This window comes from Streptomyces sp. NPDC028907, from assembly GCF_055564995.1.
Window position 1 is genome coordinate 167,273 of the sequence record NZ_JBVHVE010000007.1, and the last position, 57,671, is coordinate 224,943.

At 69.0% G+C, this 57,671-nt stretch carries 50 protein-coding genes (2 of these 50 running past the window's edge); 34 read left to right on the forward strand and 16 right to left on the reverse strand.

Going from position 1 to position 57,671, the window contains the following annotated elements; all coding sequences use genetic code 11:
* Positions 1–4, forward strand: the end of a protein-coding gene (gene mshC, locus ACZ4UU_RS22870; protein ID WP_471905241.1) for a cysteine--1-D-myo-inosityl 2-amino-2-deoxy-alpha-D-glucopyranoside ligase. It extends 1,226 nt beyond the left edge of the window; the window shows 4 of its 1,230 coding nt (coding positions 1,227–1,230); its start codon lies off the left edge, out of view; the stop codon is at positions 2–4.
* 683 nt (positions 5–687) lie between these two features.
* Positions 688–1,662 carry an SMP-30/gluconolactonase/LRE family protein gene (locus ACZ4UU_RS22875; protein ID WP_471905242.1) on the forward strand — a complete coding sequence of 325 codons (975 nt, stop codon included), beginning with the start codon at positions 688–690 and terminating at the stop codon, positions 1,660–1,662.
* 98 nt (positions 1,663–1,760) lie between these two features.
* Here ACZ4UU_RS22875 and ACZ4UU_RS22880 read toward each other — a convergent pair whose 3' ends face one another.
* Together ACZ4UU_RS22880 and ACZ4UU_RS22885 are read right to left on the reverse strand one after the other, a co-directional pair.
* Complete coding sequence (locus ACZ4UU_RS22880) at positions 1,761–2,747, reverse strand: PAC2 family protein (protein WP_471905243.1); 987 nt, start codon at positions 2,745–2,747, stop codon at positions 1,761–1,763.
* Between the two features lie 184 nt (positions 2,748–2,931).
* The gene (locus ACZ4UU_RS22885; RefSeq protein ID WP_471905244.1) at positions 2,932–3,603 is read right to left on the reverse strand and encodes a FadR/GntR family transcriptional regulator; all 672 of its coding nucleotides are present in this window, start codon (positions 3,601–3,603) and stop codon (positions 2,932–2,934) included.
* 196 nt (positions 3,604–3,799) lie between these two features.
* Between ACZ4UU_RS22885 and mtnA the strand changes: the two genes are divergently transcribed.
* Positions 3,800–4,852, forward strand: a complete 1,053-nt coding sequence (mtnA, locus tag ACZ4UU_RS22890; RefSeq protein ID WP_471905245.1) for an S-methyl-5-thioribose-1-phosphate isomerase — start codon at positions 3,800–3,802, stop codon at positions 4,850–4,852.
* Positions 4,853–4,908: 56 nt separating this feature from the next.
* Here the strand turns inward: mtnA and ACZ4UU_RS22895 are convergent, their stop codons facing one another.
* From ACZ4UU_RS22895 to ACZ4UU_RS22910, 4 genes are read right to left on the reverse strand one after another with little or no spacing between them, the layout of a single operon-like run.
* Entirely contained in the window at positions 4,909–5,085 is a 177-nt protein-coding gene (locus ACZ4UU_RS22895) for a hypothetical protein (protein WP_471905246.1), read from the reverse strand.
* 9 nt (positions 5,086–5,094) lie between these two features.
* The gene (mtnB, locus tag ACZ4UU_RS22900; RefSeq protein WP_471905247.1) at positions 5,095–5,703 is read right to left on the reverse strand and encodes a methylthioribulose 1-phosphate dehydratase; all 609 of its coding nucleotides are present in this window, start codon (positions 5,701–5,703) and stop codon (positions 5,095–5,097) included.
* The gene (gene mtnC, locus ACZ4UU_RS22905; RefSeq protein ID WP_471905248.1) at positions 5,700–6,425 is read right to left on the reverse strand and encodes an acireductone synthase; all 726 of its coding nucleotides are present in this window, start codon (positions 6,423–6,425) and stop codon (positions 5,700–5,702) included. The genes mtnB and mtnC overlap by 4 nt, the downstream gene beginning before the upstream one ends.
* Entirely contained in the window at positions 6,422–7,006 is a 585-nt protein-coding gene (locus ACZ4UU_RS22910; RefSeq protein ID WP_471905249.1) for a 1,2-dihydroxy-3-keto-5-methylthiopentene dioxygenase, read from the reverse strand. Before ACZ4UU_RS22910 ends, mtnC begins: the two co-directional genes overlap by 4 nt.
* A gap of 553 nt (positions 7,007–7,559) precedes the next feature.
* Here ACZ4UU_RS22910 and ACZ4UU_RS22915 point away from each other — a divergent pair.
* From ACZ4UU_RS22915 to mtnK, 5 genes are read left to right on the forward strand one after another with little or no spacing between them, the layout of a single operon-like run.
* Entirely contained in the window at positions 7,560–8,354 is a 795-nt protein-coding gene (locus ACZ4UU_RS22915; protein WP_471905250.1) for a substrate-binding domain-containing protein, read from the forward strand.
* Positions 8,324–8,656, forward strand: a complete 333-nt coding sequence (locus tag ACZ4UU_RS22920; protein ID WP_471905251.1) for a hypothetical protein — start codon at positions 8,324–8,326, stop codon at positions 8,654–8,656. The genes ACZ4UU_RS22915 and ACZ4UU_RS22920 overlap by 31 nt, the downstream gene beginning before the upstream one ends.
* Positions 8,643–10,178, forward strand: a complete 1,536-nt coding sequence (locus ACZ4UU_RS22925; RefSeq protein WP_471905252.1) for a sugar ABC transporter ATP-binding protein — start codon at positions 8,643–8,645, stop codon at positions 10,176–10,178. Before ACZ4UU_RS22920 ends, ACZ4UU_RS22925 begins: the two co-directional genes overlap by 14 nt.
* 25 nt (positions 10,179–10,203) lie before the next feature.
* The gene (locus ACZ4UU_RS22930) at positions 10,204–11,250 is read left to right on the forward strand and encodes an ABC transporter permease (RefSeq protein WP_471905253.1); all 1,047 of its coding nucleotides are present in this window, start codon (positions 10,204–10,206) and stop codon (positions 11,248–11,250) included.
* A 22-nt stretch (positions 11,251–11,272) separates the two neighbouring features.
* A complete protein-coding gene (gene mtnK, locus ACZ4UU_RS22935; RefSeq protein ID WP_471905254.1) occupies positions 11,273–12,442 on the forward strand; it encodes an S-methyl-5-thioribose kinase in 1,170 nt (389 codons plus the stop codon).
* A 260-nt stretch (positions 12,443–12,702) separates the two neighbouring features.
* Here the strand turns inward: mtnK and ACZ4UU_RS22940 are convergent, their stop codons facing one another.
* The 4 genes from ACZ4UU_RS22940 to ACZ4UU_RS22955 all read right to left on the reverse strand — a co-directional run bounded on the left by ACZ4UU_RS22940 (position 12,703) and on the right by ACZ4UU_RS22955 (position 17,897).
* Positions 12,703–14,319, reverse strand: coding sequence for a glycerol-3-phosphate dehydrogenase/oxidase (locus tag ACZ4UU_RS22940; RefSeq protein ID WP_471905255.1), 1,617 nt, complete (start codon positions 14,317–14,319; stop codon positions 12,703–12,705).
* Positions 14,320–14,368: 49 nt separating this feature from the next.
* The gene (glpK, locus tag ACZ4UU_RS22945) at positions 14,369–15,910 is read right to left on the reverse strand and encodes a glycerol kinase GlpK (RefSeq protein ID WP_471905256.1); all 1,542 of its coding nucleotides are present in this window, start codon (positions 15,908–15,910) and stop codon (positions 14,369–14,371) included.
* A 97-nt stretch (positions 15,911–16,007) separates the two neighbouring features.
* Positions 16,008–16,802, reverse strand: coding sequence for an MIP/aquaporin family protein (locus ACZ4UU_RS22950; RefSeq protein WP_471905257.1), 795 nt, complete (start codon positions 16,800–16,802; stop codon positions 16,008–16,010).
* 330 nt (positions 16,803–17,132) lie between these two features.
* Complete coding sequence (locus tag ACZ4UU_RS22955) at positions 17,133–17,897, reverse strand: IclR family transcriptional regulator (protein ID WP_471905258.1); 765 nt, start codon at positions 17,895–17,897, stop codon at positions 17,133–17,135.
* 293 nt (positions 17,898–18,190) lie between these two features.
* Between ACZ4UU_RS22955 and metH the strand changes: the two genes are divergently transcribed.
* From metH to ACZ4UU_RS22975, 4 genes are all read left to right on the forward strand, one after another.
* Positions 18,191–21,709 (forward strand): methionine synthase, encoded by a 3,519-nt coding sequence (gene metH / locus ACZ4UU_RS22960; RefSeq protein ID WP_471905259.1) that lies wholly within the window; start codon positions 18,191–18,193, stop codon positions 21,707–21,709.
* Between the two features lie 148 nt (positions 21,710–21,857).
* Entirely contained in the window at positions 21,858–22,553 is a 696-nt protein-coding gene (locus ACZ4UU_RS22965; RefSeq protein ID WP_471905260.1) for an HAD family hydrolase, read from the forward strand.
* A 437-nt stretch (positions 22,554–22,990) separates the two neighbouring features.
* Positions 22,991–24,595 carry an ABC transporter substrate-binding protein gene (locus ACZ4UU_RS22970; protein ID WP_471905261.1) on the forward strand — a complete coding sequence of 535 codons (1,605 nt, stop codon included), beginning with the start codon at positions 22,991–22,993 and terminating at the stop codon, positions 24,593–24,595.
* A 99-nt stretch (positions 24,596–24,694) separates the two neighbouring features.
* Positions 24,695–26,275, forward strand: a complete 1,581-nt coding sequence (locus ACZ4UU_RS22975; protein ID WP_471905262.1) for an ABC transporter substrate-binding protein — start codon at positions 24,695–24,697, stop codon at positions 26,273–26,275.
* A gap of 82 nt (positions 26,276–26,357) precedes the next feature.
* Here the strand turns inward: ACZ4UU_RS22975 and ACZ4UU_RS22980 are convergent, their stop codons facing one another.
* Positions 26,358–27,029 carry a response regulator gene (locus ACZ4UU_RS22980; protein WP_085572980.1) on the reverse strand — a complete coding sequence of 224 codons (672 nt, stop codon included), beginning with the start codon at positions 27,027–27,029 and terminating at the stop codon, positions 26,358–26,360.
* A 14-nt stretch (positions 27,030–27,043) separates the two neighbouring features.
* Positions 27,044–28,096, reverse strand: coding sequence for a RecB family exonuclease (locus tag ACZ4UU_RS22985; RefSeq protein ID WP_471905263.1), 1,053 nt, complete (start codon positions 28,094–28,096; stop codon positions 27,044–27,046).
* A gap of 174 nt (positions 28,097–28,270) precedes the next feature.
* On the opposite strand from ACZ4UU_RS22985, the gene ACZ4UU_RS22990 reads away from it, so the two are divergent.
* From ACZ4UU_RS22990 to ACZ4UU_RS23000, 3 genes are all read left to right on the forward strand, one after another.
* Entirely contained in the window at positions 28,271–29,938 is a 1,668-nt protein-coding gene (locus tag ACZ4UU_RS22990; RefSeq protein ID WP_471905264.1) for a site-2 protease family protein, read from the forward strand.
* A 56-nt stretch (positions 29,939–29,994) separates the two neighbouring features.
* Positions 29,995–30,897, forward strand: coding sequence for a tRNA (adenine-N1)-methyltransferase (locus ACZ4UU_RS22995; RefSeq protein ID WP_471905265.1), 903 nt, complete (start codon positions 29,995–29,997; stop codon positions 30,895–30,897).
* A 268-nt stretch (positions 30,898–31,165) separates the two neighbouring features.
* The gene (locus ACZ4UU_RS23000) at positions 31,166–31,741 is read left to right on the forward strand and encodes a hypothetical protein (protein ID WP_471905266.1); all 576 of its coding nucleotides are present in this window, start codon (positions 31,166–31,168) and stop codon (positions 31,739–31,741) included.
* A gap of 58 nt (positions 31,742–31,799) precedes the next feature.
* Here ACZ4UU_RS23000 and ACZ4UU_RS23005 read toward each other — a convergent pair whose 3' ends face one another.
* Positions 31,800–32,105: a ferredoxin gene (locus ACZ4UU_RS23005; protein WP_383450044.1), complete on the reverse strand. Its 306-nt coding sequence runs from the start codon at positions 32,103–32,105 to the stop codon at positions 31,800–31,802.
* Between the two features lie 246 nt (positions 32,106–32,351).
* Between ACZ4UU_RS23005 and arc the strand changes: the two genes are divergently transcribed.
* From arc to prcA, 6 genes are all read left to right on the forward strand, one after another.
* Positions 32,352–34,118, forward strand: a complete 1,767-nt coding sequence (arc, locus tag ACZ4UU_RS23010) for a proteasome ATPase (protein ID WP_234764746.1) — start codon at positions 32,352–32,354, stop codon at positions 34,116–34,118.
* A 244-nt stretch (positions 34,119–34,362) separates the two neighbouring features.
* On the forward strand, positions 34,363–35,874 hold the full coding sequence (dop, locus tag ACZ4UU_RS23015; protein ID WP_471905267.1) for a depupylase/deamidase Dop: 1,512 nt from the start codon (positions 34,363–34,365) through the stop codon (positions 35,872–35,874).
* Positions 35,875–36,073: 199 nt separating this feature from the next.
* Complete coding sequence (locus tag ACZ4UU_RS23020; protein WP_471905268.1) at positions 36,074–36,292, forward strand: ubiquitin-like protein Pup; 219 nt, start codon at positions 36,074–36,076, stop codon at positions 36,290–36,292.
* 33 nt (positions 36,293–36,325) lie between these two features.
* Complete coding sequence (locus tag ACZ4UU_RS23025) at positions 36,326–36,919, forward strand: endonuclease VII domain-containing protein (RefSeq protein WP_471905269.1); 594 nt, start codon at positions 36,326–36,328, stop codon at positions 36,917–36,919.
* Positions 36,871–37,716, forward strand: coding sequence for a proteasome subunit beta (prcB, locus tag ACZ4UU_RS23030; RefSeq protein WP_030053349.1), 846 nt, complete (start codon positions 36,871–36,873; stop codon positions 37,714–37,716). The genes ACZ4UU_RS23025 and prcB overlap by 49 nt, the downstream gene beginning before the upstream one ends.
* Before the next feature lie 61 nt (positions 37,717–37,777).
* Complete coding sequence (gene prcA / locus ACZ4UU_RS23035; protein ID WP_234764748.1) at positions 37,778–38,548, forward strand: proteasome subunit alpha; 771 nt, start codon at positions 37,778–37,780, stop codon at positions 38,546–38,548.
* Between the two features lie 74 nt (positions 38,549–38,622).
* Here the strand turns inward: prcA and ACZ4UU_RS23040 are convergent, their stop codons facing one another.
* Positions 38,623–39,681 (reverse strand): LacI family DNA-binding transcriptional regulator, encoded by a 1,059-nt coding sequence (locus ACZ4UU_RS23040; RefSeq protein ID WP_471905270.1) that lies wholly within the window; start codon positions 39,679–39,681, stop codon positions 38,623–38,625.
* Positions 39,682–39,737: 56 nt separating this feature from the next.
* Between ACZ4UU_RS23040 and ACZ4UU_RS23045 the strand changes: the two genes are divergently transcribed.
* From ACZ4UU_RS23045 to ACZ4UU_RS23095, 11 genes are all read left to right on the forward strand, one after another.
* On the forward strand, positions 39,738–40,997 hold the full coding sequence (locus ACZ4UU_RS23045) for an MFS transporter (protein WP_471905271.1): 1,260 nt from the start codon (positions 39,738–39,740) through the stop codon (positions 40,995–40,997).
* 9 nt (positions 40,998–41,006) lie between these two features.
* Positions 41,007–42,368, forward strand: a complete 1,362-nt coding sequence (gene pafA, locus ACZ4UU_RS23050; protein WP_028801611.1) for a Pup--protein ligase — start codon at positions 41,007–41,009, stop codon at positions 42,366–42,368.
* A 128-nt stretch (positions 42,369–42,496) separates the two neighbouring features.
* Positions 42,497–43,501: an FKBP-type peptidyl-prolyl cis-trans isomerase gene (locus ACZ4UU_RS23055; protein WP_471905272.1), complete on the forward strand. Its 1,005-nt coding sequence runs from the start codon at positions 42,497–42,499 to the stop codon at positions 43,499–43,501.
* 58 nt (positions 43,502–43,559) lie between these two features.
* Positions 43,560–43,931: an FKBP-type peptidyl-prolyl cis-trans isomerase gene (locus tag ACZ4UU_RS23060; RefSeq protein ID WP_030053355.1), complete on the forward strand. Its 372-nt coding sequence runs from the start codon at positions 43,560–43,562 to the stop codon at positions 43,929–43,931.
* A 180-nt stretch (positions 43,932–44,111) separates the two neighbouring features.
* Positions 44,112–45,065, forward strand: a complete 954-nt coding sequence (locus tag ACZ4UU_RS23065; RefSeq protein WP_471905273.1) for a helix-turn-helix transcriptional regulator — start codon at positions 44,112–44,114, stop codon at positions 45,063–45,065.
* 19 nt (positions 45,066–45,084) lie between these two features.
* Complete coding sequence (locus tag ACZ4UU_RS23070; protein WP_471905274.1) at positions 45,085–46,101, forward strand: helix-turn-helix transcriptional regulator; 1,017 nt, start codon at positions 45,085–45,087, stop codon at positions 46,099–46,101.
* 69 nt (positions 46,102–46,170) lie between these two features.
* Positions 46,171–46,464 carry a hypothetical protein gene (locus ACZ4UU_RS23075; RefSeq protein WP_471905275.1) on the forward strand — a complete coding sequence of 98 codons (294 nt, stop codon included), beginning with the start codon at positions 46,171–46,173 and terminating at the stop codon, positions 46,462–46,464.
* Between the two features lie 36 nt (positions 46,465–46,500).
* Entirely contained in the window at positions 46,501–46,695 is a 195-nt protein-coding gene (locus ACZ4UU_RS23080) for a hypothetical protein (RefSeq protein WP_471905276.1), read from the forward strand.
* Positions 46,696–46,952: 257 nt separating this feature from the next.
* Entirely contained in the window at positions 46,953–47,240 is a 288-nt protein-coding gene (gene tatA, locus ACZ4UU_RS23085) for a Sec-independent protein translocase subunit TatA (protein WP_471905277.1), read from the forward strand.
* Between the two features lie 47 nt (positions 47,241–47,287).
* The gene (tatC, locus tag ACZ4UU_RS23090) at positions 47,288–48,217 is read left to right on the forward strand and encodes a twin-arginine translocase subunit TatC (protein WP_471905278.1); all 930 of its coding nucleotides are present in this window, start codon (positions 47,288–47,290) and stop codon (positions 48,215–48,217) included.
* Between the two features lie 727 nt (positions 48,218–48,944).
* A complete protein-coding gene (locus ACZ4UU_RS23095) occupies positions 48,945–51,797 on the forward strand; it encodes a DEAD/DEAH box helicase (protein ID WP_471905279.1) in 2,853 nt (950 codons plus the stop codon).
* 104 nt (positions 51,798–51,901) lie between these two features.
* On the opposite strand, the gene helR is transcribed toward ACZ4UU_RS23095, so the two are convergent.
* Positions 51,902–54,076: an RNA polymerase recycling motor ATPase HelR gene (gene helR / locus ACZ4UU_RS23100; RefSeq protein ID WP_471905280.1), complete on the reverse strand. Its 2,175-nt coding sequence runs from the start codon at positions 54,074–54,076 to the stop codon at positions 51,902–51,904.
* Positions 54,077–54,205: 129 nt separating this feature from the next.
* Complete coding sequence (locus ACZ4UU_RS23105; RefSeq protein ID WP_471905281.1) at positions 54,206–55,414, reverse strand: glycosyltransferase; 1,209 nt, start codon at positions 55,412–55,414, stop codon at positions 54,206–54,208.
* A gap of 492 nt (positions 55,415–55,906) precedes the next feature.
* Between ACZ4UU_RS23105 and ACZ4UU_RS23110 the strand changes: the two genes are divergently transcribed.
* Both ACZ4UU_RS23110 and ACZ4UU_RS23115 read left to right on the forward strand, forming a co-directional pair.
* Positions 55,907–57,517 (forward strand): sensor histidine kinase, encoded by a 1,611-nt coding sequence (locus ACZ4UU_RS23110; RefSeq protein ID WP_471905282.1) that lies wholly within the window; start codon positions 55,907–55,909, stop codon positions 57,515–57,517.
* Positions 57,514–57,671, forward strand: the beginning of a protein-coding gene (locus tag ACZ4UU_RS23115; RefSeq protein WP_062722698.1) for a roadblock/LC7 domain-containing protein. Its footprint extends 250 nt past the window's final position; 158 of the gene's 408 nt are visible here — the first part of the coding sequence; its start codon is at positions 57,514–57,516; the stop codon falls past the right edge of the window. Before ACZ4UU_RS23110 ends, ACZ4UU_RS23115 begins: the two co-directional genes overlap by 4 nt.

The following is a 57,671-nucleotide window of genomic DNA, read 5'->3' on the forward strand; positions in this document are numbered from 1 at the left end:
CTGACGACCGGAACATGACAGAGGGGCGCTTCCCCACGGGTGGAAGCGCCCCTCTTCGTTCACCTGCCGGTCAGAGCTTGCGGATCTGGGGGAACTGCTGGCCCTGCTGCTGTCCCATGTGACTCATCTGCGGGGTGGTGCTCATACGTGTGTCACCTTCCCTTGATGTGATGGGTTTCCTCGATGTGACGGGCTGCGTCAGCCGGTGATCACCAGGCCGACGATCTCGTCGTCCGAGAACCACACTCGGACTTCGGGCCGTCCCCCCCCGCGAAGGCGGTGTGGACCGCCTGGCGGATCTCCGGGGACGGGTGGTTGAGGTTGCGCCAGCCGCCGGCCACGAACAGCCGGAGCCTGGGCGGAAGTTCGCGAGGGTAGGGCAGGAGCTCGTCCCAGTGGCGTTCGGCGAGACCGGAGCCGACCGCGTGCGGCACCACACGGTTGACCGCCGCCTTGATGTCGGGCCGGTTGCCGATCCGTTCGCCAACTCGGTTTGAAACAGGTTGAATTGGGCAACGTGTGCATTCCGGAGTGAAAGAGATGTCACGGCCCAATCGGGCCAGATGTGTCCAGTCGCTGTCGAGAGGCTGTCTACAGCTGCGGAGGCGCCCGGCGTGTGGTGGGGTGGAGGAGTCAGTTGACCGTTGGACCAGCTGCCCGCCGGTCCTGTCCGCGGAAGGACGCACAGTGGCCCCCGAACACCGCTCCTTCGCACCTCATCTCACCCGCCGCAGACTCCTCACGGCCGGCGCCGCCACCGCCGGTGCCGCGCTCGTCGGGTCCGCCGGCACGCCCGCCACCGCGGCCGGAAACACCCGGCCCGCCGTGATCCACCTCCCGAACGGCTTCCGCCCGGAGGGCATCGCCATCGGCGGCGGACCCTATGCCTACCTCGGGTCGCTCGGCGACGGCTCGATCTACCGCGCCGACCTGCGCACCGGCGAGGGCGGCGTCATCTCGGCCGGACCCGGCACGCCCTCGGTCGGCCTCAAACTCGATCACCGGGGACGCCTGTTCGTCGCCGGACGCGGCCAGGGCGCCCGCGTCGTGGACACCCGCACCGGCGAGATCCTCGCCTCCTACGTCCTCACCACGGCGACGCCGACCTTCGCCAACGACGTGTTCCTGACCCCGCGCACGGCCTGGCTCACCGACTCCTACCAGCCCGCGCTGTACGCCCTGCCGCTCGGCCGGCACGGCGGACTGCCGGACCCGGACGACGTCGTGACGATCACCCTGAGCGGCGACTGGAGCCAGGTCCCCGGCGAGGTCGTGAACGCCAACGGCATCACGAGCACCCCCGACGGCTCCGCCCTCCTCGTCGTACAGTCCGGCGTCGGCGGTCTGCACCGCGTCGACCCGCGCACCGGCGTCACGAGGCTCGTCGACCTCGGCGACGCGGCCCCGCTCACCAACGGTGACGGACTGCTGCTGACCGGACGCACGCTGTACGTCGTCCAGAACCGGCAGAACGCCGTCGACGTGTTCCGGCTCGCCGCCGACGGCCGCAGCGGCGTCTTCCGGCGCCGTATCACCGACCCGCTCTTCGACGTGCCGACCACGGCGGCCGCTTACCGGGGCCGGCTCTACCTGCCCAACGCGCGCTTCACGACGACGCCGACGCCGGAGACGGCGTACGACGTGATCTCCGTGCCCGCGTGACGATTTTGCCCGGGTGACGATCTCGCCGGGGTGACGATCTCGCCTCGATGGCGAAGGAGGGCGGTGCGCAGTCCGCGCACCGCCCTCTTCTCGGCCGTTCAGTCGTCCGACGACTCGTCGTCGTCCGTGTTGCCCGGCTTCGGTGGTTTCGGCGGCTTGGTGCGGCCGCTCGGATTGTCCCTGAGGAAGGGGCCGGGGGACTCCCCACCGTCCGCCGTGGCGTGTCCGCCGGGCGTCGGACCGCCGCCGTCCCGGCGGCGCAGATACCGCTCGAACTCGCGGGCGATGGCCTCACCCGACGCCTCCGGCAGCTCCGCGGTGTCCCGGGCCTCCTCCAGCGACTGCACGTACTCCGCGACCTCGCTGTCCTCGGCGGCCAACTGGTCCACGCCGACCTGCCAGGCGCGCGCGTCCTCGGGCAGCTCGCCCAGCGGGATGCGGACGTCGATCAGGTCCTCTAGCCGGTTGATCAGGGCCAGCGTCGCCTTCGGGTTGGGCGGCTGCGAGACGTAGTGCGGTACGGCCGCCCACAGCGACACGGCCGGGACACCGGCGTGCGTGCACGCCTCCTGGAGGACGCCGACGATGCCCGTCGGGCCCTCGTACTTGGTCTCCTCCAGGTCCATCCGCTGGGCCAGGTCCGCGTCGGACGTCGTCCCGCTGATCGGGACCGGACGCGTGTGCGGGGTGTCACCGAGCAGGGCACCCAGGATGACCACCAGCTCCACGCCCAGCTCGTGCGCGAAGCCGAGGAGCTCGTTGCAGAACGAGCGCCAGCGCATGGACGGTTCGATACCTCGGACGAGTACGAGATCACGTGGCTTGTCGCCGCCGACGCGGACCACCGACAGCCTGGTCGTGGGCCAAGTGATCTTGCGGACGCCCGCGTCCATCCACACCGTGGGGCGATTCACCTGGAAGTCGTAGTAGTCCTCGGCGTCCAGCGCCGCGAACACCTCGCCCTTCCACTCCCTGTCCAGATGCGCGACCGCGGTGGAGGCGGCGTCGCCGGCATCGTTCCAGCCCTCGAACGCGGCCACCATGACCGGGTCGATCAGCTCGGGAACCCCCTCGAGCTCGATCACCCAGTGCCTCCTTCCGACGTGCCCTCGCTTGACCACACAACCTTACGGCGTGCGGCGGGGGCGCCCGCAGCCCCCTTGCACGGGGGAGTGACCGGATCACTGCCCCGTTCGTCACCGGGGAACACCCCGCAGTCATCCGAGCCCTTGTTCGCGCCCCGGCACACCCCGCGGCGCACTCCCCGCGTCACAGCGACGACCGCAGCCACTGCTCCACGCTCGCGATGTGCACCGTCGCCCACGACCTCGCCGCCTCCGCGTCCCGGTCCCGCAGCGCCGCGAGGATCGCCCGGTGCTCGTGCAGGGTCCGGCTGACCGCGTCCTCCTGGGTCAGCCCGCGCCAGATGCGCGCCCGTGTCGTCGGCCCCGACAGGCCGTCCAGGAGTGAGCACAGAACGGAGTTCCCCGAGCTCTGCACGATGCCCCGATGGAACTCCAGGTCGCAGGCGACGAGCTCCTCCACCGACGGTTCGTTGCCGAGCTCGTCCAACTGGTTCGTCAGCGCGTTCAGTTGCTGCTCGCTGATCCGGGACGCGGCCATCGCCGTGGCGGCGGGTTCCAGGATGCGGCGTACGGTGAGGAACTCCAGCACCGTGTCGTCGCGGTGGAAGTCGACGACGAAGCTCAGTGCCTCCAGCAGCAGTTGCGGGTCCAGACTCGTGACATAGGTGCCGTCGCCCTGCCGCACGTCGAGGATCCGGATCAGTGACAGGGCGCGCACGGCCTCCCGCAGGGAGTTGCGGGACAGGCCGAGGTCGGCGGCCAGCTCGCTCTCCTTGGGGAGCCGGTCGCCGGGGCGCAGCGCGCCGGAGACGATCATGTCCTTGATCTTCTCGATCGCCTCGTCGGTGACTGCCATGGCCGCCCTCCCGTCGTTCAGGATGTCGTCCGAGACATCCGACGTCTCAGCCACATTATGCGGCCTGATCAGACGACCGCCTCCAGGTCCGCGATCACCATCAGCGCCCGCCCGTGCGCTCGACTGCCTCAATCCTGGGTTTTTCAAGGTCATGTACGGTGGCGAGCACCCACAGGAATAGCAGGAGTGTCCTCTTATGTCCCAGGAAATTCGGTCCGGGTCCGAGGAATTGAGTGCCGTCCAATGGACCGGAACCAGCCTCGCGCTGATCGACCAGACCGTGCTCCCGCACCGCACCGAGACGATGGACGTCCGTGACGTGGACACTCTGGTCGACGCGATCCAGCGGCTCGTCGTGCGCGGCGCGCCCGCGATCGGCGTCGCGGGAGCCTACGGTGTCGCACTCGCGCTGCTCCAGGGCGAGCGGGAGGGCTGGTCGGCCGACGAGATACGTGCGGCCGTGGCCCGCGTCCGCGAGGCCCGGCCCACCGCGGTCAACCTCATGGTGTGCGTCGACCGCGTCATGACCCGCTTCGAGGACGGCCTCGACGCCGTGCTGCAGGAGGCTGCCGCCGTCCAGCGCGAGGACGTCGAGGCCAACCGCGCCATGGGCGCGCACGGCGCCGACTGGCTGCTCGAACGCGTCGGGGTCGAGCGGCCGTTGCGCATCCTCACCCACTGCAACACCGGCGCGCTCGCCACGGCCGGCTGGGGCACGGCCCTCGGCGTCGTCCGCGAACTGCACGCGCGCGGCCGCGTCGAGGTCGTGTACGCCGACGAGACGCGCCCCCTGCTCCAGGGATCCCGCCTGACCGCCTGGGAGTTGGACCAGGAGGGCATCCCGCACCACGTCCAGGTCGACGGCGCCGCGGCCGGCACCATCCTGCGCGGCGAGGTCGACGCGGCGATCGTCGGCGCCGACCGGATCGCGGCCAACGGCGACACCGCGAACAAGGTCGGCACCGTGGGGGTCGCGCTGGCCTGCGCGGACGCCGGGATCCCGTTCCTGGTGGCGGCGCCCACGACGACCGTCGACCTGGCCACGAAGACCGGTGACGAGATCCACATCGAACTCCGCGGCGAGGACGAGGTGCTGGAGTGGGGCGGCGTACGGACGGCTCCGGCCGGCTCGCGCGGCCACAACCCGGCGTTCGACGTCACCCCGGGGCGCCTGGTGACCGGGCTGGTCACCGAGCGCGGGGTACTGGAGGTGTCGGCCGGGGAACTGCCGGGGGAGCGGCTGGGCTGACGTCCCCCGGCGCTGGCGCCGACCCATACTCAGAACCCATGACCGACGCTGCGACCTCACCGGATGAGGATCTGGTCGGCGCACTGAAGGCGCTGGCCCATCCGGTGCGCCTGCAAATGCTCGGGCTGGCTGCGCGAGCCCGAGCGGCACTTCTCGTAGTACGAGGAGATCGCGCACGGCGGCAGCGACCGCCTCGTCGACGACCTCGTGTTCTGGGGGGACTTCGACGTCACCACGCCCGGCTACCGCTGGGCGAGCTCCAACTCCAGCAGCCACTCCACCACTTCGGTGTGGTGCCGGGCCTGACGCGGGTTGTCGCCCCAGACGTACAGGCCGTGTCCGGCCACGACCACCGCGGGCATCCCGGGGTCGTGCGCGGCCTCCAGCCGGTCGCCGAGGACCTTCATGTCCTGGCTGTTGGCGATGACCGGCAGGGTGACCTCGACGTCGTGGGCGGGCCGGCCGACGCCCTTGAGCATCTCCAGGTCCTTGAACACGATGCCGCCGGGCTCGCGGCGGCCCATCGCCACGGACGCGACCGTATGGACGTGGACCACGGCCCCGGCCCCGGTCAGCGCGGCCACGCGCGCGTGCAGCTCGGCCTCGGCAGACGGCTTGCCGCCCCGCACCGCGGCGCCCTGCCCGTCGACCAGCACCACGTCGGCGGGCGTCAGTTCGCCCTTGTCGTGGCCACTGGCCGTCACCGCCAGCCGCAGCGGCTCGCGGGACAGCACCACGGACAGGTTGCCGGAGGTGCCCCGCATCCAGCCGAAGGAGGCGAACCGGGCGGACTCGGCGGCCAGGACCGCGCCCGCCTCCTCAAGGTCGAGTTGGCTGATGTCGGCGGTCACGTGCGGCTCCCGGAAGTGATGACGGTGATCTCGTCGAACGTCCCCGCCTGCGCGTGGCCGCCGACGCCCTGCTCGAAGTACGGCTCCCCGGGCCGCCGCACACCCACCGTCCACCAGCCCGCCGCGCGGGCCGCGTCCAGTTCGCCGCGACGGTCGGAGAGGAAGAGGAGACGGGCGGGCTCGACGCCGGTCGCCCCGGCGATCCGGCGGTACGACTCCGGCTCCTGCTTGGGGCCCGCGTTCTCGGTGTCGTACAGACCGGAGACGAGCGGCGTCAGGTCGCCCTCCGGGCTGTTGGTGAACCACGCCCGCTGGGCGGCCACCGACCCGGACGAGTAGACGTACAGCCCCGCGCCCGCCGCGTGCCACGCCCGCAGGCGCGGTACGACGTCGTCGTAGAAGTGCGACACGAGGTCACCGCGGGCGAATCCCTCGGACCAGATGATGCCCTGGAGGGTCTTCAGCGGAGTCGCCTTGCGGTCCTCGTCGAGCCAGGCGTTGAGGGCCTTCTCGACGCGTACCGCGTCGGCGTCCGGATCGCCGATCTCCTCCCGCACCTGCGCGACCGCCCGCGCCACCTCCGGGTCATCGGACCGCCCGGAGAGCAGCGCGGCGAAGCGCGAGCGCGAGTACGGGTACAGCACGTCGACGACGAACCCGGTGGCGCTGGTGGTGCCCTCGATGTCGAGCACCACGGCGTCGACCTCGTAGTTCAGGCTCACGCGTGGTACCCGGCCGCGATCGTGTCGAAGTCCGGGAAGCGGGAGGCGATCGTGGAGCCGGTGAAGTTGCCGATCCAGCCGTCCTCCTCGTGGAAGAAGCGGATCGCGGTGAACGACGGCTTCGTGCCCATGTCGAACCAGTGCGTGGTGCCGCGTGGCACGCCCAGCAGGTCGCCCTTCTCGCAGAAGACGGCGTGCACCTCGCCGTTCACATGGAGGTAGAAGATGCCGGAGCCGGAGACGAAGAACCTCACCTCGTCATCGTCGTCGTGCGTGTGCTCCTGAAGGAACTTCTCGCGCGCGGCCTTCGCCCTCACCGGGAACTCCGGGTCGTCGCTGGGGTGCAGGCCCAGCACGTCGACGGTGGTGAAGCCCTCCTCGGCGTTGAGCCGGTCGATCTCCGGGCCGTACGCCGCGAACACGGTTTCGCTGTCCGCGTCGAAGGGGACGTCCTCGCGCACCGGCCACTGCTCGTAGCGCACGCCCAGCGGCTTCAGAGCCTCGGCGATCTCGGCGGGGTCCGAGGTGCGGCGGACAACGCTCTGCGGTCCGGACTCGGGCCAGGTCGTCAGCAGGGTCATGGGGGCAACTCCTGGAACTGGAAAGAGGGCTGGGTACCGAGACAAGCACCCGGGAGGGGGAGCGCGGAAGGGCGCGGCGGGCGGGAAGAGCCGGTCGGTGCTGGTCAGCCGCGACACATCGCACCGGGACAGCAGCGCATGCGGGGCATGCCGATCGCTGTCGCGCGGGGTGCGGTCATCAGGGCCTCACTGAGCCGGTCGGGGTGCCGGGCTGTGCCGGTTCGGGTGCCGGTCTGACGTGATCGTAACTCCGCGGTGGCGCCGTCCAGGCGTCAACCGGGTGTGACGTACTCGTTGTCTCAGGTGGTGAGAAACCGCTTCCACCGCTTTGACGGGTGGCTGAAATCGTTCCCATGATCTCCATATGAAGACGCTGCTGCTCGTGCGGCGGCTGTACGTGGACTTGCTCCGGTCGACCACAGCCAGCTGTCGCTGACCCGGTCCGGAGCTCCCCCCGCGCCCTTGCTCTCGCGACGGCGCCCCTTCGCACATCGACGTGCCCAGCTCCGGGTCCAGCAACTCCCCATCCTTTCCCCGTACCTGGAGCCCCGTCATGTCTCCTGTCCGCCTGCCCCTTGCCGCGCTCTCCCTCGCGTCCGTCTCCGCCCTGCTCCTCGCGGGCTGCTCACAGTCCACCGACGCCTCCAGGACGTCCGGCGACAAGGCCGCCCCGGCCGCGGCGGCCACCGGCCCGAAACCCGCCCCGTTCAGCGAGGGCACCATCAAGGTGGCCCTGGTACGGCAGAGCGGTGCCGGTGACTACTTCGAGCAGTGGGGCAACGGCGCCAAGGCGCAGGCCAAGGCCCTCGGGATCGATCTGACCGTGTACGACGCCCAGGCCGACAACGCCAAGCAGGCCACCGACCTGTCCTCGGCCATCAACTCCGGCGCGCGGGCCATCATCGTCGACCACGGCTTTCCGGCGACCATCCAGCCGGAGATCGACAAGGCCGTGAAGAAGGGCGTCAAGGTCGTCGTCTATGACGTCGAGACCGCCACCAAGGGCGTCGTCAGCACCCGGCAGAACGACGCGAGCATGGCCGAGGCCGTCCTCGACGTGATGGCCGAGGAGGTCGGCAAGGACGCCAAGGTCGGCTACGTCAACGTCGCCGGATACGCCGCCCTCGACAAGCGGAACACCGTCTGGGCGAAGGAAGTGGCCGCGCAGGGCTGGAAGCAGCAGTTCAAGGTCGGCAAGGTCACCGACTCCACGGCGACCGACAATGTGCCGCTGGTGTCCGCCGCCCTCACCCAGCACCCGACGTCACCGGTGTCTTCGCCCCGTACGACGAGCTCGCCAAGGGCGCCGTCCTCGCGGTGCGGAACAAGAAGCTCCAGGACAGGGTGAAGGTCTTCGGCGCGGACGTCTCAGGCGCCGACATCCAGAACATGACGGCCGACGGCAGTCCCTGGGTCGCCACCGCGGGCACCGACCCGTCCGCGGTCGGCGCCGCAGTCGTCCGTACGACCGCCCTGGAGCTGGCCGGTCAACTGGGCAGGGCCACGGTGGAGTTCCCGGCCGTCGCCATCACCCAGGACTTCCTGCGCGAGAAGAAGATCGAGAACATGGACCAGCTGCGCGAGGCACTGCCCGCGCTGAACCTGTCGCAGGTCTCGACCGCCGACTGGATCCCCAATGTCGCCCACTGAGCGGTCTCTCGTGAACGTCCCGGCGGTCGGCCTCACCGACGTCGGCATGGCGTTCGGCGGCAGGACGGTCCTCGCCTCCGTCACCCTGGACATCGCCCCGGGCAGCGTGGTCGCACTGCTCGGCGCGAACGGCGCCGGCAAGTCCACCCTGATCAAGATCCTCTCGGGCGTCCACACCGACCACGGGGGAGAGGTACGGATCGCCGGGGAACCCGCGGCCCTCCACACCCCGCTCGCCGCCCGCCAGTTGGGCATCCAGACCGTGCACCAGCGCATCGGCGAGGGCATCGTGCCGGGCCTCTCGGTCGCCGAGAACCTGGTCTTCGAGGAGCTGGCACAGGCGCGCGGCAACCCGTTCCTGAACGGGCGCCGGGTCCTCGCGCGCGCCCGCGAGATCCAGGCGGGCCTCGACCTCGGCTGGAGCGACTCGGTACTGCGCCGTGACGTCGGCGAACTCGGCATCTCCGACCACCAGTTGCTCATCCTCGCCCGCGCCCTCGCCACCCGCCCCCGGCTGCTCATCCTGGACGAGCCCACCTCGGCCCTGTCCGCCGCCGAGGCCGAACGCCTCTTCGCGCTCGTCGAGAAGATGCGTGACGACGGCATCGCGGTCCTCTACGTCTCCCACCGCCTCGGCGAGATCGACGCCCTCGCCGACCGCCTGGTCGTACTGCGGGACGGCCGTCTCACCGAGGACCAGGCCAAGCCCTTCGACTGGGACAGCGCCCTGCGCGCGATGCTCGCCCAGGCCCAGGAGGCGACCAGGGCACGGCCCGTGAGGGAAGGCGCCGAAGGCGACGTCGCCCTCTCACTGAAGGGCGTCCGCCTCTTCGAGGGCCGGGCGCCCCTCGACCTCGACCTCCGCGAGGGTGAGGTCACCGGCGTCGTCGGCCTGTTGGGCGCCGGCAAGACCGAGCTGGCCCGCGGTCTGTTCGGCGCCGAGCCCTTCACGACCGGTTCCGCCGAACTCGACGGCAGGCCGTACCGGCCGAGGAGGCCCTCCGACGCGATCCGTGCCGGCGTCCACCTGGTCCCCGAGGACCGGCACACCGACGCGCTCGTCCCCGGCTGGTCGCTGGCCCGGAACATCTCCCTGCCGTTCTTGAAGTCGCTGTCCAGGATGGGACTGGTGGACACGGCCAAGGAGGAGGCCCTCGGGCGCGACACCATCACCGCCCTCGGTGTCGTCGCCCGCGACCAGCACAGCACCGTGGAGGAGCTGTCCGGCGGCAACCAGCAGAAGGTCGTCGTCGGCCGCTGGCTCGCCGAGACACCCCGCCTGCTCATCATGGACGAGCCGTTCCGAGGTGTGGACATCGGCGCCCGCCGGGACATCGGCCGCCGTGCCCGTGCCCTCGCCGCCGAGGGCGCCGCAGTGCTCGTCCTGTCCGCCGACGTCGACGAGGTCCTCGAGATCGCCGACCGGGTCGTCGTGCTCGCCGCCGGCGAGATCCACCTCGACGCCTGCGGCGAGGACGCGGAACGCGACCGCGTCATCCAGACCATCTCGGCGTCCGTGTGACCCCGGCCCCCTGAGGAACTACGCCATGACCACCACCCAGAGCACGGAAGTCCCCACGAAGGCGGCGATCCCGCCCGCGACCTCCACCGCCGTACGCGTCCAGAACGCCGTCATCAAGTACGGCTTCATCTTCGTCACCGCCGCGCTGTTCCTGTACTTCGCTCTGAGCGAGGGCTCCTTCCGCGAGTCGGCGACCCTCCTCGACACCCTCCGCTACGTCTCCGTCGCCGCGATCCTCGGCCTCGGCGTCACCCTCACCATGGCCGCCGGCGGAATGGACATGTCCGTCGGAGCGGTGGCCGGGCTCGGCGTCTCCGTCGCCGCGCACACCATGGTCGTCCTCAACCAGGTCGGCACCGTCGCGATCCTCGCCGTCCTGGCGGCGGGCGCGCTGGCCGGGCTGCTCAACGCCCTGCTCATCGTGGTCCTGAAGATCCCCGACATGCTGGCCACCCTCGGCACCATGTTCGTCATCCAGGGCACCAAACTCATCCTGGTCGACGGCCAGTCCATCAACCCCGGCATGACCCTGGACGACGGCACCACGGCGCCCGGCAGGTTCACCGACGGCTTCCTGCGCATCGACCGCGGCACCGTCCTCGGTATCCCGATCTCGGTCCTCGTCTTCGGCGGCCTCACCATCGCCGCATGGGTCTTCCTCGCCCGCACCCGCTGGGGCCGCGTCCTGTACGCCATCGGCGCCAACCCCGAGGCCGCCCGCCTGGCCGGCATCCGCGTCGGCGCCTACCGAGCTCTCGCCTACGTCCTGTCCGGCGTCCTCGCCTCGACCGGCGGCCTGATCCTGGCGTCCCGCATCGGCCAGGGCGACGTGTCCGCGGGCACCTCGCAGCTGCTGGAGGCGGTCGCCGTGGCCCTCGTCGGTACCTCCGTCCTGGGCCGCGGCCGCCCCAACGTGTGGGGCACGGCCCTCGGCGCCGTCCTCATCGGCATCATCACCACCGGCCTCACCATCAAGGGCCTGCCCTACTACACCCAGGACGTCGTCGAGGGCGCGGTCCTCATCCTCGCCCTGGTCTTCAGCTTCACCCTGTCCAAGCGCCGTACCGCATAGCGAAGTTCGAGGAGATACCGCGATGGGCTACCGCATCCTGGAGACCGACGACATCCCCGGCTACCTGCGCGAGCGCGGCCACTGGGACGACCTGAGCGACATCCGTGTCCGTGAGGTGTCCGACGGCAACATGAACCGGGTGTTCCTCGCGTCGTCCGCCGACGGCACCCGCAGCCTCGCCGTCAAGCAGGCACTGCCCTGGGTCCGCGTCGCCGGGCCCTCCTGGCCGATGAGCCCGGAGCGCGCCGACGCCGAGGCCCGCGCCTACGCCCAGGTGGCGAAGGTCGCGCCCGACAAGATCCCGGCGATCCACGGCTACGACCCCGAGAACCACGCCCTCGTCATGGAGGACATGTCGGACCTGGAGGTCCTGCGCACCCGCCTCAACGAGGGCGCCTCGTACGGCCCCGACACCTCCGCGCGCATCGGTCAACTCGTAGCCCAACTCTCCTTCGCCACCAGCGACTTCGGCATGCCGTCCGCCGAACGCAAGGCTCTGATCGCGGCCTCGGTCAGCCCCGAGCTCCGCAAGATCACCGAAGACGTCGTCCTCTCCGAGCCGTACATCGAGCACGAGCACAACCACTGGCACGAGGGCGTGGCCGACCTGGCGGCGTCCTTCCGCGCGGACACCCGGCTGCGCACCGAGGTCGCCGACCTCCGGCACACCTTCATGACCAGCGCCCAGGCCCTCCTCCACGGCGACCTGCACACCGGCAGCGTCATGGTCGGCGAGCGCGAAGGCGCCCACGTCGTACGGGTCTTCGACCCTGAGTTCTGCTTCGTCGGCCCCGTCGGCTACGACCTGGGCCTGTACTGGGCGAACACCCTGGTCTCCGCGGAACGGGCACGGGCGCTCGGCACGCTGTCCGACCACGGTGACCAACTCCGCCTTGCCTGGGAGGCCTTCGAAACGGAGTTCCGCCGGCTGTGGCCCACCCGCGTCGACACCTTCTTCGACGACGCCTATCTGGACCGCTTCCTGCGCCGGGTATGGACCGAGTCCCTCGGCTACGCCGGCACGGAGATCATCCGCCGCATCATCGGCTTCGCCCACCTGACGGACCTGACGACGCTGGAGGACCCGGTGCCTGCGTCCCGCAGGGCGCTGCTGATCGGCCGCGAACTGATCGTCCGCCGGGCTGAGTTGAACGACCCGAACGATGCAAGGACGGTCGTGCGGCCCACCTAGGGGTGCGGGACTGTGTCCATTTGCGGCTCCGCCGCGGGGCGCGACCAGCCCACACACACCCGCAGACGAAATTCACACACCGGCAAACGAAAGGGGCGGCTCCGTCGGCGTGGAGCCGCCCCTTCCGGCGGTGGCCGGCCCCGGTGCGGAAGAACGCGGGGCGGGCCGCCCTCGTGCGGTCCGGCCTGGTCAGGGGAGTGGCCGGACCTGACGCCGGGGGAGGCTCATCCGGCGAAAACCTCCCTCGGCGCCCGCGAGGCTCACTTCTTGTCGAGCAGGTCCTGCACCTTCGTCCGGACGTCGTCCGTCGCGAGCCCCCGGATCGTCAGCGTCGTACGGCGACGCAGCACGTCGTCCTGCGTCTCGGCCCACTCGTTGTCCCGGGCGTAGACCACCTGGGCCCAGATCTCCGGGGCATCCGGGTGGACGCGCTCGCCCAGCTCCGGGTTCTCGTTGGCGATGCGGGCGATGTCGAAGGCCAGCGAACCGTAGTGCGTGGCCAGGTGCTTGGCGGTGTCGGCCGCCATACGCGGCCCGGGCGCCGGTCGGTCGGTCAGCAGCCGGTGGGCGACCGCGCGCGGGTTGGCGATGCCGGGCAGCGGCAGCTTCTTCGGCAGCGAGGCGATCGGCTCGAAGTCGTCGCCCAGCGGGTGGCCCGGCAGCGCCTCCAGCTTCTTCATGATGGTGCGGCCGATGTGCCGGAAGGTCGTCCACTTGCCGCCCGCGACGGACAGCATCCCGCCCCGGCCCTCGGTCACCACGGTCTCCCGCTTGGCCTTCGCGGTGTCACCGGGACCGCCCGGCAGCACCCGCAGACCCGCGAACGCGTACGTGATCAGATCCCGGTCCAGCTGCTGGTCCCGGATGGAGAACGCGGCCTCGTCCAGGATCTGGGCTATGTCCTTGTCGTTGACGGACACGTCCGCCGGGTCGCCCTCGAACTCCTCGTCCGTGGTGCCCAGCAGCAGCATGTCCTCCCAGGGCAGGGCGAACGTGATGCGGTACTTGTCGATCGGGGTCGCGAGCGCCGCCTTCCAGGGCGCCGTGCGCTTCAGGACCAGGTGCGCGCCCTTCGACAGCCGGATCGACGGCGCGGCGTTCGGGTCCTCCATCTTGCGCAGGTGGTCGACCCAGGGGCCGGTCGCGTTCAGCACGAGACGGGCGTTCACCCCGAACTCGTCACCGGACAGGCGGTCCCGCAGGTCCGCTCCGGTCACCCGGCCCTTGGTGAAGCGCAGGCCGGTGACCTCGGCGTGGTTGAGCACGACCGCGCCCGCCTCGACGGCCCCGCGGACCGTCATCAGCGCCATGCGCGCGTCGTTCATCTGGTCGTCGCCGTACACGGCCACGGCCTTGAGGTTCTCGGTGCGCAGCTCGGGTACGTCCTGCGCGGCCTTGGCCGGCGACAGCAGGTGCCCCACGCCGTCACCGAACGCGGAGAGCGCGGAGTAGGCGAAGACGCCCGCCCCGAGCTTCGCGGCGCCGTGCGGCCCGCCCTTGTACACGGGGAGGTAGAACGTGAGCGGGTTCGCCAGGTGGGGAGCCACCTGGCGGGAGACCGCACGGCGCTCGAAGTGGTTCTCCGCCACCAGCTTCACCGCGCCGGTCTGCAGGTAGCGCAGACCGCCGTGGAGCAGCTTGGAGGAGGCGGAGGAGGTGGCGCCGGCGAAGTCGCCGGCGTCGACCAGAGCCACCCTGAGGCCGGACTGCGCGGCGTGCCAGGCGGTGGAGATGCCCAGGATGCCGCCGCCGATCACGAGAAGGTCGTACGACGCCTTGGCGAGCTGCTCCCGGGTCTCGGCGCGGCTCGGGTTGGAGCCGGAGGCCGGGCGCATACCGAGGGCAGGCACGGACTGCAGGGTGGTCTGACTGGTCATTTCGGGTTCTTACTCCTCATCAGAGTTCGAGAGCGGGCAAGAGCTGCTCTCAGCTCTCGTCGTCCTCGAGCCAGCCCATGGTCCGCTCGACGGCCTTGAGCCAGTTCTTGTACTCACGGTCGCGGATCTCCGCGTCCATGCGGGGGGTCCACTCGGCGGCCCGGCGCCAGTTGGCGCGCAGTTCGTCCGTGCTGGACCAGAAGCCGACGGCGAGACCGGCGGCGTAGGCGGCGCCGAGGCAGGTCGTCTCGGCGACCATCGGGCGCACCACGGGAGCGTCCAGGAAGTCCGAGAGGGTCTGCATCAGCAGGTTGTTGGAGGTCATGCCGCCGTCGACCTTGAGGGCCACCAGCTCGTCGCCGGAGTCCTTGACCATGGCGTCGGCGATCTCCCTGGTCTGCCAGGCGGTGGCCTCCAGGACGGCGCGCGCGAGGTGCGCCTTGGTGACGTACCGGGTCAGACCGGCGATCACGCCGCGGGCGTCGCTGCGCCAGTGCGGGGCGAACAGGCCGGAGAAGGCCGGCACGAAGTAGGCGCCGCCGTTGTCCTCGACCGAGAGCGCGAGCGTCTCGATCTCGGCGGCGGTGGAGATCAGGCCCATCTGGTCGCGCATCCACTGCACCAGCGAGCCGGTGACCGCGATCGAGCCCTCCAGCGCGAAGACCGTCGGCTGGTCACCGATCTTGTAGCCGACGGTGGTCAGCAGGCCCGCGTAGGAGTTGATGATCTTGTCACCGGTGTTCATCACCATGAAGGTGCCGGTGCCGTAGGTCGACTTGACCTCGCCCTCGGCGAAACAGGTCTGGCCGAACAGGGCCGCCTGCTGGTCACCGAGCGCGGAGGCGACCGGGATGCCGCCCAGCAGGTCGCCCAGCTTGCCGCCGGTGATCTCGCCGTAGACCTCGGCGGAGGAGCGGATCTCGGGGAGGATCTGCAGCGGCACTCCGATGGACTCGGCGATCTTGTCGTCCCACGCCATGGTGTGCAGGTTCATCAGCATGGTGCGGGAGGCGTTGGTGACGTCGGTGACGTGCTTGCCGCCGTTGACACCGCCGGTCAGGTTCCAGATGACCCAGGTGTCCATGGTGCCGAAGAGGATGTCGCCGGCCTCGGCGCGCTCCTTGAGGCCCTCCACGTTGTCCAGCAGCCAGCGGGCCTTGGGACCGGCGAAGTAGGAGGCGAGGGGCAGACCGGTCTCGCGGCGGAAGCGGTCCTGCCCGACGTTGCGCCCGAGCTCCTTGCAGAGCGCGTCGGTGCGGGTGTCCTGCCAGACGATGGCGTTGTGGACCGGCTCACCGGTGTTCTTGTCCCACAGCACGGTGGTCTCGCGCTGGTTGGTGATGCCGATGGCCTTGATGTCGTCACGGGTGATGCCGGCCTTGGCGACGGCTCCGGCGACGACCTCCTGGACGTTGGTCCAGATCTCGGTCGCGTTGTGCTCGACCCAGCCCGGCTTCGGGAAGATCTGCTCGTGCTCCTTCTGGTCGACGGAGACGATGCGGCCGTCGCGGTCGAAGACGATGCAGCGGGACGAGGTGGTCCCCTGGTCGATCGCGGCGATGAAGGGGCCGGCGGTGTGGGCGTCGGTCACTGTTAGCTCCTGGAAGTTCCGTGGTTATGGGGCTTTACGTACGGCGCGCGCCGAGAGTTTCGGTACTCCTCACCCGGACGGGTGAAGCTCGCTTCTCCTAGGCGAACGCGACGTTGTAGATGCCTGCCGCGATGGCGCCGCCGATCAGCGGGCCGACCACCGGGATCCAGGCGTAGCCCCAGTCGGAACCGCCCTTGTTGGGCAGCGGCAGAAGGGCGTGGACGATACGCGGACCGAGGTCACGGGCCGGGTTGATCGCGTAACCGGTCGGGCCGCCGAGCGACAGACCGATGGAGACGACCACGAGTGCGGTGATCAGGGCGCCCAGGGTGCCGAGGCCGTTGCCGGCGTCGTTCAGGCCCTGCGTGAGGATGGCGAGGACCAGCACGACGGTGCCGATGATCTCCGTGGCGAGGTTCTGCACCGCGTTCCGGATCTCGGGACCGGTGGAGAAGATGCCCAGGACCGGGCCCGCGCCCTTCTCCTGGGCCTCGACGGCCTTGGCCGCGGTGGCCTGCGCACCCGGACCGCCCACGATCTCCTTGTCGGTGAGGTGGGCGTGGAACTGGCCGTAGTAGGCGACCCAGACCAGAGCCGCACCGATCATGGCGCCGAGCAGCTGTCCGGCGAAGTACGTCGGAACATTGCTCCACTCGCCGTCCTTGATCGCGAGTGCGACGGTCACGGCCGGGTTCAGATGGGCGCCGGACAGCGGCGCCGAGGTGTAGACCGCCGTGAGTACTGCGAAGCCCCACCCGAAGGTGATGGCGAGCCAGCCGGCGTTGCGGGCCTTGGAGGCCTTCAGCGTCACAGCGGCGCAGACGCCGCCGCCGAGCAGGATGAGTATGGCGGTACCGATGGTCTCGCCGATGAAGATGTCGGAGCTGGACACCCGCGACTCCTTTGTCCTTCGTCCAGGGGAAGCCGAACCCCGGGTCCCTCCGGTGGTTCGCGTTGCCCTCGGGTGAGAGCGATGCCGGCCCTTGGCGTTGTCACACTCTAGCGCGTATTGCCGGTAGGTGTTCGACAATGCCGACCGATGGACGGGAGTCTTGCCCCGGCGTCGCATGTGCGTCAAGAGCTCTGTCGTTGAATGCGCGATCGTTGTCGGTTGTGTTTATTTATCGACATGGGGACAGTTGGGCCGGGGCATGACGAAAGCCGGGACGTCCCACGACGTCCCGGCGGTCACTCCCGTCCCGTACGAGGCCCCTGCGGGGCCTCAGAACCGACCTGCGCCCAGATCCCGCGACACCGCGCGGGCACAGTCCCGCACCGCCGCGATCAGCTCCGGACGCAGCTCGCCGTCCCGGCACAACCGCTCCACGGCGCCGGTGATACCGACGGCGCCGACCGGCATTCGGCGCCGGTCGTGGATCGGGGCGGCCAGGGAGGCGACGCCCTCCCAGGTCTCCTCCACGTCCGCCGCGTACCCACGCGCGCGTGTCATGTCGAGGAGATGCTCGAAGCCGTCCAGCTCGCTCACGGTCCGGTCCGTGAAGGCCTTGCGGTCGGCCTCGATCGCCTCACTGTGCGCGACCGGGTCGTACGCCGACAGGACCTTGCCCAGCGCCGTGGAGTGCAGCGGCTGCATGGCGCCGATCTCCAGCACCTGCCTGCTGTCGTCCGGGCGGAAGACGTGGTGGACGATCAGGACGCCCTGCTGGTGCAGAACGCCCAGGTAGACACTCTCCCCGCTGGAACGCGCCAGGTCGTCCGTCCACACCAGCGCGCGTGCCCGCAGCTCGTGCACGTCCAGATAGGTCGTGCCCAGGCGCAGCAGCTCCGCGCCCAGCTGGTAGCGCCCGGAGGCGTCGTCCTGCTCGACGAAGCCCTCCTGCTGGAGGGTGCGCAGGATCCCGTGGGCGGTGCCCTTGGCGAGGCCCAGCGAGGAGGCGATGTCCGACAGGCCGAGGCGTCGCTCGCCGCCTGCGAGAAGCCGCAGCATCGCGGCCGCCCGTTCGAGCGACTGGATGTTCCGTGCCATCGCCGTACTGCCTCCGTCCCCTTCGACCGTCGACATCGCGACGTCGCTGCCGCCGTTCGGCAATGTCGAACACTACCGGTCGATGCCGACCTCCCGCTAATGGTCCGTCGCCATCCGGCTGCTTCTCTCGTGTCACAGGTATCCGGTCAGCGCCCGCACCGTCGTGCGCGTCCGCCCCGTGGACGGCCCGACCCTTCCGGCGCGGTCCCGGCTACGCTGGCGGGGTGCGCCCGCCGTGGAAAGTCACGCAAGGGTGCAAAGCCGACAGCCGTCGCATTCCAGGGAGCCCTTTCATGGCCTCGTTGCCACCGACCCCTTCCGCCGACAGCCGGACCCGTGTGTCCGCCCTCCGCGAGGCGCTCGCCACCCGTGTGGTGGTCGCCGACGGAGCGATGGGCACCATGTTGCAGGCCCAGGAGCCCACCCTCGAGGACTTCGAGAACCTCGAAGGCTGCAACGAGATCCTCAACCTCACCCGGCCCGACATCGTCCGCTCCGTCCACGAGGCCTACTTCGAGGCGGGCGTGGACTGCGTCGAGACCAACACCTTCGGCGCCAACCACTCGGCCATGGCCGAGTACGACATCGCCCACCGCGTCCACGAGCTGTCCGAGGCGGGCGCGCGTATCGCCCGCGAGACCGCTGACGCGTACAGCGCCCGCGACGGCCGCCAGCGGTGGGTGCTCGGCTCCATCGGCCCCGGTACGAAGCTGCCGACCCTCGGCCACATCGGCTACGGCACGCTGCGCGACGGCTTCCAGGCCAACGCCGAGGGCCTCCTCGCCGGCGGCGCGGACGCCCTGATCGTGGAGACCACCCAGGACCTCCTGCAGACGAAGTCGTCCATCCTGGGCGCCCGGCGCGCCATGGAGGCGACCGGCACCGAGGTCCCGCTGCTGGTCTCGATGGCCTTCGAGACGACCGGCACCATGCTGCTCGGCTCCGAGATCGGCGCCGCGCTGACCGCGCTGGAACCCCTCGGCATCGACATGATCGGCCTGAACTGCTCGACCGGCCCCGCCGAGATGAGCGAGCACCTGCGCTACCTGGCCCGGCACTCCCGCACCCCCCTGCTGTGCATGCCGAACGCCGGCCTGCCGATCCTCACCAAGGACGGCGCCCACTTCCCGCTCGACCCCGAGGGCCTGGCCGACGCCCAGGAGACCTTCGTACGGGACTACGGCCTGAACCTCATCGGCGGCTGCTGCGGCACCACGCCCGAGCACCTGAGGCAGCTCGTGGAGCGCGTCCGGGAAGCCACACCGGTGGAGCGCGACCCGCAGCCCGAACCAGGCGCCGCCTCCCTCTACCAGACGGTCCCCTTCCGCCAGGACACCTCCTACCTCGCCATCGGTGAGCGCACCAACGCCAACGGCTCCAAGAAGTTCCGCGAGGCCATGCTGGAGGGCCGCTGGGACGACTGTGTGGAGATGGCCCGCGACCAGATCCGCGAGGGCGCCCACATGCTCGACCTGTGCGTCGACTACGTCGGCCGCGACGGCGTCGCCGACATGGAGGAGCTCGCCGGCCGCTTCGCCACCGCCTCCACCCTGCCGATCGTCCTCGACTCCACCGAGGTCGACGTCATCCAGGCAGGACTGGAGAAGCTCGGCGGCCGCGCGGTCATCAACTCCGTCAACTACGAGGACGGCGACGGCCCCGAGTCCCGGTTCGCGAAGGTCACCAAGCTGGCCCGCGAGCACGGCGCCGCCCTGATCGCGCTGACCATCGACGAGGAGGGCCAGGCCCGCACCCCCGAGAAGAAGGTCGAGATCGCCGAACGGCTGATCGAGGACCTGACGACCAACTGGGGCATCCTCGAGTCCGACATCCTCATCGACACCCTGACCTTCACCATCTGCACCGGTCAGGAGGAGTCCCGGGGGGACGGCATCGCCACCATCGAGGCGATCCGCGAGCTCAAGCGCCGCCACCCGGACGTCCAGACCACCCTCGGCCTGTCCAACATCTCCTTCGGCCTCAACCCGGCCGCCCGCATCCTGCTGAACTCCGTCTTCCTCGACGAGTGCGTCAAGGCGGGCCTGGACTCGGCCATCGTCCACGCCTCGAAGATCCTGCCGATCGCCCGCTTCAGCGAGGAAGAGGTCCAGACGGCCCTCGACCTCATCCACGACCGCCGCGCCGAGGGCTACGACCCCCTCCAGAAGCTGATGCAGCTCTTCGAGGGCGCCACCGCCAAGTCCCTCAAGGCCGGCAAGGCCGAGGAACTCGCCGCCCTGCCGCTGGAGGAGCGCCTCAAGCGCCGCATCATCGACGGCGAACGCAACGGCCTGGAGGCCGACCTCGACGAGGCCCTCCAGGACACGCCTGCCCTCGACATCGTCAACAACACCCTGCTGGACGGCATGAAGGTCGTCGGCGAACTGTTCGGCTCCGGCCAGATGCAGCTGCCGTTCGTCCTGCAGTCCGCCGAGGTGATGAAGGCCGCCGTCGCCTACCTCGAACCGCACATGGAGAAGACGGACGCCGACGGCAAGGGCACCATCGTGCTGGCCACCGTCCGCGGCGACGTCCACGACATCGGCAAGAACCTCGTCGACATCATCCTGTCCAACAACGGCTACAACGTGGTCAACCTGGGCATCAAGCAGCCCGTCTCCGCGATCCTGGAGGCCGCCGAGGAGCACCGCGCCGACGTCATCGGCATGTCCGGCCTGCTGGTCAAGTCCACGGTGATCATGAAGGAGAACCTGGAGGAGCTCAACCAGCGCGGGCTCGCGGGGAACTACCCCGTCATCCTCGGCGGCGCCGCCCTCACCCGCGCCTACGTCGAGCAGGACCTGCACGAGATCTACGAGGGCGAAGTCCGCTACGCCAGGGACGCGTTCGAGGGCCTGCGCCTCATGGACGCCCTGATCGGCGTCAAGCGCGGCGTCCCCGGCGCGAAGCTGCCCGACCTCAAGCAGCGCCGGGTCAGGAGCACCGCCGCCGCGGCCGTACTGGAGGAGCGCCCCGAGGACGGGAATGTCCGCTCCGACGTCGCCACCGACAACCCGCTGCCCGAGCCGCCGTTCTGGGGCACCCGCGTCATCAAGGGCATCCAGCTCAAGGAGTACGCCTCCTGGCTCGACGAGGGCGCCCTCTTCAAGGGCCAGTGGGGCCTGAAGGAGGCCCGCACCGGCAGCGGGCCGTCGTACCAGGAACTCGTCGAGACCGAGGGCCGCCCGCGGCTGCGCGGCCTGCTCGACAGGCTCCAGACGGAGAACCTCCTCGAAGCCGCCGTGGTCTACGGCTACTTCCCGTGCGTCTCCAAGGACGACGACCTCATCCTCCTCGACGAGCACGGCAACGAACGCACCCGCTTCACCTTCCCGCGCCAGCGCCGCGGCCGCCGACTGTGCCTCGCGGACTTCTTCCGCCCGCAGGAGTCCGGCGAGACCGACGTCGTGGGCCTCCAGGTCGTCACCGTGGGCTCGCGGATCGGCGAGGAGACCGCCCGGATGTTCGAGGCGAACGCCTACCGCGACTACCTCGAACTGCACGGACTGTCCGTGCAGCTGGCCGAGGCGCTCGCCGAGTACTGGCACGCGCGCGTGCGCTCCGAGCTGGGCTTCGCCGGTGAGGACCCGTCCGACATCGAGGACATGTTCGCCCTGAAGTACCGCGGCGCCCGCTTCTCCCTCGGCTACGGCGCCTGCCCCAACCTGGAGGACCGGTCCAAGATCGCCGACCTGCTCCAGCCCGAGCGCATCGGCGTCCACCTCTCCGAGGAGTTCCAGCTGCACCCCGAGCAGTCCACGGACGCGATCGTCATCCACCACCCGGAGGCGAAGTACTTCAACGCACGCTGACCCAGCCCCCGGCGTGTCACCCGTGTGCCCCGGGGCACACCCGTTGAACCAGGCGATTCAACGCGACCCGTCGTACACTGGACGGTCCACCGCAGGCCGGTTCCCTCCGTGGGAACCGGCCTGATCGTCCCTTCAAGGAGGTATGTGGATGACCAGCACGGTCCCCGCGCCAGTAACCCGTACGGCCGACGGGTCGGCCCTGCAGGCCGTCCTCCTGGACATGGACGGAACCCTGGTGGACACCGAGGGCTTCTGGTGGGACGTCGAAGTCGAGGTCTTCGCCGGCCTCGGCCACACCCTCGACGACACCTGGCGCCACGTCGTGGTCGGCGGCCCGATGACCCGCAGCGCCGGGTTCCTCATCGAGGCCACCGGTGCCGACATCACCCTCGCCGAGCTCACCGACCTGCTCAACCAGGGCTTCGAGGACCGTATCGACCGCGCACTGCCACTGATGCCGGGGGCCGCCAGGCTGCTGGCCGAGCTGGCCGAGTACGAGATCCCCACGGCCCTGGTCTCCGCCTCGCACCGGCGCATCATCGACCGGGTCCTCACCTCGCTCGGCCCGCAGTACTTCGCACTGACCGTCGCCGGCGACGAGGTGACGCGCACCAAGCCGCACCCGGACCCGTACCTGTTCGCCGCGGCCGGACTCGGCGCCGATCCCGTCAGATGCGCGGTCGTCGAGGACACGGCGACCGGCGTCGCCGCCGCCGAGGCCGCGGGCTGCCAGGTGGTGGCCGTGCCGTCGGTCGCACCGATCACCCCCGCAGCCCGGCGCACCGTGGTGACCTCCCTGGAACAGGTCGATCTGGCATTCCTACGCGGCCTGATGACGGCCTGATGACGGCCTGACAACGGAAATAGGGCCGACGTTCACCCAGAGTGCAACGCCGTTAGCCCGGGGAATTCCGCAAAGGAATTCGAATCCCGTGCGATGGCTGAATTCCGGTGCACACCAAGACCGTTCAGTTTGTGACGTTCGCCACTCTCAAGAGGGTCGACAGGCGCCCAGCCCTGTGTCGACGCCCCTCCCGTGAGGGCTTCGGACGCACCTTTGTGTCCCGATTGATGGATCGGTGCACGAATCCTTCCCCCATCAGGTTTCCGGTGCGTCCGCGACCGGTTTCACAGCGTGATGGGTTCTCAACTCCGGCGGCGGCGAACCCTCCTGCGGGCGCGGACTAACCTCGTCGCGAGAACATCGCCCTTACCCCCGTGACCCGCCGCGACACCCCTGCATGCCGGGTACACGGAGTCGACAGCTGGAGAAACCCGAGCATGAACCGCAAGACTTTGGTGCTGCCGGCCGTCATCGGCCTGCTCGCGCCGGTTCTCGCCGCCTGCGGCGGAGCCGAAAGCGGTAGCGACGGCGGCGAGGCGATCGTCGTCGGCACCACGGACGCGTTCACTGCCTCGAAGGACGCTCCCGCACCCCTGGACCCGGCCTACGCCTACGACGTCGGCACCTGGAACATCCTGCGCCAGACCGTGCAGACCCTCATGGTCCAGCCGCGCGGCGACGGCGACCCGGTCCCCGAGGCCGCCCAGAGCTGCGGCTTCACCGACAGCGGCAACGAACGCTACGCCTGCAAACTGCGCCAGGACCTCAAGTTCGCGAACGGCGATCCCGTCACCGCGGACGACGTGAAGTACTCCATCGACCGCGCCCGCTCCCTCAAGGCCGACAGCGGCGTCTTCGCCCTGCTGTCCACCATCGACACCGTCGAGACCCAGGGCGAGCGCGACGTCATCTTCCACCTCAAGACCGCCGACGCCACCTTCCCGTTCAAGCTGTCCACCCCGGTCGCCGGCATCGTCGACCCGGACATCTACGCCAAGGACGAGCTCCGCGACGGCTTCGAGGTCGACGGCTCCGGCCCGTACACCCTCCAGGCCGAGGTCAAGAACGACGAGCTGGTCTCCGCCGTGTTCACCAAGAACCCCGACTACAAGGGGAGCTTGACGGTGAACAACGACAAGGTCGAACTGCGCAACTTCGCCGACGCCGACGAGATGGGCACCGCCCTCGAAAACGGCGACATCGACCTGACGACCCGCACCATGTCGCCCGAGCTGATCCAGAAGCTGTCGGCCGACTCCGACGACAGCGTCGACCTCGTCGACCTGTCCGGCCTGGAAATCCGCTACCTGGCCTTCAACACCAACGACCCGAGCGTGCGCAGCAAGGCCGTCCGCCAGGCGATGGCCCAGATCATCGACCGCGGCGAACTCGTCTCCAAGGTCTACGGCTCCCAGGCCGAGCCGCTGTACTCGCTGGTCCCCGCCAGCGTCACGGGCCACTCCAACGCGTTCTTCAACAAGTACGGCGACCCGAGCGCCGCCAAGGCCAAGTCGCTGCTGGAGAAGGCCGACATCACCACCCCGGTGAAGCTGACGCTGCACTACACCACCGACCATTACGGCTCGGCCACCAAGAAGGAGTTCGAGCTGCTGCAGAAGCAGCTCAACGACAGCGGCCTGTTCGACGTCGACATCGAGGGCGCCCCCTGGGCGACGTTCCGCCCCGCCGAGCAGAAGGGCGAGTACGAGGTCTACGGCATGGGCTGGTTCCCCGACTTCCCCGACGCCGACAACTTCCTCGCGCCCTTCCTGGACAAGGACAACTTCCTCGGCTCGCCGTACGCCAACAGCGCGATCCGCAACAACCTCATCCCGGAGTCCCGCCGCGTGGCCGACCGACTGTCGGCGTCCGGAAGCCTGACGGAGATCCAGGACATCGTGGCCAACGACGTCCCCGTGCTGCCGCTGTGGCAGGGCAGGCAGTACGTCGCCGCCGGCGACGACGTCACGGGCACGGCCTACGCGCTCAACTCCTCCTCGACTCTTCAGCTGTGGGAGCTCGGCCGTGGCGTGAGCGGCTGACGTCTCCCCGCGCCCGGCGCCACGACCAAGGCGCCGGGCCGGCCCGGGATCCAGGACTTCGGCCCGGGTTCCACACAACCGACGACAAGGCACTCGCACGTGAACATGCGCAACCAGTGGCCGGTCCTGCCCGTCGTGGCAGGGCTGGCCTCCGGCCTGCTGACCGGCTGCGGAACGGAATCGGGCGATGCCGGGGGGACCGGCACCTCGGTGGTCATGGGGATGTCCGACGACGTCCTGGCCACCGACCCCGCCTCCGGCTACGACCCCGGCTCCTGGCTGCTGTTCAACAACGTCTTCCAATCGCTGCTCAGCTTCCCCAAGGGCGCCACCGAACCCCAGCCCGAGGCCGCCAAGGAGTGCACCTTCTCCGACACGCAGACCAAGGTCTACAAGTGCACCCTCCAAGACGGCCTCAAGTTCAGCAACGGTGACGCGCTCACCTCCGAGGACGTCAAGTTCTCCTTCGACCGCATGCTGAAGATCAACGACCCCGACGGGCCCGCGGTCATGTTCCCCACGCTCGACAAGGTGGAGACCGCGGACGACAAGACGGTCGTCTTCCGGCTCAACACCCCGGACGCCACCTTCCCGAGCAAGATAGCCTCCGGCGCCGGCTCCATCGTCGACCAGGAACAGTACGACGCGAACGGCCTGCGCGAGGACAACGGAGCGGTCGGCTCCGGCCCGTACAAGCTCGACTCCTTCGAGGACGACGAAGCCGTCTTCTCCGTCAACGAGAACTACAAGGGCACCGCGAAGGTCCAGAACTCCGGCGTCACCCTGAAGTTCTTCCACGGCGACCAGGACGCCCTGAAGAAGGCCCTGAGCGCGGGCCAGGTCGACATCGCCTACCGCGGCCTCACCGCGGGCGACATCGCCGACATCGAGAAGACCGGCGCCGACTCCGGCGTCGAGGTCGTCGAAGGCAGCAGCGCCGAAGTCCAGCACCTGGTCTTCAACATGGACGACCCCGTAGCCGGAAAGCTCGGCGTCCGCAAGGCCATCGCCTACCTGATCGACCGCGACGCCCTCATCAAGGACGTCTACCAGGGCACCGCCAGCCCGCTGTACTCGATCATCCCGGCCGGCATCGGCGGCCACAACACGGCCTTCTTCGACACCTACGGCGCCCGCCCCTCCAAGGCCAAGGCCGCCGACGCACTGCAGGACGAAGGCATCGACGGCAAGGTCAAGCTGACCCTCTGGTCCACCCCGTCGCGCTACGGCCCGGCCACCGACCAGGAGTTGAAGGCCATCGCCCAGCAGCTCAACGACAGCGGCCTGTTCGACGCCGATGTGCAGTCCGTCGCGTTCGACCAGTACGAGAAGGACATCGCCGTCGGCAAGTACGGCGTGTACGTGAAGGGCTGGATCCCGGACTACCCGGACGCCGACAACTTCACCTCACCCTTCTTCGGCAAGGGCAACGTGCTGAGCAACAACTACAGCAACAACGCCATCACCGGCTCGCTCATCCCGCGCACCTCCGCCGAGAGCGACCGCTCCGCCACCGACGACGAGTTCAACCAGCTTCAGGACATCGTGGCCAGGGAACTCCCCGTCCTCCCCGTCTGGCAGGCCAAGCAGTACGCCGTCGTCCACGACAACGTCTACGGCCTGGAGTACTGCCTCGACGCCTCCACCGTCTTCCGCTTCTGGGAGCTCAGCAAGGGCTGACAGACGGTCGTACCCCGCCCACGCACGACAGAGGGCGCCCCTTCACACCAGGGGCGCCCTCCGCGTACGTCAAGGCATGCTCCTACTGGGCGCCGGGACGCACCAGCCCGCTCTCGTACGCGTACACGGCGGCCTGCACCCGGTCCCGCAACCCCAGCTTGGTGAGCACATGCCCCACATGCGTCTTCACCGTGGTCTCACTGACGAACAGATCCGCGGCGATCTCCGCGTTCGACAGACCCCGCGCCACCAGCTTCAGCACCTCCACCTCACGGTCGGTGAGCGTGTGCAGCGTGTCCGGGACCGGCTCGTCACCCGACGGCAGATGCGTCGCGTACTTGTCCAGCAGCCGACGCGTGATGCTCGGCGCGAGCATCGCCTCGCCGGCCGCGACCACACGGATCGCCTGCACCAGCTCGTTCGCCGGGGCGTCCTTCAACAGAAAACCGCTGGCCCCCGCCTTCAACGCCTCCACCACATATTCGTCGAGATCGAAAGTCGTCAGCACCAGCACCTTCGCCGGGCCGTCCCGCTCGGGCCCGGTGATCTGCCGGGTCGCCTCGACCCCGTCCATCCGAGGCATACGGATGTCCATCAGAACCACGTCGGGCTGCAGGGCCCGCACCTGGTCGAGAGCCTGAAGGCCGTCGCCGGCCTCGCCCACGACCGCGATGTCCTGCTCCGCCTCCAGAATCATCCGGAAGCCGGTACGCAGCAGCGGCTGGTCGTCGACCAGTAGGACGCGGATGGCCACGTAAGTCTCCTTCGCTAGTCCGGCCCCATTCTGCCCTGCGGGCCACCCTCAGACTCGCCCGCCCTGACCGGCAACGGGCCGGCCGCTCTCACCGGCAACGGATAAGGCGGGGGAGTGCCGCCGAATTCCGGGCAGTGCGCCTGGTGATCGCACCAGCCGCACAGCTTCGTCGGCCGGGGCCGCCACACCCCCGTCTCCGTCGCCTCCCGGATCGCCTCCCACAGCGCCAGCAGCTTGCGCTCGACCCGCTCCAGATCGGCGAGGACCGGGTCGTACGTCAACACGTCACCACTGCCGAGATAGACGAGCTGGAGCCGACGCGGGACCACCCGCTTCAGCCGCCACACGACGAGCGCGTAGAACTTCATCTGGAACAGCGCGCCCTCGGAGTACTCGGGCCGGGGCGCCTTGCCGGTCTTGTAGTCGACGATCCGCACCTCACCCGTTGGCGCCACGTCGACCCGGTCGATGATGCCGCGCAACCGCAGCCCCGAATCCAGCTCGGCCTCGACGAACAACTCACGCTCGGCGGGCTCCAGCCGGGTCGGATCCTCCAGCCCGAACCACCGCTCCACAAGCCGCTCCGCCTCCCCCAGCCACGCCGCCAGCCGCTCACCCTCCGGATCGTCCGCGAACAGCTCCACGACCTCCGGCCTGCTCTCCCGCAGCCGGTCCCACTGCCCCGGGATCAGCGACTTCGCGCGCGGCGCCGTCCGCTCGGCCGCCGGGGCGTCGAAGAGCCGCTCCAGCACCGCATGCACCAACGTGCCCTTCGTCGCCGCCGCACTCGGCTTCTCCGGCAGCCGGTCGATCACCCGGAACCGGTACAGCAGCGGACACTGCATGAAGTCACTCGCACGCGAGGGAGACAGCGACGTGGGCGGTATGACACGGACGGCGACGGCCGCATCACCCGCCGCGCCCGCACCCGCCGCAGGCACACCGGGCCCGACCGCAGCCACCGCCGTACTGTCCGCCCCCGCCGGGTACCCGTCCCCAACCGGCCCCGTGGCCGGCGCGCCATCACCGCCGCAGTCCGCCGCGGCACCCTCCGTGCTCGTCTCCATGCCCACAGACCTTACGGCCCGCCACTGACAGTGACCCAGCCCGGCCGTTACAGCCGGGACAGCCGGGGAAACAGAGAGGGGTGCCGGGGAGAAACACGCCGCGACGGCCGCATACCATCGACCCAGACCCATCCGCCCGGCAGGCGCGGACGACGCTTTGAACGAGGGGACACCGTGGACGAGAGCGGCGGGAGCGGGCAGCCGCGGTCCGGCACCGACGAGTCGACCGAGCGCCGATCGACCGAGCGCCGAACAGACCGTACGGCCCCGGCCACCGACCCCGCACGCCCCGACCCGACCCCGACCGCCGAACAGTCCCCGGACACCCGGCCCTCGGACACCGACCGGGACGACACCGACCGGGACGACACCGAGCACGAAGCCACCCAGCCGCCGCCCCCCGCCGAGGAACACCCCCAGGACGAGCCCCCGCGGGACCAGGACGGCGACAACACCACCACCGACGGTGAACCCCCCCAGCGGACACAAGGCACCCCGGTCAGCGACACCCCGGCCCCGCCGGGCCCCGACGACACCCCTCCCGACCCCACCACACCGGCGCCCTCCGACCCCCTGACCCAGCAGCCCCCCACCACGCCCTACCCCCACCACACCCCCGACCCCGACACCCACGACCGCACCCTCGCCCGCTCCGGCACCACGAAGAACCAGCCGCCCCAGCGCCCCCAGGAACCCCGAGGCGGCCTCCTCATGGGACGCCCCTTCGGCGTCCCCGTATACGTCGCCCCCAGCTGGTTCCTGGTCGCCGCCCTCATCACCTGGGTGTTCGGCGGACAACTCGACCGCGTCCTGCCCGAACTCGGCGCCGCCCGCTACCTCGTCTCCCTCTTCTTCGCCGTCGCCTTCTACGCCTCCGTCCTCGTCCACGAACTCGCGCACACCGTCGCCGCACTCCGCTTCAAGCTCCCCGTGCGCCGCATCCAGCTCCAGTTCTTCGGCGGAGTCTCCGAAATCGAGAAGGAAGCCGAGACACCCGGCCGCGAATTCGTCCTCGCCTTCGTCGGACCACTCCTCTCCCTCGTCCTCGCCGGCGTCTTCTACGCCGCCCTGCAGCCCGTCGAACCCGGCACCGTCCCCGGCGTCCTCCTGGCCGGCCTGATGATCTCCAACCTCATCGTCGCCGCCTTCAACCTGCTCCCCGGACTCCCCCTCGACGGCGGCCGCATGCTCCGCGCCATCGTCTGGAAGATCACCGGCAAACCCATGACCGGCACCATCGCCGCCGCCTGGGTCGGCCGCGCCCTCGCCGTCTCCGTCCTCATCGGCCTGCCCTGGCTCACCCAGTCCGGCGCCCTCGGCTCCGACGCCGTCGACAACGTCGGCATGGACACCGTCATGGACGCCCTGCTCGCCGCCATCCTCGCCGCGATCATCTGGACCGGCGCCGGCAACAGCCTGCGCATGGCCCGCCTGCGGGAACACCTCCCCGAACTGCGCGCCCGCACCCTCACCCGCCGCGCCGTCCCCGTCGAGACCGACACCCCCCTCTCCGAAGCCCTGCGCCGCGCAAACGCCGCCGGAGCCCGCGCCCTCGTCGTCGTCGACGCCGACGGCAACCCCCTCTCCCTCGTCCGCGAGGCCGCCATCGTCGGCGTACCCGAACACCGCCGCCCCTGGGTCCCCGTCAGCAGCCTCGCCCAGGACCTCACCGACGGCATGCGCGTCTCCGCCGAACTCGCCGGAGAAGACCTCCTGGACGCCCTCAGAGCCGCCCCCGCCACCGAGTACCTGGTCGTCGAGGAATCCGGCGAGATCTACGGCGTCCTGTCCGCCGCCGACGTCGAGCGCGCCTTCGTCAAGGCCATGGCAAGGCCGGCCTGAGCGCACCCACACCCTCAGTGGCCAAGCCCCCCGCCGGGAACCGGTAGGCTGTTCACATGTCCGAACCGACCGGTGCCGCCCGCAGGCGCGGGCCCTTCAAGGTCGGGGACCAGGTTCAGCTGACCGACCCCAAGGGCCGCCACTACACGTTCACGCTCGAAGCCGGAAAGAACTTCCACACCCACAAGGGTTCCTTCCCGCACGACGAACTGATCGGCGCACCCGAGGGCAGCGTTGTCCGCACCACCGGTAACGTCGCCTACCTCGCGCTGCGCCCCCTGCTCCCCGACTACGTCCTGTCCATGCCCCGAGGGGCAGCCGTCGTCTACCCGAAGGACGCGGGGCAGATCCTCGCCTTCGCCGACATCTTCCCCGGCGCACGCGTCGTCGAGGCCGGCGTCGGCTCCGGCTCGCTCAGCAGCTTCCTGCTGCGCGCCATCGGCGACCAGGGCATGCTGCACTCCTACGAGCGCCGCGAGGACTTCGCCGACATCGCCAAGCAGAACGTCGAGCGCTACTTCGGCGGCCCCCACCCCGCCTGGCAGCTCACCGTCGGCGACCTCCAGGACAACCTGAGCGACACCGACGTCGACCGCGTCATCCTCGACATGCTCGCCCCCTGGGAATGCCTCGAAGCCGTCTCCAAGGCGCTCGTCCCCGGCGGCATCGTCTGCTGCTACGTCGCCACCACCACCCAGCTCGCCCGGACCGTCGAGTCCATCCGCGAGATCGGCTCCTTCAACGAGCCGACCGCCTGGGAGACGATGATCCGCAACTGGCACATCGAAGGCCTCGCCGTCCGCCCCGACCACCGCATGATCGGCCACACCGGCTTCCTGCTCACCGCCCGCCGCCTCGCCGACGGAGTCGAACCGCCCATGCGCCGCCGACGCCCCGCCAAGGGCGCCTACGGCGAGGACTACGAAGGCCCCAACGCCGACGGCGGCTCCGGCCGCTGACACAGCCCCGCACCGCGAACAACGCACAAGCGCTGTGGTCGAGTTCCCGGAACACCACCGGGAACTCGACCACAGCGCCTTTCTGTTGACCCCCAGCGCCGACAACCCGCAAATCAGAACGTCGCACAACACCCCGCACGCCCCCGGCGCACCCCCGACCACCGCACACCGGCACCCGAATTCCACACCCCGCCGTTCCCCCGCACTGTGACGTGTGGCACCATGCTGGCCACCCCCACCGGCACAGCCCTCACAGGAGACGCTCCTAGTGCAGCAACCCGCCGTCCCGGAACTGGCACACACCCACACCCGCCCCATCCACTGGCTCGCCACCGCCACAGCGGTCGCCGGCGTCGTGGCCCTGTCCTCGGTCCTCCAACCCAACTCGGCCACAGCCGCCCAGAGCGCCGCCGGCCCGCAGACCGAACACGCCGCCCTCGCACCCCCCGACCCCACCGGCGACGACCTCCCGCTCGAATGCGGGCCCGTGAAAGCGATCGTGGTCAAGAAAGCCACCGGAGACCTCGACGGCGACGGCAACCCCGAAACCGTGGCCGTCGCGCACTGCGACGCCCCCATGGGCACCCCACCCGACGGCCTCTACGTCCTCACCCGAGCCACCGAGACCGCCACACCCCGCATCGTCGCCACCCTCATCGACCCCAAGGACAGCAACACCGTCAGCGACATCACCGTCCGCGACGGAGCCGTCATCGCCGACCTGCTCAGCTACTCCTCCGACGACGTACCCCGCTGCTGCCCCGACGTGAAGAACAGCGCGAAATGGCAGTGGAAGAACGGCACGTTCGTCCGCTCGACACCCGCCGGAGCCCACAGCGTCTGACCCACGCCACCAACACGTGTGAGAAATCAGACAGTCGTAACACCCCGCACACGCAAGGTCACTCCGCGTCCGGACCGAACACCTCGACCTTGTCCGAAACGCGACGTACATGGATGCACTCGCCCGGACACTCCTTCGCCGAATCCACCACATCCGTGAGAAGCGGCAACGGTACGGGCGTTGTCGCCCCCTCCACCTGCAACAGCTCGTCGTCCGCGCCCTTCACATAAGCCAGACCATCGATGTCCAGCTCGAACACCTCAGGCGCGTACTGGGCGCAGATACCGTCACCGGTACACAGAGCCTGGTCGATCCAGACCTCCAGCGCCACGCCATCGACCCCGGCCGCCTGCTCCACGCTCATCTCTCCTGCCATCCGCTTACGTCGAGCCGAACGGGAATCCGGCCAGCTCCGACGGGTGTTGAACGCTTCGAGCCTACCCGCGGCCGCTTTCCAATCATGTTCGGTGGGTATTCCCCTGGCGTGAGGGAGAGCGCAAGGGTGAAGATCGGACACACCCCGACAGTCTTTGTGATCTAGGGGTTTCAATCGACACCCACCCAGGTAGGGTCTGGAAGCGTCCAGCTCCCCTTGGAGGAGGTGAGGACCGTGGCAGCCCACGACGACGACATGAACCGCGGCATCCGCCCGGGACGAGGGTCCGACGACCCCGCCGGGCAGATCGCCTACCTTGAGCAGGAGATCGCCGTCCTGCGACGCAAGCTCGCCGACTCTCCGCGGCACACGAGGATTCTCGAAGAGCGGATCGTCGAGTTGCAGACCAACCTGGCCGGCGTGTCCGCACAGAACGAGCGACTCGCCAACACGCTCCGTGAGGCCCGCGACCAGATCGTGGCCCTCAAGGAAGAAGTCGACCGGCTCGCACAGCCACCGGCCGGCTTCGGTGTCTTCCTGCAGGCCAACGAGGACGGCACCGCCGACATCTTCACCGGAGGCCGCAAACTCCGCGTGAACGTCAGCCCGAGCGTCGAACTCGACGACCTCAGGCGCGGCCAGGAACTGATGCTCAACGAAGCACTCAACGTGGTCGAAGCCATGGAATTCGAACGCGTCGGGGACATCGTCACCCTCAAGGAAATCCTCGAGGACGGCGAGCGCGCCCTGGTGCTCGGGCACACCGACGAGGAACGGGTGGTACGGCTCGCCGAGCCGCTGCTGGACGTCACCATCCGCCCCGGCGACGCCCTCCTGCTCGAACCCCGCTCCGGCTACGTCTACGAGATCGTCCCCAAGAGCGAGGTCGAGGAACTCGTCCTCGAAGAAGTCCCCGACATCGGATACGAGCAGATCGGCGGCCTCGGCGGCCAGATCGAAATGATCCGCGACGCCGTCGAGCTGCCGTACCTCTACCCCGACCTGTTCAAGGAGCACGAACTGCGCCCACCCAAGGGCGTCCTGCTCTACGGACCCCCCGGATGCGGCAAGACACTCATCGCCAAGGCCGTCGCCAACTCGCTGGCCAAAAAGGTCGCCGAAGTCACCGGCCAGGCCCAGGGCAAGAGCTTCTTCCTCAACATCAAGGGCCCCGAGCTCCTCAACAAGTACGTCGGTGAGACCGAGCGGCAGATCCGCCTCGTCTTCCAGCGCGCACGTGAGAAGGCCAGCGAGGGTACTCCCGTCATCGTCTTCTTCGACGAGATGGAGTCCCTGTTCCGCACCCGCGGCTCCGGTGTCAGCTCGGACGTGGAGAACACCATCGTCCCGCAGCTCCTCGCCGAGATCGACGGCGTCGAAGGCCTGCAGAACGTGGTCGTCATCGGCGCCTCCAACCGCGAGGACATGATCGACCCCGCCATCCTGCGCCCCGGCCGCCTGGACGTGAAGATCAAAATCGAACGTCCGGACGCCGAAGCCGCCAAGGACATCTTCGGCAAGTACCTCACAGAACGCCTCCCCCTGCACTCCGAAGACCTCGGAGAACACGGAGGCAGCAAGGCGACCACGGTCCAGAGCATGATCCAGACCGCCGTCGAGCAGATGTACGCCGAATCCGAGGAAAACCGCTTCCTGGAAGTCACCTACGCCAACGGCGACAAGGAAGTCCTCTACTTCAAGGACTTCAACTCCGGCGCCATGATCGAAAACATCGTCGGCCGCGCCAAGAAGATGGCGATCAAGGACTTCCTCGAACACAACCAGAAGGGCCTCCGCGTCTCCCACCTCCTCCAGGCCTGCGTGGACGAGTTCAAGGAGAACGAGGACCTGCCCAACACCACCAACCCCGACGACTGGGCACGCATCTCCGGAAAGAAGGGCGAACGGATCGTCTACATCCGCACCCTCATCACCGGAAAGCAGGGCGCAGACACCGGACGCTCCATCGACACGGTGGCAAACACCGGACAGTACCTGTAAAAGACAGGGCGGCTGCGGGTGCCCCCACCGGGTACCCGCAGCCCACTGTTTTTCCGGCCACAGCCGCCACCAACGCGAGCAACGCAATGACGCAAATGATCTCCCCACCAGCGCAAAGGCGTTCTAGGCTCTTCCATACCGCCGAGTCGCGCAGTGCGGGGACGGGCACCGCACACGCACCGGAGCGCCAGCGGTACTTGAGCGGCACCCCCGACCGAGGGCGCCGCCGGGCAAGGAGGGCCGCATGACCGTACGGCGAGTAATGGGCATCGAGACGGAGTACGGGATCTCCGTCCCCGGCCACCCCAACGCCAATGCCATGCTCACCTCATCCCAGATCGTCAACGCCTACGCAGCGGCGATGCACCGGGCCCGACGAGCCCGCTGGGACTTCGAGGAGGAGAACCCCCTGCGCGACGCGCGAGGCTTCGACCTCGCCCGCGAGGCCGCCGACTCCAGCCAGCTCACCGACGAGGACATCGGCCTCGCCAACGTCATCCTCACCAACGGCGCGCGCCTCTACGTCGACCACGCACACCCCGAATACAGCGCACCCGAAGTCACCAACCCCCGCGACGCCGTCCTGTGGGACAAAGCCGGCGAGCGCATCATGGCCGAAGCCGCCGAACGAGCCGCACAGCTCCCCGGCGCCCAGCCGATCCACCTCTACAAGAACAACACCGACAACAAGGGCGCCTCCTACGGCACGCACGAGAACTACCTCATGAAGCGGGAAACCCCCTTCTCAGACATCGTGCGCCACCTCACCCCCTTCTTCGTCTCCCGCCAGGTCGTCACCGGAGCAGGCCGCGTCGGCATCGGCCAGGACGGCCACGAACACGGCTTCCAGCTCAGCCAGCGCGCCGACTACTTCGAAGTCGAGGTAGGCCTGGAAACCACCCTCAAGCGCCCGATCATCAACACCCGAGACGAACCACACGCCGACGCGGAGAAATACCGCCGCCTCCACGTGATCATCGGCGACGCGAACCTGTCGGAGATCTCGACCTACCTCAAGCTAGGCACGACAGCCCTCGTCCTCTCCATGATCGAAGACGGCTTCATCGCCGTCGACCTCGCCGTCGACCAGCCCGTCCGCACCCTCCACCAGGTCTCCCACGACCCATCACTCCAACGGCTCATCACACTCCGCAGCGGCCGCACACTCACCGCCGTCCAGCTCCAAATGGAGTACTACGAGCTGTCCCGCAAATACGTGGAGGAGCGCTTCGGCGCCGACGCCGACGAACAGACCAAGGACGTCCTCACCCGCTGGGAAGACACCCTCAACCGCCTCGAACGAGACCCCATGAGCCTCGCCGGCGAACTCGACTGGGTCGCCAAACGCGAACTCATGGAAGGCTACCGACGCCGCGACGACCTCGACTGGGACGCCGCCAAGCTCCACCTCCTCGACCTCCAGTACGCCGACGTACGCCCCGAAAAGGGCCTCTACAACCGCCTCGCCGCCCGAGGCCGCATGAAGCGCCTCATGGCCGACGAAGCCGTCGAGCGAGCCAAGACCACGCCCCCGGAGGACACCCGCGCCTACTTCCGCGGCCGCTGCCTCGAGCAGTACGCCGACGACGTCGCCGCCGCCTCCTGGGACTCGGTCATCTTCGACCTCCCCGGCCGCGACTCCCTCCAACGCGTTCCAACCCTCGAACCCCTTCGCGGAACGCGAAATCACGTCAAGGAGCTCCTGGACCGCTGTCGCACGGCAGAAGACCTGGTCAGGGTCCTGTCAGGCAACTGAGGGATACACGAACGACACCGACCGGACGTCGGCCGAACAGGGTGGAAAACCCGGCGTCCGGGAATCATCGAGATGGCCCCCGTACGTTGGAGAAACTGCGGGGCCGATGTCAGACCCGGCTTGTAGGGTCTGATCATCACCGATCGGCAGGAAAGCCGACCTGCCGACCATGTCGGGCGAACTGAGCGGGGTGAGGGATATGGCAACCAAGGACACCGGCGGCGGACAGCAGAAGGCCACGCGCTCTACCGAGGAGGTCGAGGAGCAGGCGACTGAGGCGCAGGCTTCTGAGGACCTCAAGGAGCGACAGGAGAAGCTGAGCGACGACGTCGACTCGGTTCTGGACGAGATTGACGATGTCCTCGAGGAGAATGCAGAGGACTTCGTCCGTAGTTTCGTTCAGAAGGGCGGCGAGTAACCTTCGAATCTAAGGTGTCGGGGGCCCTTCGAGGTGGCAAGCGAAGAGGGAGTGAAGCGTTGCTCGCGGTGCAAGGAGTCCAAGCCGCGGGCAGCCTTCGCCAGTAACAGGGCGGCTCGTGACGGGTTGCAGGCCTACTGTCGAGAGTGCTGGGCGGGGTATCACCAGGCTCGTCAGCTGGCCAAGGGAAAGAACGTACGGCCTCGCGTGGAGACACCCGAGGGTCACAAGTTTTGTCGTAGCTGCGGTGAGATCAAGCCGCACAGTGAGTGGCATCGCAACGCAACAGCCAGCGATGGCCTCTCGACTAGTTGTAAAGCCTGTCGGGCGGCCAAAAGTCGCGCGCGTCACTTGCAGCGCCACTACGGCCTCACCGAAGCCGAACGCGACGAGATGGTCGCCTCTCAGATGGGGCTCTGTGTGATCTGTCTGAAGGCTCCGGCCGTACATGTGGATCACTGCCACAAGACGGGTAGGGTCCGTGGCGTACTGTGCTTCAACTGCAATTCGGCCATCGGCAAGTTGGGAGACGATCCCGACGCCGTCCGCCGGGCCGCCGCTTACTTGGAAGGAATCGCGTGGAAGCCAACACTCGTAGCACCGGGCGTCTACCAGCTGCCTTCCTGACGCCTGGGTCGTCCTCGTTCATGGACTTTCTCTCGGAGCACCAGCCGGAGATGCTGCCCGGTAACCGTCAACTCCCGCCGACGCAGGGTGTGATCGAGGCGCCGCACGGCACGACGATCGTGGCGGTGACGTTCCCTGGGGGTGTCGTCCTCGCCGGTGACCGGCGGGCCACTATGGGTAACGTCATCGCGCAGCGGGACATCGAGAAGGTGTTCCCGGCGGACGAGTACTCGGCGGTGGGTATCGCGGGTACGGCCGGTCTGGCGGTCGAGATGGTGAAGCTGTTCCAGTTGGAGCTGGAGCACTTCGAGAAGGTAGAGGGTGCGCAGCTGTCCCTCGAAGGTAAGGCGAACCGGTTGTCGACCATGATCCGGTCGAATCTGGGGATGGCGATGCAGGGGTTGGCCGTCGTTCCGCTGTTCGCGGGGTATGACGTCGATCGGGAGAAGGGGCGGATCTTCTCCTACGACGTGACCGGTGGTCGTTCCGAGGAGCAGGGGTATGCCGCCACTGGCTCCGGTTCGATCTTCGCGCGTGGTGCGATGAAGAAGCTGTTCCGTGCTGACCTCACCGAGGCCGAGGCCACGACGCTTGTGGTGCAGGCCCTGTATGACGCGGCTGACGACGACTCGGCGACCGGTGGTCCCGATGTCGCCCGCCGGATCTATCCGATCGTCACGGTGATCACTGACGATGGTTTCCGCCGGCTCGGTGATGAGGAGTCCTCTGAGATCGCTCGTTCCATTCTGGAGCGGCGTCTGGAGCAGCCTGACGGCCCGCGGGCCGCGCTGCTGTAGCGGCGGGGTTCGGTCTTTTCTAGGTGATCCTGTGACTTCGACAGAAAGGGACGGATAACCGGTGTCGACGCCGTTCTATGTCTCCCCCCAGCAGGCCATGGCCGACCGGGCGGAGTACGCCCGTAAGGGCATCGCGCGTGGTCGCAGCCTGGTTGTGCTGCAGTATGCCGATGGCATCGTGTTCGTCGGTGAGAACCCGTCCCGTGCGTTGCACAAGTTCAGTGAGATCTATGACCGGATCGGTTTCGCGGCCGCCGGTAAGTACAACGAGTACGAGAATCTGCGGATCGGTGGGGTGCGGTATGCCGATCTTCGTGGTTACACCTATGACCGTGATGATGTGACGGCTCGTGGTCTGGCGAACGTGTATGCGCAGACGCTGGGCACGATCTTCTCTTCGGCGGCGGAGAAGCCGTATGAGGTGGAGCTGGTTGTCGCGGAGGTGGGTGAGACGCCTGAGGGTGACCAGATCTATCGGTTGCCGCATGACGGTTCGATCGTGGATGAGCACGGTTCGGTGGCGGTCGGTGGTAATGCCGAGTTGATCAGTAATTTCCTTGATCAGCGGCATCAGGACGGGATGAGTCTGGCCGAGGCCCTGAAGCTGGCTGTGCAGGCTCTGTCGCGTGAGTCGAACGGTACGCAGCGGGAGATTCCCGCGGAGCGGCTCGAGGTCGCGGTGTTGGACCGTACGCGTCCGCAGTCGCGGAAGTTCAAGCGGATTGTCGGTCGTCAGCTGGCGCGGTTGCTGGAGGCCAATGGTGCGTCCACTGAGGCCGAGAGTGCGGAGAACGGGGAGGACTCCGAGGAGTCCGGCAGCTCCGAGGAGTAGTCCCCAGTCCGTCTCGTCTACGCCTGTGCCCTGGCCGAGTCGCTCGGCCGGGGCACAGGCGTTTCCGCGTGGCCCTAAGCCCCGCTGGGCGGCGCTGTGGAGCCTCGGACGACGAGCTCGACGGGAATGTCGCCCTCCTCGGGTTCGCGGCCTTCCAGGACCGCCAGGAGGGCTTGCATGCCGCGTTCTCCGAAGAGTTCGGCGTCGAGTCGGACGGTGGTGAGTTCGGGGTCGATGGCGGTGGCGAGGGCGAGGTCGTCGAGGCCGGTGACGGAGAGGTCGTCGGGGATGCGCAGGCCGAGGCGGCGGGCGGCCTTGTAGGCGCCGGCGGCGAGTTTGTCGTCGTCGCAGATGACGGCGGTGGGGCGGGGGCCCGGTGCGGAGAGTGCGGTTTCGGCGGCGGTGCGGGCGTCGTCGATGGAGATGGGTGCGGGGGCGGTGATCAGGGAGGTGCCGGGGGTTTCTGCTAGTCGTGTGGCGAGTTCGTGGGCGCGTGCTTCGAAGGTCCAGGAGGCGATGTCGGCGGCGAGGTGGAGGAAGCGGCGGTGGCCGAGGGTCAGTAGGTGGTCGGTGACCTGGCGGATGCCGTCGGTGATGTCGAGGTTGACGGTGGTGGCGCCGTGGCTGCCCGCGGGGTCGCTGTCGAGCATGACGAGGGGGAGTTGGTCGCCGCGGATGGCGGTGAGGGCGTCGGCGGCCATGGAGGAGGCGATGACGCCGTCGAGGGCTGCTTGGGCGGAGGCGAAGGGGTCGCGGGCGGGGCCGATGCCTTCGGGGGAGGGGTAGAGGACGACGCCGAAGCCGTGTTGTGCGGCGATGCGGGCGGCGCCGGTGTAGACGCCGGCGAAGAATTCGGTGGTGAGGGCGGGGACGACGAGCAGGACGGTGCGTGTGTGGCCGAGGCGTAGGTTGCGGGCGGCGAGGTTGGGGCGGTAGCCGAGTTCGCGGGCGGCTTGGCGGACGCGTTCGGCGGTGGTTTCGGAGACGCGTCCGCGCCATTTGTCGCCGAGTACGAGGGATACCGCGGCCTGGGAGACGCCTGCTGCTTGGGCCACGTCTCGGCTGGTGGGGCGAGTGCTGCCGGGTGCCACCGTCCGCCTGCTCCTTCGTCTGGACTCGTGAACAGCGCACATGGTACGTATGACGGAGGACGTTATACGTAAAACTTCTGCGGAGGGCGGCGCGGCTGATGACGGGCGCATACCTGGAGGTCCTCAGGGCGAGGCATGCCACCCGGCTGCTCGCGGGCACGCTCATAGGTCGGCTGCCGAACGCGGTGGCGGCGCTGGCGATCGTGCTGTTCGTGCGTGCGGAGGGGGGTTCGTACAGTCTGGCCGGGGGTCTGGCGGCGGTGTACGGGGTCGCCAACGCGGTGGGTCAGCCGGTGCTGGGGCGGCTGGTGGATCTGTACGGGCAGCCGCGGGTGCAGTTGCCGGCGGCGGTGGCTTCGGCTGTGGCGATGGCCGGGTTCGCTTTCGTGGGTACGGGGTCGCTGCCGCTGGCGTATGCGGCTGTGGCGGCCTCGGGGTTGTTCACGCCGCCGTTGGAGGGTGGTCTCCGGGCGTTGTGGTCGTCGGTTCTCCACAAGGAGGGCCAGGTGCACACGGCGTACGCGATGGACGCGGTGGCGCAGGAGGTCATGTTCACGATCGGCCCGTTGCTGCTGACGCTGTGTGCGTCGCTGTGGTCGGCGCAGGCTGCGCTGCTGGTGCTGAATGTGATCGGGGTGCTGGGTGCGCTGTCGGTGGTGGTGTCGCCGCCTTCGCGTGCGTGGCGTTCGGAGCCGCGTGAGGCGCACTGGCTGGGGGCGCTGCGTTCGTCGGGGCTGCTGGCGCTGCTGGCGGCGTTCCTGTTCATCGGGATGGCGCTGGGGTCGATCGCGGTGGCGGCGGTGTCGTACGCGGACGACAACGGCGGTGATGTGGTGTACGGCTGGCTGATGGCGGGCGTGGGGCTGGGTGCGCTGGTCGGTGGTGTGGTGTACGGGGCGCGGCAGTGGGCCGGTGAGCCGGCGCGGCGACTGCGGTTGCTGGTGGCGCTTCTGGCGGTGTGTTATCTGCCGTTGATGCTGATGCCGGGTGTGGTGGCGATGACGTTGCTGGCGGTGGTGGCGGGGGTGTTCCTGGCGCCGTGTATCGCTTGTGCGTTCGTGCTCGTGGATCGGCATGCGCCGCGGGGGACGGTCACGGAGGCGTTCTCGTGGCTGGTGACGACGTTCACCGTGGGCGCGTCGGTGGGAACGGGCCTGGCGGGGCCGGTCGTCGAGGCGGGCGGGGCGCTGTGGGGGTTCGCCGTGCCGGGCGCGGCGGGGGCGGTGTCGTTGCTGGTCCTGCTGGCCACGGGGCGGGTCCTCGCAGCTCCCGCCAGGGGTGCGGTGGTTGCGGCTTCATCGGAAAATGATCCAAACCGTGCTGTCGAACCCCGTTTCAGCTCGGGGGATCGGGCGTAATGTTCAGTCATGGACCGCCGCATTTTCGGGCTGGAGAACGAGTACGGCGTCACGTGCACGTTCAGGGGACAGCGCCGCCTGTCGCCTGACGAGGTGGCGCGGTACCTCTTCCGCCGTGTCGTGTCATGGGGCCGTAGCAGCAATGTCTTCCTGCGGAACGGCGCCCGCCTCTATCTCGACGTGGGATCGCATCCGGAATACGCGACACCGGAATGCGACAACGTGACCGAACTGGTCACCCACGACAAAGCAGGCGAGCGCATTCTCGAAGGACTCCTGGTGGACGCCGAACGACGCCTGCACGAGGAGGGAATCGCGGGCGACGTCTACCTCTTCAAGAACAACACCGACTCGGCGGGCAACTCGTACGGATGCCATGAGAACTATCTGGTGGCACGCCATGGCGAGTTCTCCCGGCTCGCGGACATCCTCATCCCGTTCCTGGTCACCCGGCAGCTGCTGTGCGGTGCCGGGAAGGTGCTCCAGACGCCGCGTGGCGCGGTGTACTGCGTCAGTCAGCGGGCGGAGCACATCTGGGAGGGCGTCTCGTCGGCGACGACGCGTTCCCGGCCGATCATCAACACGCGTGACGAGCCGCACGCGGATGCCGAGCGTTACCGTCGTCTGCATGTGATCGTGGGCGACTCGAACATGTCCGAGACGACCATGCTGCTGAAGGTCGGTGCGACCGATCTGGTGCTGCGGATGATCGAGGCGGGCACGGTGATGCGGGATCTGACCCTGGAGAACCCGATCCGGGCGATCCGCGAGGTCAGCCATGACATCACCGGTCGGCGCAAGGTGCGCCTGGCCAGCGGCCGGGAGGCGTCGGCGCTGGAGGTGCAGCGCGAGTACTACGAGAAGGCCGTGGACTTCTGTGAGCGCCGCGGTATTCGTACGGGCACGGTCGAGCAGGTCCTGGAGCTGTGGGGCCGCACGCTGGACGCGATCGAGGCGGAGGACCTCGACCGGATCGGTACCGAGATCGACTGGGTCATGAAGTACAAGCTGATCGAGCGGTACCGGGCCAAGCACAACATGACCATGTCGCATCCGCGGGTCGCGCAGATAGACCTCGCGTACCACGACATCCACCGTCGTCGGGGTCTGTACTACCTGCTGGAGAAGAAGGGGCAAGCCGCCCGTATCTGCAACGACTTGAAGATCTTCGAGGGCAAGTCTGTTCCGCCGCAGACGACTCGGGCCCGGCTGCGCGGTGATTTCATCCGCAGGGCTCAGGAACAGCGTCGGGACTTCACCGTCGACTGGGTTCATCTCAAGCTCAACGACCAGGCGCAGCGCACGGTCTTGTGCAAGGACCCGTTCCGTTCGGTGGACGACCGGGTGGAGAAACTCATCGCCGGTATGTGAGCGTCGGGTTCCGGCAGGTTTTCCGGAGCGCAACGCGGGCGCCGTACGTTTCCCGTACGGCGCCCTTCTCACGCCGTAGAGTTGCGCGCACGCCATCCACAAGATCGACCGATTACGAGGCTCTCACCGTGCGCCGACGCTCACTTCTCATCGCCGTACCCGCAGGAATGGTCACGCTCGCCGCATGCGGCGATGACAAGGACGACAAGGCGAGTGACAGTGCGTCGCCCTCGACTCCGGCGACGTCGGCGGTTCCGTCGCCGAAGATCGTGGACGGTCCGTTGCCGGCGATCACCGCGGGTGCGAAGTTCGGGCAGAAGCCGACGGTCGCCAAGGGCAGTGGTGATCCGTCGAAGGACCTTGCGGTGAAGACGGTCATCGCGGGCAACGGCAAGACGGTGGCGGAGAACGACTTCGTCGTGGCGAACTATCTCGGGCAGATCTGGGCCACCGGGAAGTCCTTCGACAATTCCTACGACAGCAAGAAGCCGCTGCTCATCCAGCTCGCCGAGGGCAGTGTCATCGCCGGCTGGCGGTACGGTCTGGTGGGGCGCAAGGCGGGCAGCCGCGTTCAGATGGCGATCCCTCCGACCTGGGGTTACGGCCCGCAGGGCAACGCGGACGCGGGGATCAAGGGCACCGACACGCTGGTCTTCGTCATCGATGTCCAGGAGGCGTTCAACGCCAAGAGTTCGGCGAAGGGCGAGGTCGTCGCCCAGGACGACGTCGATCTGCCGAAGGTCGGCACGAACACCGACGGCAAGCCGCCGTCCCTGACCGTTCCCAAGACGGACGCGCCGAAGAAGCTGGTGACGGCCTATGTCCTGGAGGGCGACGGTGCCGAGGTGAAGGCGGAGCAGGCCGTCCTGTGCCAGTTCAAGGGCGTGGTCTGGGACAGCGGCAAGGAGTTCGAGTCGAGCTACCGGCAGGGGCAGCTGAGCCAGTTCGCGCTGCCCCAGATGCAGCAGGTCGTGAAGGGCCTGGCGCAGGGTTTGGCCGGGAAGAAGGTGGGCAGCCGGGTGCTGGTCGTCGTACCTCCGGACCTGGCCTACGGGGACACCCCGCCGAGTGGCGGTGTCATCAAGAAGGGCTCCACGCTGGTCTTCTCGGTCGACATCCTGGCGGCGATGTAGCCCGGCCCGGATGTAAGACTGTGCTGTTGCCTTTCCATCACGAGCAGGAGCGTAAGACGTGAGCATCGACAAGCCCGAGATCGACTTCCCGGGCGGCGAGCCCCCGGCGGACCTCGAGATCAAGGACATCTGGGAGGGCGACGGCGCGGTTGCGCAGGCGGGCCAGACCGTCACCGTGCACTACGTGGGTGTCGCCTTCAGCACGGGCGAGGAGTTCGACGCCAGCTGGAACCGCGGCACGCCGTTCCGTTTCCCGCTGGGTGGCGGCCGTGTCATCAAGGGCTGGGACCAGGGCGTGCAGGGCATGAAGGTCGGCGGCCGCCGTCAGCTGACCATCCCGGCCCACCTCGCCTACGGCAACCAGAGCCCGACTCCGGCGATCAAGCCCGGTGAGACCCTGATCTTCGTGGTCGACCTGCTCGGCGTCTGATCGTCGTCTGGCCGTCGTGTCCGACGGTCGCTTCCGATCGGCTGACGGTGATCGGCGTACGACCGGACCGGACTACCTGGGGCCCATGCCTGTCCGGGCATGGGCCCTCGGCTTTGCCAGGCCACCGCGGAGCGGTACGGTCATCGTCCGTAAGCACCATAGGGAAGGCGAAGGGCGTCGATGGCCATTGCCAAGGCCGAGCGGCTCATGAACCTGGCGCTGTGTCTGCTCGGGACGCGGCGGCCGCTGAGCAAGCGCGAGCTGCGTGAGTCCATCGAGGCCTACCTGGAAGCCGGCTCCGACGACTCCTTCAACCGGATGTTCGAGCGCGACAAGGACGATCTGCGCGAGCTCGGCCTGGTCATCGAGACGGTGGAGAACCTGGACGGCGAGGTCGGCTATCTGGCCCGCCGGGACAGCAACCGGCTGCCGCCCATCACGCTGGACGCGGAGGAGGCCGCCGCGCTGGGGCTGGCCGCGAAGGTGTGGCAGCAGGTCCGGCTCGCGGGCGCGGCCAGCGGCGCCCTGCAGAAGCTGCGCGCTGCCGGGCTGCCCGAGGACGTCGACCCGTACGAGGCGCACGGCGCGCTGGAGCCCCGGATCCCGGTGCACGAGGCCGCGTTCGAGCCGCTGATGCTGGCCTGCCGCGACCGTCGTCCCGTCGTCTTCGACTACCGCAAGGCCACCGCCGCCCGCCCCGAACCCCGGCATGTCGAGCCGTGGGCGCTGGAGTGCTGGCGCGGCCACTGGTATCTGGCCGGCTGGGACCGCGACCGCGGTGCGGAGCGGGTGTTCCGGCTGTCCCGGATCACGGGCAAGGTGCGTTCGCGGGGCGCCCGGTTCACCGCGCCCGTCCCCGATGTCGTCACCGTGCGGGAGACCGTGGCGAGCTGGGCGGGGGAGACCGCCGACCGCTCCGCGCTGATCCGGCTGCGAGCGGACGCCGGGTACCCCCTTCGGGCGAAGGCCACGGCGGTGCGGGAACTCGGGGACGGCTGGGACGAGTTGGAGATTCCGTACGGCCACGGGCTGGACGCGTGGCTGGTGGAGTTCGGGCCGGATGTGGTGGTCCTGGAGCCCGCGGAGCTGCGGGCCGACGTGGTGGACCGGCTGCGTGCCGTGGCCAAGGGCTGAGGGGGAGCGGAGCGACACAGTGGCAGGCAAACCGGTTCGGCCCATCAACGCCATCGACCAGACCCGGCGGATGCTCTCCCTGGTGACGTATCTGAGGGAGCGCCCCGGCGCCCGCGTCGAGGACGTGGCGCGCGCCTTCGGCATCTCCGAGGACGAACTGGTCTCCGACCTCGATGTGCTGCCCATGTGCGGCACCAGCTTCCGCGGCGGCGACCTGCTCGACATCGACACCGACGGCGAGCGCATCTGGTGGCACAACCCCGACGACGTCGCCGAGCCGCTGCGGCTCGCCGCCGACGAGGCCACCGCGCTGCTGGTGGCCGCCCGGGCCGTCTCCACGCTTCCCGGTCTGCGCGAGAGCGACCGGCAGGCGCTGCTGCGGGCGACCGCCAAGGTGGAGGCCGCGGCCGGGGAAGCGGCCGGCGCCAGCTCCCGGCTGTCGGTGACCTTCGAATCCGAGGGCGGTGTCTTCGCCGACGTCGACCGGGCGATCTCCGAACGGCGCCGGTTGTGGATCCGCTACTACTCGCCCGCGCGTGACGAGGTCACCGAGCGCGAGATCGACCCGATCCGCCTGGTCAGCGTCGGCCACACCTACGTCGAGGCCTGGTGCCGGCGTTCCGAAGCGCGCCGCACCTTCCGGCTCGACCGGGTCGCCGAGATCAAGATCCTCGACGAGCCGTCCGCGGCGCCCGAGGTCGAGCTGCGGGACCTGTCGGAGGGCCTGGTGCAGCCCGCCGCGGAGGATCCCGAGGTCGTCGTCGAGGTCGGGCCGGGCGGCCGCTGGGTCGCCGAGTACTACCCCCACGACAGCGCCGATGAGCTGGCGGACGGCGGGCTGCGTATCACTCTGCGCACCCCCGACCCCGCGTCGCTGCGGCGCCTGGCGCTCCGGCTCGGGCGTGACGGCCGTATCGTCTCGCCGCCCGAGCTGGCCGACAGTGCCCGGCAGGCGGCCCGCGAGGCGCTGGCGGCGTACGACGGGGTCGAGGCGCAAGGCGCTCACGGGGCGCACTCGATGCCGGACGGGCAGTAGCACAGGCCCGGTGGGACAGGCAGCTCGGCAGGCAGTGGGACAAGCGGTGCGACAGGCGGGAGCAGGACTTTGAGCGAGTCGGCGACGTCCGGGGTGCGGGAGATGACGGTGGCGTCCGCGTTCGCCGGGATGAGAAGCGTTGCCCCGGTGGTGTTCAGGGCGGGCTGCCCGGACTGCCGGGGCAGTTTCGAGCTCACCGCGAGCGCCCTTCGACTCGCCATCGGCGCGACCAGCCGTACGACGTTCTACTCCTTCACCTGCCCCGAATGCGGCGCGTCCGTCCGCAAGCCGGCGGGGGAGCGGATCGTGGAGCTGCTGACGGGCGGCGGGGTCAGCACTCTGCGGCTGCACTCCACGCTGTAGGACGGTGCCGCCCAGGGGTGGTCTAGGCTCGGCGTCATGTTCTGGCCGATGTTCGCGGTAGCTGTGGGTTTTCTGGGTCTCGTGGTGCTCGGTGTGCTCGCCGTGCGGGTCTTCCTGGAGGCACAGCGCCTCGGTCGGCAGGTCACGGACTCCGCGCGACGCATCAGCCGGGCCGCGGAGGACCTGGAACGGGCGACCGTTAGCGCGGCTAAGGCTGTGGACTCGCTGTAGTGCGCTCAAGGATTCGGTGTGAGACCTGAGTCGCGTGCGTTTTGGGCCACTTCGCCCTGTCAACTTGCCGCCTCCGCCAGGTACGCTGCGGATTGCGGCCCGAGAGCGAGGCGCGGGCCCGCGGACTGGGAGTATGCACAGGGATTGTCCCACGTTCACCCCTGAGCGTTACGATCCCTGGCAGCACGGTGGTCGGATGAATGTCCGACCTGCCGGGTAATCGGACCATGTCGCCTCGGTGAAGAAGGTATACAGCTATGGGTAGGCTCGGCCCCACCGAGATCATTCTGATCCTCGTAGTCATCATCCTGCTGTTCGGCGCCAAGAAGCTCCCGGACATGGCCCGTTCCCTCGGCAAGTCGGCTCGCATCCTCAAGAGCGAGGCCAAGGCGATGAAGGACGAGGACAAGTCCGCCGCCCCGGCCGACCCGCCGAACAACAACAGCGACCAGCAGCCCCCCGCCCAGCGCATCATCCAGGCCGCCCCCGGCGACGCGACGAACGCGCGCCCGGTCAACGAGCCGACGGACACCACGAAGCGCTGACGCAGGGCCGGTGACCTCCGGCCCGCCGCACGAGATGGGAACGTGGGTTGCTGAAGTCTGCCCGCAACAAGGAGAAGGATCCCGAGGGGCGGATGCCCCTCGTGGAACACCTTCGTGAGCTCCGCAACCGGCTCGCGAAGGGCATGCTGGCGATCACGGTCGTCACCATCGTGGCCGCCTTCTACAACGCGGAACTCATGAAGTTCCTCTCCGATCCGGTCCCTCGCTGTACCACGGGACTGGGCGAGACCACGGGCGGTGCCTGCGCGGTCGTCGCGTACACCGACCTGCTTTCACCCTTCACGACCACGGTGAAGGTGAGCCTCATGGCGGGCATCGTCCTGTCCAGCCCTTTCTGGCTCTATCAGCTGTGGGCGTTCGTCGCCCCAGGACTGCACAAGAGCGAGCGCAAGTACACGTACTACTTCGTGGCGGCCGCGGTGCCGCTGTTCTTCGGGGGCGCCTGGCTCGCCTACACGATCATGCCGATCAGCATGCGTGTCCTGCTGGGCATCACGCCCGACGGGTCGGCGAACATCCTGCCGATGGACAAGATCCTCGACTTCAGCGTCCGGATGGTTCTTGTCTTCGGTGCGGCCTTCGAGCTTCCCCTGCTCCTGGTCATGCTGAACCTGACGGGCATGGTGACGGGACGCCGAATGCTCGGCTGGTGGCGCGGCGTCGTCATGGGTGTCTTCGTCTTCGGTGCCGTGGCGACCCCCACCACCGACCCCATCGGCATGATGGCCCTCGCCGGGCCGATCGTCATCCTGTACTTCATGGCGGTGGGCTTCTCCATCCTGAACGACCGACGGCGCCGCCGTAACGACCCCGACGCCGAGCTGGACGACGACGAGGCCTCCGACCTCGATCTGACCCCCGAGAGCATCGACGAGGTCGAGACCGTCTCCGCGAGCCGGGCGCTGCCGGAGCAGGCAGGGCGGGAGCGGGTCAACGGTTATGACGACATCACGTAGTCGGTGCCTCGCCGTGCACAAATGCCCCGTCTTGAGGGACTGCGGCACGTGATCTTGCTTCACTGAGCGACGGCAAGAGCGGGGTGAGCGCCTGTTACAGGAACTCACCCCGCTGCTCGGGTAGGTCATAGTCGTGAGTCGGTCAGAATTGCTCGGACCGAGGACTACTGGCCTTCTGTTCTCTCAGTGATCAGTCACCCGTGCCGGGCGGGCACTGCGAGACTTCCTTGAAGCTGTCCGACTTGGGCTTATAGGCGTACTTGTGATGCTCCTGGGAGTTGCCAGCGACCCAAATACATGCGATCGCGTCCCCCGTGCCTTTGAAGCTCAGGCCTCGGCTGCGATTGCACGTGTTGCTGGCGTAGACCGTCCAGGAGATGGTGCCATCTCCCCACGACCAGTTAAAGCAGGCCGTGCTTCCGCGGTGCACTGCCCGCGTGGAAACATCTGCGGCCGAGGCCGATCCGGTACCAACCATGCCCAGGAGCACTGCCGTCGTGGCTGTGAGTACAGAGGCACGTCTCGCGAGACTCAAGTCTCCCCCAGTTGTTTGTTGTCTGACCGCGGCGGTCAGTCGCGGGCTCAAAACCGTGGTGGTGTGACGCACGGGTTGGTTCGGCGTAGACGGTCCGAACCGGAAGGAAACGTTAGTTCGAATGTGAAGCCCGGGCAAGATCGATTTCCGGACGCTTGGCGTCGTGGTCGTGGTGGGAGTCCGATCCGGATAATGATCGTCCTGTTGTCAGTGGCGCCCGGTACGCTCGAAAGCACGATGACAGAGGACCTCTCACCGGCCGAGCGGTACGCGGCAGCACGCAGGCGCGCTGTCGAGCAGGCCACCGCCCTCGCCTCCTTCCGCGAGATGTACGACTTCGGCCTCGACCCCTTCCAGATCGAGGCCTGCCAGGCGCTCGAGGCGGGCAAGGGTGTACTGGTGGCCGCGCCCACCGGCTCCGGCAAGACGATCGTCGGCGAGTTCGCCGTCCACCTCGCCCTGATGCAGGGCAAGAAGTGCTTCTACACGACACCCATCAAGGCGCTGTCGAACCAGAAGTACACCGACCTGTGCCGCCGTTACGGCGACGGCATGGTCGGTCTGCTCACCGGCGACAACAGCATCAACTCCGACGCCCCGGTGGTCGTGATGACGACCGAGGTGCTGCGGAACATGCTGTACGCCGGGTCGCAGACCCTCCTCGGCCTCGGCTATGTGGTCATGGACGAGGTGCACTACCTCTCCGACCGCTTCCGCGGCGCCGTATGGGAAGAGGTGATCATCCACCTCCCCGAGTCGGTCACGCTCGTCTCACTGTCGGCGACCGTGTCGAACGCCGAGGAGTTCGGCGACTGGCTCGACACCGTCCGCGGCGACACCGAGGTGATCGTCTCCGAGCACCGGCCCGTACCGCTGTTCCAGCACGTGCTCGCCGGACGTCGGATGTACGACCTGTTCGAGGAGGGCGAGGGCAGCAAGAAGGCGGTCAACCCCGACCTCATGCGGCTGGCCCGGATGGAGGCCACCCGACCGTCGTACCAGGACCGCAGACGCGGCCGGAACATGCGCGAGGCCGACCGGGAGCGGGAGCGCAGACAGCGCTCCCGGGTGTGGACGCCGGGGCGCCCCGAGGTCATCGAACGCCTCGATGCCGAGGGGCTGCTGCCCGCCATCACCTTCATCTTCAGCCGCGCCGCGTGCGAGGCCGCCGTACAGCAGTGTCTGTACGCCGGGCTCAGGCTGAACGACGACGAGGCGCGGGAGAAGGTGCGTGCCCTCGTCGAGGAGCGCACCGCCGCCATCCCGTCCGAGGACCTCCATGTCCTCGGCTACTACGAATGGCTGGAGGGCCTGGAGCGCGGCATAGCCGCCCACCACGCGGGCATGCTCCCGACCTTCAAGGAGGTCGTCGAGGAGCTGTTCGTCCGCGGCCTGGTGAAGGCCGTGTTCGCCACCGAGACGCTGGCGCTGGGCATCAACATGCCGGCCCGGTCGGTGGTGTTGGAGAAGCTCGTCAAGTGGAACGGCGAGCAGCACGCCGACATCACACCCGGCGAGTACACACAGCTGACCGGTCGCGCGGGCCGCCGCGGCATCGATGTCGAGGGCCACGCCGTGGTGCTGTGGCAGCGCGGCTCCAGCCCCGAGCACCTCGCCGGGCTGGCCGGCACGCGCACGTACCCGCTGAAGTCCAGCTTCAAGCCGTCGTACAACATGGCGGTCAACCTGGTCGAGCAGTTCGGCCGGCACCGCTCGCGCGAACTGCTGGAGACGTCCTTCGCGCAGTTCCAGGCCGACAAGTCGGTCGTCGGGATCTCCCGGCAGGTGCAGCGCAACGAGGAGGGGCTGGAGGGCTACAAGGAGTCCATGACCTGCCACCTCGGCGACTTCGAGGAGTACGCGCGACTGCGCCGCGAACTCAAGGACCGCGAGACGGAGTTGGCCCGCGAGGGCGCGACGCAGCGGCGCGCGGAGGCCGCCGTCGCGCTGGAGAAGCTCAAGCCTGGCGATGTCATCCACGTGCCCACGGGCAAGTACGCCGGTCTCGCGCTCGTGCTGGACCCCGGGCTGCCCGCCGGACGGTCCAACGGCCACCGCGGCTTCGAGCACCACGACGGACCGCGCCCGCTGGTCCTGACCGCCGAACGGCAGGTCAAGCGGCTGGCGTCCATGGACTTCCCGGTGCCCGTCGAGGCGTTGGAGCGGATGCGGATCCCCAAGTCCTTCAACCCGCGCTCCCCGCAGTCCCGTCGGGACCTCGCCTCCGCGCTGCGCACCAAGGCGGGGCACATCGCGCCGGAGCGGCACCGCAAGCGGCGCTCCCAGGCGGCGGACGACCGGGAGATCGCCCGCCTGCGCAAGGACATCCGCGCCCACCCCTGCCACGGCTGCAACGACCGCGAGGACCACGCCCGTTGGGCCGAGCGCTACCACCGGCTGCTGCGGGACACCTCGCAGCTGGAACGCCGTATCGAAGGCCGTACGAACACGATCGCCCGTACGTTTGACCGCATCGTGGCGCTGCTGACCGAACTGGACTATCTGCGCGACGACGAGGTCACCGAACACGGCAAGCGGCTCGCCCGGCTGTACGGCGAACTCGACCTGCTGGCCAGCGAGTGCCTGCGGGAGCGGGTGTGGGAGGGCCTCGGACCGGCCGAACTGGCCGCCTGCGTCTCGGCGTTGGTGTACGAGGCGCGGGTCGGGGACGACGCGATGGCGCCGAAGCTGCCTTCGGGCAAGGCCAAGGCCGCGCTCGGTGAGATGGTGCGGATCTGGGGGCGGCTCGACGCCCTGGAGGAGGACTTCCGGATCACGCAGACCGAAGGGGTCGGGCAGCGTGAACCGGATCTCGGGTTCGCCTGGGCCGCGTACATGTGGGCCAGCGGTTCGGGGTTGGATGAGGTGCTGCGTGAGGCGGAGATGCCGGCCGGGGACTTCGTGCGGTGGTGCAAGCAGGTGATTGATGTGCTGGGGCAGATCGCGGCGGCTTCTCCTGCGGACGGCTCTACTGTGGCCAAGAGTGCGCGTAAGGCTGTGGATGGGCTGTTGCGGGGGGTTGTCGCCTATTCGTCGGTCGGGTGAGGGGGCCTCGGCGGGTGCGGGGGCGTCGTGGCTGGTCGCGCCCACGCGGCGGAGCCGCAAATTGATACAGCCCCGCGCCCCTGGGTAGCCGCCCCCACCGTCTCTCAAGTGGTGAGGATGACGAGCTGCTGGGTCGCCCTTGTCATCGCCACGTAGCGGTCCACTGCCCCCTGGATGCCCTCGCCGAAGGTCTGTGGATCCACAAGGATCACCAGGTCGAACTCCAGGCCCTTCGAGAGTTCTGGAGACAGGGACTGGACCCGGTCCGTCGAGCGGAATGTGGGGTCGCCGATCACGCAGGCGATCCCCTCGGTGTGCTCGGCGAGCCAGGTGCGGATGATCGCGTCGAGGTCGGTAGTGGGTCCATGGACGACCGGGACGCCGGTGCCGCGGATGGACGTCGGTACGTTCGCGTCCGGGAGTGCGGTGCGGATGACCGGCTCGGCCGCCTTCATGATCTCTTCCGGGGTGCGGTAGTTGATGCTCAGGGACGTCAGGTCGATGCGGTCGAAGCCGACACGTTCGAGGCGTTCCCGCCAGGACTCCGTGAAGCCGTGCCTGGCCTGGGCGCGGTCGCCGACGATGGTGAAGCTTCGGGACGGGCAGCGCAGCAGCAGCATCTGCCACTCCGCGTCGGTCAGTTCCTGGGCCTCGTCGACGACGATGTGCGCGAAGGGGCCGGCGAGCAGGTCCGGGTCGGCGGTGGGCAGGGCCGAGTCGTCGACCAGGGAGTTCCGCATGTCCTGGCCGTGCAGCATGATCAGGACGCCTTCGCCGTCGTCGTAGGTGTGGGCTTCGAGGAGGTCGTCGACGACCCTGCCCATGCGCTCGCGTTCGACGGCGACGGTGGCCTCGTGGCGGCGTTTGCGTCGTGACGCCTCGGGGTCACCGAGCCGCTGTCGTGCCGCGTCCAGCAGGGGCAGGTCGGACACCGTCCAGGCCTGGGCGTCCGCGCGCTGGAGGCGCTGGACGTCCTCGCGGCTGAGCCACGGCGCGCACATCCGCAGGTATGCGGGTACCGACCACAGGTCGCCGACCAGGTCCGCCGCTTCGAGCAGCGGCCAGGCGCGGTTGAAGGCCGCCAAGAGCTCCCTGTTCTGTGTCAGTGACCTGCGTAGCAGGTCGGGTGAGACGTCGCCGTCCTGTGTCGAGGCGTCGCCTTCGTGCTTGTCCGCCAGGATCGTCAGCAGTTCCTCCCAGACCTGGTCGCGCGCCTCGTTGTGCGGAGTGCCGGGTTCCGCCGCCTCGAATGCTACGGCCCAGTCGTCGGCGCTCAGCCAGACATCCGACCAGTGGGTCGTGACCGTCATGCCTTTGGCGGGCGGCTCCTCGTAGAACCGGACCGCCTTCTCGATCGCCTTCACCAGATCCGCGGACGACTTCAGACGGGCCACCTCCGGATCGGCCTCGGCGGTCGCCGTGGCGCCCTCGGCGACGAGATCGCGCAGGATGCAGGTCTGTACGCCCTCCTCGCCGAGGCTGGGCAGGACATCGGAGACGTAGGCCAGGTACGGGCGGTGCGGACCCACGAAGAGCACGCCGCCCCGGCGGTGACCGAGGCGGGGGTCGGCGTGCAGGAGGTAGGCGGAGCGGTGCAGGGCGACGACGGTCTTGCCGGTGCCCGGGCCACCGTCGACGACGAGGGCGCCCCGGGAGCCCGCGCGGATGATGGCGTCCTGGTCGGCCTGGATCGTGCCGAGCACATCCCGCATCCGGGATGACCGGTCGCTGCCCAGGCTGGCGATGAAGGCGGACTGGTCGTCGAGGGCGGCATGGTGCCCGTCCAACCCGTCCCAGGTGAACACCTCGTCCCAGTAGTCGCTGATCCGGCCGTCGGTCCAGCGATGCCGGCGGCGGCCGGCCAGCCCCATCGGGTTGGCGTGGGTGGCACCGAAGAACGGCTCGGCGGCCGGGGAGCGCCAGTCGAGCAGCAGGCGGCGGCCGGTGCTGTCCGTCAGGCCGAGGCGTCCGATGTACACGGGCTCGGCGTCGTCCGCGCCGACCATGTGCCCCAGGCACAGGTCCAGGCCGAAGCGGCGCAGGGTGCGCAGGCGCGCGGTCAGCCGGTGGACCTCGATGTCCCGGTCCATGGCCTGCTGCCCTTTGCCGCCGGGTGCCCTGCGTGCGGCGTCGAGGCGGTCGGTGAGCTCGGCGATCGACTGCTCGAGGCACTCCGCGATGGCCGCGAAGTGCTGTTCGTCACCGGCGATCAGGGTCGGGTCGGCCTTGAGGGAGAGGCGGTCGGGGAGGTCGAACGCGCTGGTGGTCAGGGGTTTCAAGGCATCAGCTCCGAATGCGGGACGGTCGATTGCGGTGTTGCGGTGTTGCGGTGTTGCGGTGTCGCGGGTGTCGCGGTGCGGCCTGTTCTCGGACGGCCGCCCCCTACGGCTGCTCGGGCGGGGCTGTCCTCAGAAGGCCCCGTCGAGCAGCAGCTTCGCGGCCACGTCCGTCCCGTCGGTGTGGATCGTCGCCCCCACGGCGGTCGCTCGCGCGCGGGTCTCGGGCGTGAGCGCCGTTTCGAGCGCTGCGGACAGGGACTCCAAGGTGGGCGTCGGGCCGTCGTGCGCCGCGCCGATACCGAGGTCGGCGACCCGGCCGGCCCAGTACGGCTGGTCCGCCAGCTGGGGCACGACGACCTGGGGCGTGCCGGCCCGGGCCGCCGTGGTCGTCGTCCCCGCGCCACCGTGGTGCACGACGGCGGCCACCCGGGCGAACAACGCCTGGTGGTTGGCCTCGCCCACGGCGTAGCAGTCGTCCTGGTCGTCGATCAGGGCGAGGTCGGCCCAGCCCCGGGAGACGAGGACGCGGCGGCCCTGGGCGCGTACCGCGTCGACGGCCACCTGGGCCGCGTCCGGGGAGGCGTGCAGGGGCATGCTGCCGAAGCCGACGTACACCGGCGGAGTGCCGGCGTCCAGAAAGGTCTCCAGTTCCGCCGGCAGCGGGCGGACGTCGGGTGCGATCCAGGCGCCGGTCTGGACGGGGTCGAGGCCGGGCATTTCGTGCAGCGGGTCCAGGACCGGGTCCGTCGCCACCCACGGCCGATCGCCGATGACGTGGTCGCGGACGTTCTCCACCGGCGGCAGGCCGATCGACGCCCGGTTGGTGTTGAGCGCCTCACCGAACAGCGCGTCGATGCTCTGGGCGTCCAGCTCCCACAGCGCGCGGTTGTCGGTCACCTCCGGGGGGAACGGGCGGCCGCGATAGGCGAGCGGTCGGCGATGCGGCGACGGCAGCGTGAGCTGCTGGAAGGTCACGGACACGGAGGGGATGCCCAGTCTCTCGGCCACCGAGCGGGCACCGGCCGCGGCCGGCATCATGCCGGTCGCCACCAGCACATCGCATCCCTCGGCCGCCGCGGGCATCAACTCGAACTGGCCGGCGATCACCTCGGCCGCACGCCGGGGCATCGACGGCGGCGCCACCGCCTTCGTCAGCGCACGCGCCGACGGGCCGACCGGCACCAGCGGCACGTCGACATCTGCCAGCCGTCGCGCGAAGTCCTCGTCCGGCGGGGCGCACACCCGCACCTCGGCACCGAGCTCCCGCAATCGCACCGCGAGCCCGACCATCGGCTCGACATCCCCCCGCGACCCATAGGTCGACAACAGCACACGCACTTCGCGACTCCCCGTTTCCGCTGGTCTTTGGCCTAGGCCGGAGATTCTGCGGTACGACGGGGGCCTTGCCGCAAGCCCCCCGGTGCGCTATAAGTTGAGAGTGGCAAGGAGTCGGAGACCTCCTTGCCTTTCTTTTTTGCCGCCCCGGGCAGGCATTCGCGGCAGGTGACCGCGGCAGGCATCGGCCGGAATACGATCTTCACCCGTCACGGTGAGTAGTCTTCGCACGCTCGTACGCCATGACACAGCGTGTGCGAATGTAATCCGAGCGTATAAATGGGGCCGAGCGTACTACCGCCGCGCACCCCGTTTCAGGTGCTTGCTGAATATGACTCAGCGATGATCCGGTCGGACTAAGCTCGCCCGCAGCGCACCGAGTTGAGGTGTAATCGTGCGCTTGTTCCCCAATCATGCAGAAGATTCCGGCATACCCATGACATTCCCCCATGCAAGCTCCCCCTACACCCACCCGATTCGTTTCAGAGGGCCCACATGGTGAGCGTTCAATCCCCGCCCAGTCGCCGTGAACTCCCGTACGCGCGCGTGCTGTTGCTGCCGGCCATAGCGATGGCCGCGGCGACCGGAGCCGCCGTCGCCGTGGTGACGGAGCCGGCCCGGACGGCCGTCGGCGTATGCGGTGCCGTGGCCATGCTGCTGGTGCTGGTGTCCGCGGCCGAAGTCGTGCGCCGCGGCCGCGCCCTGCGGGATCTGCGGGCCGAGCACGCCCGTCACACCGCGTATCTGGAAGGGCGCGTCGCCGCCCACGACGAGGCGATGGTCCGCCTCGCCACGGAGATCACGCCCGCCGCCATCAACCGGCTCCAGCGCGGCGCTTCCACCTATGAGGTGATGCGCGACCTCGCCAAGCTCGACCCGTCCTACGCCCATCTCTCCCGGGCGGAACTGTCGTTGGTGCAGTCGATGCTCGACATCGTCGACCACCAGGAAGCACTCCGCGACTCCGCCCAGCGCTCGTTCGTCAACATCGCTCGCCGCGTCCAGTCGATCGTGCACCAACAGGCCGTGGAACTCCGGGAGATGGAGGAGGACCACGGACGTAACCCCGAGGTCTTCGACGACCTGCTGCGCATCGACCACGGCACCATGCTGATCGGTCGTCTCGCCGACTCGATCTCCGTGCTCGGCGGCGGCCGGCCGGGCCGTCAGTGGCCCGAACCCGTCCCGCTGTACAGCGTGCTGCGCGGCGCCATGTCCCGGATCCTGGAGTACCGGCGCATCAGCCTGGACTCCATCGCCCAGGTCAACATCGCCGGCATCTCCGTCGAGCCGATCATCCACGCCGCGGCCGAACTCCTCGACAACGCCACCCGCTACTCGCCGCCGCAGACCAAGGTGCACGTCACCGCCACCGAGGTGCAGACCGGCGTCGCCATCGAGATCGAGGACTCCGGCGTCAGCCTCAGCGAGGAGGCCCGCGCCCGGGTCGAGGGCATGCTCGAGCGCGCCAAGCAGGGCACCGACCTCCAGGACATCGGCGAGTCCCCGCGCCTCGGCCTCGCCGTCGTCGGCCGCCTCTGCACGGCCTACAACATGCAGGTCTCGCTGCGCTCCTCCGCGTACGGCGGCGTGCGCGCCATCCTCGTGGTGCCGCGCGACATGATGACCAACGACCCCGCGCCCGGACTCGCCCACGGCATCGGTGCCGGGGCCGCGCCCAAGGCCGACCCCGACGCGCTCGAGGGCCCCAAGCGCGCCCCCAAGAAGCGGCGCCCCACCAGCCCGAAGATCACCGCCGCCATGGCCGCCATGGAGGACGACGTCCCTGTCGTCACCGAATGGACCGCGGGCGGGCTGCCCCAGCGCCGCAGCCGGGTCAAGACGCCGCTCAGCCAGCGCATCGCCGAGCAGGCGGCCATCGAGCAGGCCGAGCGGGAGGGCCGGCCGACCATCTGGTCCAAGCGCAAGCCGGACCCCGAGCCCGAGCCCGCCGAGGACGAGTCCGTCCCCGGTGCCTGGGTCGAGGCGTTCTGGAACGGACTCAAGGACAAGCCCGACCCGCTCACGCTCAAGCCGCGAACCCAACCCGCCCAACCCGCCCAACCGGCCCGCCCCGAGGCCGACGACGAGGGGGACATCAAGTGATCCAGCAGCGCGCCAACTTCGACTGGATGCTCAAGGAGCTCCACGACGGCGTACCGGGCATCGAAATGATCGTCGTGCTCTCCGCCGACGGTCTGCGCATCGCCCGCTACGGCGGCGACCCGGACACCGCCGACCGCGTCGCCGCGGCGTGCGC

What these genes read in the sequence shown, in the direction of transcription:
- ACZ4UU_RS23040 (WP_471905270.1), bottom strand. Translation starts at nt 39,681, where the DNA reads ATGTGCGCTGTTCACGAGTCCAGACGAAGGAGCAGGCGGACGGTGGCA.
- mtnA (WP_471905245.1), top strand. Translation starts at nt 3,800, where the DNA reads ATGTCCCAGGAAATTCGGTCCGGGTCCGAGGAATTGAGTGCCGTCCAA.
- ACZ4UU_RS22970 (WP_471905261.1), top strand. Translation starts at nt 22,991, where the DNA reads ATGAACCGCAAGACTTTGGTGCTGCCGGCCGTCATCGGCCTGCTCGCG.
- ACZ4UU_RS23005 (WP_383450044.1), bottom strand. Translation starts at nt 32,105, where the DNA reads ATGAGCGTGGAGCAGGCGGCCGGGGTCGATGGCGTGGCGCTGGAGGTC.
- ACZ4UU_RS22940 (WP_471905255.1), bottom strand. Translation starts at nt 14,319, where the DNA reads ATGACCAGTCAGACCACCCTGCAGTCCGTGCCTGCCCTCGGTATGCGC.
- tatA (WP_471905277.1), top strand. Translation starts at nt 46,953, where the DNA reads ATGGGTAGGCTCGGCCCCACCGAGATCATTCTGATCCTCGTAGTCATC.
- ACZ4UU_RS23045 (WP_471905271.1), top strand. Translation starts at nt 39,738, where the DNA reads ATGACGGGCGCATACCTGGAGGTCCTCAGGGCGAGGCATGCCACCCGG.
- ACZ4UU_RS22930 (WP_471905253.1), top strand. Translation starts at nt 10,204, where the DNA reads ATGACCACCACCCAGAGCACGGAAGTCCCCACGAAGGCGGCGATCCCG.
- mtnK (WP_471905254.1), top strand. Translation starts at nt 11,273, where the DNA reads ATGGGCTACCGCATCCTGGAGACCGACGACATCCCCGGCTACCTGCGC.
- metH (WP_471905259.1), top strand. Translation starts at nt 18,191, where the DNA reads ATGGCCTCGTTGCCACCGACCCCTTCCGCCGACAGCCGGACCCGTGTG.
- dop (WP_471905267.1), top strand. Translation starts at nt 34,363, where the DNA reads ATGACCGTACGGCGAGTAATGGGCATCGAGACGGAGTACGGGATCTCC.
- ACZ4UU_RS22915 (WP_471905250.1), top strand. Translation starts at nt 7,560, where the DNA reads ATGTCTCCTGTCCGCCTGCCCCTTGCCGCGCTCTCCCTCGCGTCCGTC.
- ACZ4UU_RS22995 (WP_471905265.1), top strand. Translation starts at nt 29,995, where the DNA reads ATGTCCGAACCGACCGGTGCCGCCCGCAGGCGCGGGCCCTTCAAGGTC.
- pafA (WP_028801611.1), top strand. Translation starts at nt 41,007, where the DNA reads ATGGACCGCCGCATTTTCGGGCTGGAGAACGAGTACGGCGTCACGTGC.
- ACZ4UU_RS22925 (WP_471905252.1), top strand. Translation starts at nt 8,643, where the DNA reads ATGTCGCCCACTGAGCGGTCTCTCGTGAACGTCCCGGCGGTCGGCCTC.
- ACZ4UU_RS23110 (WP_471905282.1), top strand. Translation starts at nt 55,907, where the DNA reads ATGGTGAGCGTTCAATCCCCGCCCAGTCGCCGTGAACTCCCGTACGCG.
- ACZ4UU_RS23020 (WP_471905268.1), top strand. Translation starts at nt 36,074, where the DNA reads ATGGCAACCAAGGACACCGGCGGCGGACAGCAGAAGGCCACGCGCTCT.
- ACZ4UU_RS22965 (WP_471905260.1), top strand. Translation starts at nt 21,858, where the DNA reads ATGACCAGCACGGTCCCCGCGCCAGTAACCCGTACGGCCGACGGGTCG.
- ACZ4UU_RS23080 (WP_471905276.1), top strand. Translation starts at nt 46,501, where the DNA reads ATGTTCTGGCCGATGTTCGCGGTAGCTGTGGGTTTTCTGGGTCTCGTG.
- ACZ4UU_RS22955 (WP_471905258.1), bottom strand. Translation starts at nt 17,897, where the DNA reads ATGGCACGGAACATCCAGTCGCTCGAACGGGCGGCCGCGATGCTGCGG.
- ACZ4UU_RS23095 (WP_471905279.1), top strand. Translation starts at nt 48,945, where the DNA reads ATGATCGTCCTGTTGTCAGTGGCGCCCGGTACGCTCGAAAGCACGATG.
- ACZ4UU_RS23065 (WP_471905273.1), top strand. Translation starts at nt 44,112, where the DNA reads ATGGCCATTGCCAAGGCCGAGCGGCTCATGAACCTGGCGCTGTGTCTG.
- ACZ4UU_RS22910 (WP_471905249.1), bottom strand. Translation starts at nt 7,006, where the DNA reads ATGACCCTGCTGACGACCTGGCCCGAGTCCGGACCGCAGAGCGTTGTC.
- ACZ4UU_RS22985 (WP_471905263.1), bottom strand. Translation starts at nt 28,096, where the DNA reads ATGGAGACGAGCACGGAGGGTGCCGCGGCGGACTGCGGCGGTGATGGC.
- ACZ4UU_RS22885 (WP_471905244.1), bottom strand. Translation starts at nt 3,603, where the DNA reads ATGGCAGTCACCGACGAGGCGATCGAGAAGATCAAGGACATGATCGTC.